The organism is Neobacillus rhizosphaerae, assembly GCF_937468385.1.
Taxonomy (GTDB): domain Bacteria; phylum Bacillota; class Bacilli; order Bacillales; family Cytobacillaceae; genus Neobacillus; species Neobacillus rhizosphaerae.
This window is the reverse complement of sequence record NZ_CALBWS010000004.1, coordinates 1-57671: the sequence shown is the minus strand read 5'-3', so window position 1 is coordinate 57671 and position 57671 is coordinate 1. Positions and strand designations below refer to the sequence as shown.

Sequence of the window (57671 nt, the reverse complement as noted above, 5' to 3'; positions counted from 1 at the left end):
TGCCATCCAGGCATTTATTTTTACCATGTTAACAATGGTTTACTTGTCTCACAAAGTGAGCAGTGACCATTAATATAACCGTTCATTCTATGGACAAAAAAATAAAATATTTTATACATTTTAAGGAGGAAAATTACAAATGGGTCTTTTAGCAGCAGCAATTGCAATCGGTTTAGCAGCACTAGGTGCCGGTATCGGTAACGGTCTTATCGTATCTAAAACAGTTGAAGGTATCGCTCGTCAACCAGAAGCTCGCGGTATGCTTCAAACAACAATGTTTATCGGGGTTGCGTTAGTAGAGGCGATTCCTATCATCGCGGTTGTTATCGCGTTCATGGTTCAAGGTAAATAATATTAACTAATAAACGTTCCAAAATGGCGAAGATCATTTCCGTGAGAACCTTCGCCATTCGTTTATGTCCATATTCATCAGGGCAATGTTGAAAAACACAAAAACGGATGGAACCTTCACTTAAATAAGTGAAATGACGAATGAAAATGATGGTTTTGTGGATAAGGGGCGGAGCGCCGCAAAAATGAATCAATATATCCAATCGTGGTGAAAAAATACATTTTCGCCTCGAATGACCTGAAGCTCTGCTCTGCTCACACCGCCTTTATTAAGTTAGATTGGTTCTTTGAATGAATTGTAGTTCCATTGTCGATGGTGGCGTGGAACCCTATATAGGTTTTCTATATAAAGGAATGACTCTTGAAGGGAGTGAACCCGAGGTGTTTACAAGCAGTCTAGTATTAGGTGCAGCAGCGCACACTGGTATCAATTACGGTGATATTGTTTTCCAACTACTAATGTTTATCGTTTTAATGGTATTACTGAAAAAATTCGCGTGGGGCCCGTTAATGGGTATAATGAAGCAGCGTGAAGAGCATGTCGCAAATGAAATCACAGCAGCGGAAAATAGCCGTAAAGAAGCAGCGAAATTAGTAGAAGAACAAAGAAATATGTTAAAAGAAGCTCGCACAGATGCACAAAACTTGATTGAATCTGCTAAAAAGCAAGGCGATCTTCAGCGTGAAGAAATCATTGCTACAGCTCGCGGCGAAGCTGAACGTCTAAAGGAATCAGCGAAACTTGAAATTGAGCAGCAAAAAGAAAAAGCAGTTGCCGCGATTCGCGAACAGGTTGCATCATTATCAGTCTTAATTGCTTCTAAAGTAATTGAGAAAGAATTGAGCGCACAAGATCAAGATAAACTCATTAATGAATATATTCAAGAGGCAGGAGAAGAGCGATGAGTAGCTCCATGGTAGCAAAGCGCTACGCGTTGGCTCTTTTCCGAATTGCCAAAGAACAACAGCTTCTTGGAGTAATAGAAGAAGAACTTCGTGTAGTGAAAGAAGTTGTCGGATACAATCCAGAATTTAAGGCCCTGTTAAAATCTTCCAAACTGTCATTGGACAAGAAAAAGGCGATTTTAACACAGGCTTTTGCAACAATTAATGTCTATGTACTCAATACATTGTTAATCTTGATTGACCGTCACCGCGAAGACCAAATCATCGACGTGGCCAATGAATTTATTCAGCTAGCCAATGATGAAATGGGCATTGCTGAGGCAGAGGTACACAGCACACGTGCATTGACAGATGCTGAGCGTGACGGATTATCGGCTGTATTTGCAGCAAAAGTCGGCAAGAAATCACTAAGAATTGAAAATATCGTAGATTCCAACCTTCTCGGCGGTCTGCGCCTTCGGATTGGAAATCGTATATATGATGGTAGCTTGCGTGGCAAGCTCGATCGTTTAGAACGTAAATTGTTAACCTAAGATTCGTAGATAGGGGTGAAACTCATGAGCATCAAAGCTGAAGAAATCAGTGCCCTGATAAAAAAGCAAATCGAAAACTATCAGGCAGAAATTCAAGTGACTGATGTCGGTACAGTTATCTCCGTAGGTGACGGTATCGCTCGTGTTCATGGCCTCGACAATGTCATGGCTGGAGAACTTGTTGAATTTTCGAACGGCGTTATGGGTATGGCACAAAACCTGGAAGAAAATAACGTCGGTATCATCATCCTTGGACCTTTCACCGAAATTCGTGAAGGTGACGAGGTTCGCCGTACAGGACGCATCATGGAGGTTCCAGTTGGTGAGGCGTTAATCGGCCGTGTTGTTAACTCATTAGGACAACCAATCGATGGAATGGGTCCAATCCATTCAACAAAAACTCGTCCTGTTGAAGCTGTTGCTTCTGGGGTTATGGCTCGTAAATCCGTTCATGAGCCATTGCAAACAGGGATTAAAGCGATTGACTCGCTCGTTCCAATCGGACGTGGTCAACGTGAGTTAATCATCGGTGACCGTCAAACAGGTAAAACATCTGTTGCCATCGATACAATTTTGAACCAAAAAGGTCAAAATATGATCTGTATCTATGTTGCCATTGGTCAAAAAGAATCAACGGTTCGTAATGCAGTTGAAACTCTTCGTAAGAATGGTGCATTGGAATATTCAATCGTTGTGTCAGCATCTGCTTCACAACCAGCACCGCTTCTTTTCTTAGCTCCATATGCGGGCGTTGCAATGGCTGAAGAGTTTATGTATGCAGGTAAACACGTATTAATCGTATACGATGATTTGTCTAAACAAGCGGCTGCTTACCGTGAGCTTTCCTTGTTGCTTCGTCGTCCTCCAGGTCGTGAAGCATATCCAGGGGATGTATTCTACTTACACTCCCGCTTACTTGAGCGTGCAGCTAAATTAAACGATACACTTGGTGCTGGTTCGATCACAGCCTTACCATTTATTGAAACACAAGCAGGTGACGTTTCTGCTTATATTCCAACAAACGTTATCTCCATCACAGATGGACAAATTTTCTTGCAATCAGACCTTTTCTTCTCCGGTGTTCGCCCAGCGATCAACGCAGGTCTTTCCGTTTCTCGTGTAGGAGGATCCGCGCAAATCAAAGCGATGAGGAAGGTAGCCGGTACACTCCGTCTTGATCTTGCTTCTTACCGTGAATTAGAAGCATTTGCTCAGTTCGGTTCTGACCTTGATAAAGCAACACAAGCCAAGCTTGCTCGTGGTGCCCGTACAGTTGAGGTTTTAAAGCAGGACCTAAACAAGCCGCTTGCGGTTGAAAAGCAAGTAGCAATTCTTTATGCCTTAACACGCGGTTTCCTTGATGATATTCCATTAGAGGATGTCCGTCGTTTTGAATCTGAATTCCATAACTGGTTAGACCACAACCGCAAAGAGTTGTTAGACCATATTACACAAACGAAGGACCTTCCTTCTGATGACGATATGGCTTCTGCAATCAACGACTTCAAAAAGACGTTTGCAGTTTCCGAATAATAGGGTCTGACATTTAGAACGGTGAAGGTGTTAGGCGCACGAGTTGGTGCCTGACACCGGAGCCAGACATTCTTTGAATGAGGGTGGTGAGAACCTATGGCTTCCTTACGCGATATAAAAAATAGTATTAATTCTACAAAAAAGATGAGTCAAATTACGAAAGCGATGGAAATGACTTCCGCTGCTAAATGGAACCGTGGCGTAATGAATGCAAAAGCATTCGTTCCTTACATGGAAAAAATCCAGGAAGTAACGGCGTCGATTGCAATTGGCGCAGGCGGTGTGAATCATCCGATGTTGCAGCATCGTCCCGTTAAGAAAACCGGTTATATTGTCATGACAAGCGACCGCGGACTTGCAGGTGCCTTTAACAGTAACGTGATTCGTAAAGTTCATCAAACAATCCAAAGCCGTCATCAATCGAATGATGAGTTCGCGATTATTGCCATTGGTAGAGTCGCACGTGACTTTTTTGTGAAGCGCGGCATGAATGTAATCCTCGAAATCGTCGGGGTGTCAGACCAGCCAAGCTTTGAAAGCATTAAAGATATTACCAGCTCAACAGTTGGTATGTTTGCGGATGGAACGTTCGATGAACTATATGTTTACTACAGTCATTATCAAAGTGCGATTTCACAGGAGGTTACGGAGAAGAAGCTGCTTCCACTTGCGGATTTATCGACTTCTCATAAGCTGATTTCCTATGAATTTGAGCCGTCAGCAGAAGAAATTTTAGAAGTTCTCCTGCCGCAATATGCGGAAAGCTTAATTTATGGTGCGCTTTTAGACAGTAAAGCCAGTGAGCATGCTGCCCGGATGACAGCCATGAGAAATGCGACTGATAATGCACAGGAAATGATTAAATCCTATTCGCTTAAATACAACCGTGCCCGTCAAGCAGCGATTACACAAGAAATCGCGGAAATTGTCGGCGGTGCGGCTGCATTAGAATAGAAAAACGAAAGCGCCTAGGCCGCTTGCACTAGACAATAATAATTCTAATTTGGTGCCTGACACCATTTACTTTGGTTTAAACGGAGTCGAAGGCTGTGCTGCCTTTGAGTCTGCTATATTTTTTGAAAAAAAGAAGAGCCCCGAGGCTTAGATAGGTTTGAAAGAGTATGTTAGGAGGGAAAACGATGAACAATGGACGCGTTCTTCAGATTATGGGTCCGGTAGTTGACGTGAAGTTTGACGGCGGCAATCTTCCTGAGATCTATAATGCGTTGAAGGTTGTAAGTAAAGCGCATAATGCATCAGAAGTTGATATCAACTTAACCCTTGAAGTAGCCCTTCATTTAGGTGATGATACAGTTCGTGCGATTGCGATGGCTTCTACTGATGGTTTAACACGCGGTTTAGAAGTGGTTGATACAGGTGCGCCAATTTCGGTACCGGTTGGTGATGTGACCCTTGGCCGTGTATTTAACGTTTTAGGTGAAGCGATTGACCTTGTGGAAGATGTTCCAGCGAGCGCTCGCCGTGATTCGATTCACCGTGAAGCACCAACGTTTGAAAATCTTTCTACAGAGGTAGAAATTCTTGAAACGGGTATTAAAGTAGTAGACTTGCTTGCTCCATACATTAAAGGTGGAAAAATCGGTCTATTCGGTGGTGCCGGTGTAGGTAAAACGGTTTTAATCCAGGAGTTAATTAATAACATCGCTCAAGAGCACGGTGGTATTTCGGTATTTGCCGGTGTAGGTGAGCGTACACGTGAAGGTAATGACCTTTTTCATGAAATGACGGATTCCGGCGTTATCAAGAAAACGGCGATGGTATTTGGACAGATGAATGAGCCGCCAGGTGCACGTATGCGTGTAGCCTTGACTGGTTTGACGATGGCTGAGTATTTCCGTGATGAGCAAGGACAGGACGTGTTGTTCTTCATGGATAACATTTTCCGCTTCACGCAAGCAGGTTCTGAGGTTTCCGCGTTACTTGGCCGTATGCCATCTGCCGTTGGTTACCAACCAACACTTGCTACAGAAATGGGCCGCTTGCAAGAGCGTATCACTTCTACTAATGTAGGTTCTGTTACTTCAATCCAAGCGATTTATGTACCAGCCGATGACTATACGGATCCGGCTCCGGCGACAACTTTCGCGCACTTGGATGCAACAACGAACCTTGAGCGTAAGCTTTCTGAGATGGGTATTTACCCAGCGGTGGATCCGCTTGCGTCGACTTCTCGTGCACTATCACCTTCCATTGTTGGTGAAGAGCATTATGAGGTAGCACGTAAAGTACAGCAAACCTTACAGCGTTATCGTGAATTACAGGATATTATCGCGATTCTTGGTATGGACGAACTTTCTGATGATGATAAGTTGGTCGTACACCGTGCGCGTCGTATTCAGTTCTTCTTATCGCAAAACTTCCACGTGGCTGAGCAGTTTACTGGCCAGCCAGGTTCATATGTACCTGTAAAAGAAACGGTTAAAGGGTTCAAAGATATCCTTGCTGGTAACTATGATCACCTTCCAGAAGATGCATTCCGTCTTGTTGGACGCATTGAAGATGTGATTGAGGCCGGAAAACGCATGGGTGTAGAAGCCTAAGTACGCCAGGAGGGTAAAAAATGAAGACGATTAAAGTCAGTGTTGTTACTCCCGATGGCCCGGTGTATGACTCAGATGTGGAGATGGTGAGTACGAAGGCTCAAAGTGGTGAGCTCGGAGTTTTACCTGGACACATTCCGATGGTTGCGCCGCTTCAAATTGGTGCCGTTCGTCTGAAGAAAGAGGGTAAGATGGAGTTTATCGCAGTCAGCGGAGGATTTTTAGAGGTCCGTCCTGATCAGGTGACGATTCTTGCGCAATCTGCAGAAACAGCATCTCACATAGATGTAGAACGTGCTCTAAGAGCGAAGGAACGTGCCGAGCAACGGATGCGCGAACAGAAGGCCGAGCATATCGACTTCAGACGTGCTGAGCTTGCGTTACAGCGTGCCATCAATCGCCTCGCCGTATCGGAAAAAAGATTTTAATTTTTTGAAATAATAGGGAAACCCCTTTGTACAGCATGTTGCTGTGCGGAGGGGTTTTTTTGGTTGTAACGGGGGCAAGTGGGGTTTTTACTGAGATGTTTTTGCTACCTAGGCCATTCAGGCGACTGGCTTTTTCGAAGGTGAACAAATAATAAGGAAGGGAAAGAGGAACTAGATTATGTGAAACTCGAATGAAATTGAAAGAATAGAATAAGAATGGTAGGGGAAGAGGAAAAAAGAATGGTAGGTGAATTTTTTAAAAAGGAAAGTTGTCAAATAAAAAAATGTAATTAAATATAAAAAATTTATAACAAAACTCACTGACATTGTGTGTGGATTGTTGTTAAATAGGGGTTGTTGTCGAATGGTTATGGGGTTGACAACGGTTCTTGTAAGCCTTTAAATAAGGAATTTTGGAGAAATTTGAATTCCATTTTTAAGTAGATGGCTTGTCGACACGAGTTTGTAACAATGCTATAATGAATTCGGTTACAATATTGATTAGTTTAAAAATTTTCAACATTGGAGGGGATGGACATGGAACTTTTAAATGTATATCAGAATAATTATCTGATAGTTTTTGTGTTCCTATGTCTTGGGGTACTGCTGCCGGTGGTGGCGTTATATTTGGGTAAGCTTTTGCGTCCGCATGTTCCGAGTGATGCGAAGTATACCACATATGAGAGCGGTATTGAGCCATTTCACGATTCCCGTGTACAGTTCAATGTCCGCTATTATATTTTTGCCCTAATGTTTGTTATTTTTGATGTGGAAACGGTGTTTTTATATCCATGGGCTGTGGCTTATGACAAGCTGGGGATTTTTGCATTGGTGGAGATGCTGATTTTTGTCATCATGCTATTAATCGGACTAGTGTATGCTTGGAAAAAGAAGGTGCTACGATGGATTTAAAACTAGACGCTATTTCACCTAAGGAAATGGAAGAGTTACAGAGAAATGTATTTATGACTACGCTGGAGCAAATTAAGGCTTGGGCTCGAAGCAGTTCGATCTACCCAATGACATTTGGTCTGGCTTGTTGTGCGATTGAAATGATGGGTGTGGGTGGTGCGAATTATGACTTGGACCGTTTTGGGTCATTTTTCCGGACGTCACCACGGCAATCGGATTGTATGATTGTTTCTGGAACGGTGACGAAGAAGATGGCACCGATTTTACGACGTTTATATGATCAAATGCCTGAGCCAAAATGGGTAATCGCAATGGGTTCTTGTGCGACAGCAGGTGGGCCGTATGTTAAGTCATATGCAGTAGTTAAAGGAGTCGATCAAATCGTTCCTGTTGATGTATACATACCAGGATGCCCTCCAAACCCGGCCGCTTTAATTTATGGAATCAATAAGTTAAAGGAAAAGATTCGCTATGAAGCGAAGACTGGGAAGAAGGTGATCTAACCGATGAGTGGGGAAAAAGACCTTGAGCAGTTAAAGAAAGAGGCTGTTGCAAAAGCAAAAGCGGCAGCAGCAGCGAAACGGCAGGCTAAGGCAGCGGGCACGTCGGCTCCCAAGCAAGCTGAAAACCCGGTTGAGCCAGTAAAGGCAGCGACACCGCCAGCCGTAGAAGCAGATTCGGCAAGTGACGCCGATGATTTGGCAAAGAAAAAAGCAGCGGCAGTAGCAAAGGCGAAAGCAGCGGCAGCAGCAAAACGAAAAGCAATGGGTGAGGCGCCAGCGGAAGAAACCGTAGCCGAACCAGCCCCAGCAGCCGATGCCGGTGATGATCTTGCGAAGAAAAAAGCAGCGGCGGTAGCAAAGGCGAAAGCAGCGGCAGCGGCGAAACGAAAAGCAATGGGTGAGGCGCCAGCGGAAGAAACCGCAGCCGAACCGGCCTCAGCAACGGATGCCGATGATGATCTTGCAAAGAAAAAAGCAGCGGCGGTAGCAAAGGCGAAAGCAGCAGCAGCGGCGAAACGAAAAGCAATGGGTGAGGCACCAGCGGAAGAAACCGCAGCCGAACCGGCCTCAGCAACGGATGCCGATGATGATCTTGCAAAGAAAAAAGCGGCGGCAGTAGCGAAAGCAAAAGCAGCGGCAGCAGCGAAAGCGAAGGCGAAAGCAGCCGGAGTAGGAACAGACGCAGCCTCAGACGGCGACGATGAAAAGGCGAAAGCCATTGCGGCAGCAAAAGCCAAGGCAAAGGCCGCGGCAGCAGCAAAAGCAAAAGCAGCAGCTGGAGGAAAAGCTGGCGACACGTCGATACCGGAGACCGAAACAAAACCATCTGCAAACCAGCCTTTCTTAGATAAGTACAGAAAGGTTATTGAGGAAAACTTAGGTGCTGATGTTCTAGAAGATTCTTATATTAATAAGCTTTCTAAAGATGTTCCAACACTTGTGGCGAAACGTGGTACATATTTTAAAGTAGCCCAATTTTTAAAATATAATGAGCTCTTAGGGTTTGATTATTTATCTGAACTTCATGGATCAGACTTTGAAACACATATGGAAGTTTATGTTCACTTGTACTCATACAAAAATCATCAGTCTGTCGCCTTAAAAGTGAAGATTGATCGTGATGATCCAACAATCGAGTCGTTGCACCCGCTTTGGGCCGGCGCGGAATGGCCTGAATGCGAAGCTTATGATTTATTAGGTATTAAGTTTACAGGACATCCGGACTTACGTCGAATTATGCTCGGCGAAGATTGGGTTGGCCATCCACTGCGAAAAGATTATGAGCCGTACGATGTGGAGGTGTAGAGAGTGATCAGAACAGAAGAAATGATACTAAACGTCGGTCCTCAGCATCCAAGTACACACGGAGTTTTCCGGCTTGTGGTAAAAATTGATGGGGAAGTCATAACCGAAGCAAAGCCTGTCATTGGATATTTACACCGCGGCACGGAAAAATTGGCTGAGGACCTCCAATATACGCAGATTATCCCGTACACAGACCGGATGGATTATCTGTCATCGATGACGAATAATTATGTGATCTGTCATGCTGTTGAAACGATGATGGGGATTGAAGTTCCTGAACGTGCAGATTTCCTGCGCGTCATTGCTATGGAATTGAACCGGGTTGCCAGTCACCTTGTAGCGTGGGGCACCTACATCCTTGACCTTGGGGCGACAAGTCCATTCATCTATGCGTTCCGTGACCGTGAAATGATTATTAACATGCTTAACGAATTGTCGGGTGCGCGCTTGACCTTTAACTATATGCGCGTTGGCGGTGTGAAGTGGGATGCTCCTGAAGGTTGGATTGAAAAAGTAAGAGATTTTGTCCCATATATGCGTGAGCAACTACAAGGCTATCACAACCTTGTTTCTGGAAATGAAATCTTCCTAGACCGGGTAAAGGGCATTGGCACGTATACGAGAGAGGATGCCATTAATTACTCACTCAGCGGACCCAATCTTCGCTGCACTGGCGTGAAATGGGATCTTCGTAAAAACGAGCCGTATTCCATTTACAACCGTTTTGACTTTGATGTTCCGGTCGCGGAGAGTGGCGATGCTTTTGCGCGTTATCATCTGCGTCTTTCTGAGATTGAAGAATCATTGAAAATCCTTGAACAAGCAGTTGAGCAATTCCCTGCCGAAGGCCAAATTCTTGCCAAAGTGCCGAAGATTATCAAGGCACCTAAAGGTGAAGCCTATGTCAGAATTGAATCACCACGTGGAGAAATTGGCTGCTATATTGCTAGCGATGGTAAAAAAGAGCCGTATCGCTTAAAGTTTAGAAGACCATCCTTCTATAATCTGCAAATTCTCCCAAAACTATTAAAAGGCGAAAATATCGCAAACATGATTGCTATTTTAGGGGCAATTGATATTGTCCTTGGGGAGGTTGACGGCTAATGATAGAAGAATTGCTCCAGTCAAGTCCGGGTTGGGCTAACTTTGGAATTTTCTTTTTACTCGGTGCTGTCTTGCTTTTAATCGTATTAGGCTTCGTTACTTACGGAATTTTAGCAGAACGGAAAGTCATGGGTTACATGCAGCTGCGTCATGGTCCAAACCAGGTAGGTGGCAAATGGGGACTCTTGCAAACGGTCGCTGACGTCCTCAAGCTTTTACTAAAAGAGGACATTATTCCGAAAGCAGCCGATCGGCCATTATTTATCATCGCACCAGTAATTGCCTTCGCGCCATCCTTTATGGTATTAGCAACGATGCCCTTCACTGACAAATTTCAGTTTGCTGATATCGGTGTCGGATTACTTTATTATATTGCCGTTTCCGGATTAACAACCTTTGGCATGCTGCTTGGCGGCTGGGCATCGAATAACAAGTACGCCCTCTTAGGAGGTATGCGTGCAGCAGCCCAAATGATTTCATATGAAATCCCGCTTGTCATGTCCGTCCTAGGCGTTATTCTTTTAACAGGAAGCTTAAATTTAAATGAAATCGTTGCAAAACAGGAGCACGGCTGGTTTATTCTTTTACAGCCAATCGGTTTTATCGTCTTTTTCATTGCATCGATTGCCGAATTAAACCGGACACCATTTGATTTGCCAGAGTCGGAAAACGAACTAGTAGCTGGATACCACGTTGAATATTCAGGCTTCCGCTGGGCCTTCTTTATGCTCGCAGAATATGTGTATTTATTCGCAATGTCCGCACTCATTACCGTCGTCTTCCTTGGTGGATGGCTGCCGCCACTCGCCATCCTTGGATTTATCCCGGGGGCCGTCTGGTTTGCGCTTAAATTCAGTGTCGTCGTCTTCGTCTACATTTGGCTGCGCAGTACGTTCCCACGTTTCCGCGCCGACCGACTAATGGAGTTTGGATGGAAAGTACTCCTGCCAGTAGCACTAGCAAACATATTCTTAACCGCCTTAATCAAATCATTATTTTTCTAAGGTGCGGCGCCTGACACTAAATTACATTATTTGGAAAATGGTACCTGACACCAAAAACCATCTTTAAAACGTAAAAGGGGTGAAAAACGTGCTTGGATTAGCAAAAGGCTTGAAATATACCCTAAAAAACTTAACGCGCGAAAAGGTTACTTATGATTATCCGAACAAGCCGCTGCCGTTGCCAGACAGATTCCGCGGTATTCAAAAATTTTATCCGGAGAAGTGTATTGTTTGTAACCAGTGTGCGCAGATTTGCCCGACAGATTGTATCAATCTGACTGGTAAGAAGCATCCGGATCCAGCGAAAAAAGGGAAAATCATCGACACATATGACATTAACTTCGAGATTTGCATCCTTTGTGACCTATGTACGGAGGTTTGCCCAACGGAAGCCATCATCATGACCAATAACTTCGAGCTCGCTGAATACAGCCGTGACATGTTATTTAAAAACTTAGAGTGGTTGGATGAAAACGACGAAAACATACGGCAGGTGAATAAAGCATGACATTTTCAGGCGAATTCCTCGCTTTTATGGGACTCGCACTTGTTGCGATCATCGGCGGCGTGCTTCTGTTGAACCTTACAAAGGTTGTTCATATGGTCGTTGCCCTCATCTTCACATTTGTAGCGATAGCCGGCATTTACGTTCTGCTTTCCGCAGAATTTATCGCCGCCGTGCAAATTTTAATTTATTCAGGCGCGATTACGATTATCATGCTGTTCGGAATTATGTTAACGAAGCATGATGACGAAAGTGAACCAAAAACAGGAAAATGGCGAAAGATTCTCGTATTTTTAGGGATTGTTGGCTTTGCCTTTGCCGTTTATATTGGTATCTACAATTTCAATATCGAACAAGTTCCAACCACCTTGCACGAAAACAACACGATGCAAATTGGTAAAGAACTTTACTCAAAATATATCATTCCGTTTGAGTTGACTTCTGTTTTACTATTAGTAGCCCTAGTCGGATCGATTATTTTGGCAAAAAACGAGAAGAAGGAGGCAGATAGCGAATGAGCTCAGTTCCCGCTTCAGCCTTCCTGGCACTTGCACTTATTCTATTTTGCATCGGTTTATACGGTGCGCTGACTAAGAGAAACACCGTCATCGTCTTGATTTCAATCGAATTAATGCTGAACGCCGTGAATATTAATCTCGTAACCTTCAGCAAATACGGGATGACACCGTCAATTACAGGACAAATCTTTGCCCTGTTCGCCATCTGTGTGGCAGCAGCAGAAGCATCAGTCGGTCTAGCGATCCTTATCGCCCTGTACCGCACAAAGAAAACCGTCAACATCGACGAAATGAACACAATGAAAAACTAAAACGTTTAAGGTGTCAGGCACCACAAAAAGACACTTACGGCAATTTGTCCACCGTGGACGGACACTATCGATGTGAAAGCGTCCACTACACACGGACAAATGTCCACGAAGGGTGTCAGGCACCATAAATTAGACATTCGACAAAATTCGGGTGGTGACAGGTACCGCCCGAAAAGGGGATAGTGATAATGATGGAAAATGCATGGCTCATACCGCTTTTCCCGCTATTATCGTTTTTGATCCTTCTTCTATTCGGTAAGCGACTGAAGAAGGCGAGTGCCTATGTGGGGATTATCTTCACGCTGGCATCGCTTATCTTCTCGATTCTAGTGTTATTCGAGCGCTTTTCAGAGCCAACCTACATGACGAAATTTGAATGGCTCACAATAGGAGATCTGCATCTAACAGCGGGCTTTGAAGTGAATCAATTAAATGCATTAATGCTGTTTATCGTATCGCTCGTAAGTTTCTTAGTCCATACCTACTCCAAGGGGTACATGAACGGGGACGAACGGTTTCCAGTATTTTATGCCTATTTAGGATTATTTACGTTTGCAATGCTCGGGCTCGTCCTATCACCGAACCTGCTGCAAACTTATATTTTCTGGGAGCTTGTTGGTGTCGGTTCCTTCTTATTAATCGGTTTCTATTTTAACAAAGAAGAAGCGAAGGCTGCTGCCAAAAAGGCGTTCATCATGACCCGTATTGGGGACGTTGGACTCTTCATCGGCATGATCCTGCTCTTCTGGGAAACCAAAAGCTTTGAATATAGCGAAATTTTCAAGGCAGTCGACTCAGGTGCGGTGTCAGGCACCATGATTACCTTGACAGCGATCCTGATTTTTATCGGGGCAGTTGGAAAATCAGGTCAGTTCCCGCTCCATACGTGGCTTCCGGATGCGATGGAAGGTCCGACGCCTGTTTCGGCCTTAATCCACGCCGCAACAATGGTTGCCGCTGGGGTTTATTTAGTCGCTGCATTATTCCCGCTGTTCTTAGCTAGCAAAACCGCACTGTTAACGATTGCCGTCATCGGCGCGTTTACCGCGATATTTGCCGCCAGCATTGGTCTTGTGCAAACCGATATCAAAAGAGTTCTCGCTTACTCAACGGTCAGCCAGCTCGGCTACATGATGTTGGCGCTTGGCTCTGGTGGTTACGTCGCAGGTGTATTCCACCTTATGACACACGCGTTCTTCAAAGCGCTTCTATTCTTGGCAGCAGGCTCAGTCATTCACGCGGTCCATACGCAGAACATTGAGGAAATGGGCGGACTTTGGAAAAAATTAAAACTGACCGGACCATTATTCTTAATCGGAACACTCGCCATTAGCGGGGTGCCGTTATTATCCGGTTTCTTCAGTAAAGATGAAATTTTAATTGCGGCATGGGAAGGCGGACATCCAATCCTCTTCTTATTAGCACTTATTGCGGCATTCATGACCGCATTCTACATGTTCCGTCTGTTCTTCATGGTGTTCACCGGTGAAGCACGCAGCGAAATGAAACATGTTCATGAATCACCAAACAACATGACCTTCCCGATGATTCTCCTCGGCGTGCTTGCGATTGTAGCTGGTTACGTGAACACACCATGGTTCGGCTCGTTCTTTGGGGACTGGCTCGTTGACGGTAACCCCGCCCTCGGGCATGGCCATATTGAAGGTCCAATTTGGATTATGATTGCTGCAACCGTTGTTTCCTTACTCGGAATCTATGTTGCTTACTTGATGTACTTCAAACGCTCGCTTTCCCGCAATTGGCTAAGTGGCACAGGGGATACATTGCATACGATTTTACTGAACAAATATTACGTCGACGAATTTTATCAACTGACAGTCATCGCCTTCACGAAAGGCTTCAGCTACTTCTTACGGTTCATTGATGTCTTCGTTGTCGAAGGACTTGTCAAGGGCGTTGTCGGGATTGTCCAAGGGCTTGGAAAAACAGGCTCGAAAATGCAAACCGGACAGGTGCAAACGTACGGGGCAGTCGCCTTTATCGGACTGGCGCTACTCGCTGTCATCTTTGCCTTAACAGGGGGGTACTTACGATGAATTTACATTCGATTCTTTCAATCCTAGTATTCTCCCCTTTACTAGGAATCGTCGTTTTGGCCTTTTTGCCGAAACAATCGGAAAAACTAATTAAATGGGTCGGCTTTTTAGCGACCATTCCAGCACTCTTAATTGCGCTTGCTGCTTACTTGCACTTTCAGTGGGGCAAAGATTTAGCCGATTTTGCTGTATCGAAGTCGTGGATTCAATTTCGCGGCATGGGCGGCGCCCCTGAGCCATTTTTCTCGGTGAATTATGAGCTCGGGCTAAGCGGTTTTCAGCTTTTGCTTGTCGTCCTTACAGCCGTCGTTGCCACACTCTCTGCCATTGCAGCGGTAAAGTTTGTGAAAAAGGAATGGAAAGGCTACTTCATGCTGTTCCTTCTATTAGAAATCGGCATGCTCGGAGTTTTTACCGCGGAAAACTTAATCTTGTTCTTCATCTTCTTCGAAGTGACACTGATTCCAACCTTCTTCTTAATCGGAAAATGGGGTTATTTTGAAAAAGAAAAAGCAGCATACAGTTTCTTAATTTATAACGGTTTAGGGTCAGCTGTCCTTTTAATCGTCATTATGATTCTGTTTGCGAAAACAGGAACAACCAATATTGAAATGTTGACCAAAATTATCGCAGACCCAAGTGCACCGCTTTCCGGTGACTTGAAGCTTGGCTTATTAATCGCCCTTTTGGTGGCCTTTGGAGTAAAATTACCAATTTTCCCATTGCACAGCTGGATGCTGAAGGTGCACGTTCAGGCACCGCCAGCGGTTGTCATGATTCACTCTGGGATTCTACTAAAAATAGGTGCGTACGGATTAATTCGTTTTGGATTGGGCATTTTTCCCGAGCAGTTTAAGACTCTTGCGACATTGCTTGCGGTACTTGGAGTCATCAATCTACTCTACGGGGCGTTTCTAGCGTTCATTCAAACAGACTTTAAAATGGTTTTAGCGTATTCGTCGATTTCACATATGGGAATCGTGTTAATCGGACTTGCGGCTATGAACGAGGCTGGGGTTCAAGGAGCGATTTTCCAAGTGATTTCACATGGATTGATTTCCGCATTATTATTCTTCCTAGTGGGAGTATTGTACGAGCGGACCGATACATCGCTCATCGAAAATCTGGGCGGAATGGCGAAGGGCATGCCGATTGCCGCAGGCTTCTTACTGGCCGGCGCAATGGCCTCGCTCGGATTACCGGGTATGTCCGGATTCGTCAGCGAATTTATGGCGTTCCTCGGATTGTTCAAAGAATTACCGTGGATTGCCGCTGTTGGTACCATCGGCATTATCATGACGGCCGCTTACTTGTTGCGCGCTGTCCTTGGGATGACCTACGGCAAGGCACACCGTGAATTTACTGGCGTCCTTGACCTGAAGGGCGTCGAATTCGTACCAGTTGTTGTTCTTTTTGTATTAATCGTATTAATCGGCGTTTACCCAAGTGTTTTAAGCGCACCGCTTCAAACGACACTGGAAACAATCATGCTTGGGTTAGGAGGGTGATGAAGGATGAGTCTGAAGACATTAAGTGAGTTTAACTGGAGTGTCATGACACCGGAGTTCATCATCCTTGGTGTAATCGCACTGCTTACATTATTAGATTTATTTATGCCAAAGCGTCTGGACCGTCGAATTCTTGGCTGGCTGAGCATTGCGGGGATTTTTGCTGCGATTGTCTCGGTTGTGAGCTTACTAAGCGTAGAGCCAACCTCGATTTTGCATGATACGTTTACACTTGATACCTTTGGCAAGGCATTTAAACTACTTCTTCTTGCCGGTGCCGGGTTGGTCATGTTTTTGGCGGTTAGCTACGAGGCAAAGGATGGCATGGAAGACTACCGCGGCGAGTTTTATTATTTGTTCTTAACGGCTTTGCTCGGTGCAATGTTCATGACATCAAGCAGCGATTTGATTACGCTGTTTATCGGTTTAGAATTGTTATCGATTTCTTCTTATATATTAGCCGGTATCCGTAAGCACAACCTAAAGTCAAACGAATCAGCGATGAAATATGTCATCAACGGCGGAATTTCCACAGCGATTACGTTATTCGGGATGAGCTATGTTTACGGCTTATCTGGGACAACCAATTTGGGGGAAATCGCCAATACGCTGTCGATGGTAGCGGATGGTCAGCAGGCCTACTTGCTTGGCCTCGCCTTCTTAATGATTTTAGTTGGTTTATCGTTTAAATTGGCTTCGGCACCGTTTCATATGTGGGCGCCGGACGTTTATCAAGGGGCACCAACACCAGTTACAGCGTTCCTTAGTGTTGTCTCCAAAACGGCTGGATTTGTGATTGTGATTCGAATTCTGATTGCTGTGTTTTACAATGCTGCTCCATCAGGAGAAGGCGGAAGTATCCTATTCAGAATGCACGATTACCTCGCTTTCCTTGCTGCGGCAACGATGATCATCGGTAACGTAGTCGCCTTGAAACAAACGAATATCAAACGAATGTTTGCTTATTCGAGTATTGCCCACGCAGGTTATCTGCTTGTGGCCTTAACGACGATGAGCTCGAATATGATTTTTTCGGTTTGGTTTTATCTGCTTGCCTACATGTTAATGAACCTTGGCGCGTTTGCGGTCATCCAAGTCATTACGGAAAAATCTGGTTCGACGAAGATTGCGGACTTCGCTGGGCTATATCGACGCTCACCGGTTCTTGCCGTCACGATGGGAATTTTACTGGTTTCCTTGGCAGGTTTCCCGGGCACGGCCGGCTTTATTGGAAAATTAAACATCTTTGTCGGCGCCTTTTACGGCGAACCGCATTATGTGCTGGCTTCGATCATGATTGCGACCACTGTCGTATCCTATTTTTACTATTTCGGCGTTATGACGCAAATGTTCTTCCGTCCGGCTCGCGACGAAAGCAAATTCAACGTTCCATTTGGAATCATCGTTGTCTTAATCGTTGCCGTGGTCGGCTCAATATTGTTCGGTATTGCGCCAAACATCGCCTTAGATTTCTTGAACAATCTCCAGTAATGTTTTGAAAAAAGTAATAGAAGTGATTTCATGCGCTGGCTAGCCAGGTTGCTGCAGCGAAGCTGAAGTCAAAGTACCAGGGGCGAATAAGGTGGCCGTCTGCCTTAGGGGAGGAAGCTAGCCTGAAATTTGTATCTGATGGCTAGTATTGCAGAAATTTTGATCAGCCAGGAAGTTGTGCAAGAGCACTGGTGCCACGAAAATCGTGGTCTGCTTTTGCTGAAGTGTCAAATTAAAGGGGTATTATATAGAAAGAAGAGGTTGGGGAGCCTCTTCTTTCTTTGCGTTTTGAAGGTGGAATCAGGCTGGATTCTGCGGAATTAGAGAGGAATTCCGCCGGATATCCAGATCCAAGCGAAGTGTACACGAAGCGCGGAAGAAAAAAATACGCCACTACTTGGAAGAAAAAAGTCTATTTTATTGACAGAAGTCCATATTCCGCCATATACTCTATTAATTCCGCCAACTTCAAAAATAATATCGCTGTCATCACTCAAATCCATCTAAAATACCAATAAAATGACATAATTTTTCAAAATAGGAAATCAAAAATAGAAAAATATGGAGTATAATGGAATATGCTAGATAATCTGCACTAATAGTAAATAGTAGATTATTAGATTAATTTTTCTGCAAAGGGAGGGCACAATGAAAAAACTACGGATAATTTTGATGTTTCTAGTGGTGATTACATCATTTCAATTATTTCAGCTGACTGGCTCGGCCCAGGTTCAAAAGCCAGTGGCCATCTTTTATTCTCCTCATCAAGATGATGAACTGCTCAGCATGGGGAAGGGCATTATCAACAGCATTGCCCAAGGCTATGAGGTCCATTTGGTACTGATGACGGATGGCGGCGGCGCAACCGACGCCTTAAATGCTGTGAACAAAAAACTAGAGAAAGAGAAATTCCCACCGCTCACAAGGGAAGATTTCGTGAAAGCACGAACCGAAGAATTCCAGCAGTCCGCGGCATCACTTGGGGTTAAGATGGAAAACATCCACCTGATGAATTTCCCTGATGGCAAGCTAACATACAATCAAGCAAAACAAACAATCGAAACCTTCGAAAAGACTTACCCACATGCGATACATAAATCGATGTCCTATGCGGATTGGCATTCGGACCATGCCGTTATGGGAAAGGCACTAAATGATTTATATAATGAACATAAAATCCGTGACGTGCGTTTTTATGTTAAAAATGTTCAATATAATACGATACCAGGCAGCAACGAAGCTCCAAAGCAAATGACAGAAGCAAATCTACAAAAGATAAAAAATGCATCCTCTGTTTATAAACAGTGGGCGCCAGCTTCACAAAAATATTCGATCGGCTATATTTCGGTGCCAAGCAATTTTGCTGGGCTCGAAAAAGATCCGCAAAGCCGAACACACTTGGCAAATACTCCTAATATGCCATCTGCTCTCAAGCTCGCAAAATCGATGGCGACTGGACAAGCTGACGGTCCTATATCTGACACTAACCTGGCCGCTGCGATTAAAGCGGAGCTAGGTGTCACCGATCGGGAACTAACCGAGGATGATTTATCAGCATTAACAGCACTTCATGCGGCCGGAAAAGGGATATCTAGTCTAGAAGGCTTGCAATTTGCAAAAAATCTCAAACTTCTAGTCCTTGACAACAATAAAATTTCTGATTTAATGCCGCTAAAAGGGCTGACACAGTTAAATGAGCTCTACCTGAAGGATAACCAAATTGGAAATTTGGCGCCGCTCAACGAACTGACTAACTTAGCAGCGCTGAATTTTGACTTTAATCAGGTCACCGACCTTGGTCCAATTTCTTCCTTAACCAATTTACAGGTGCTGACGTTTAATAATAATAAGGTTTCGAATCTTGCGCCGCTTGCTCCGTTGACAAATTTGATAACACTTTCAATGGATAGCAATTTTTTCAAAGACATTACCCCTTTAAAAAACATGACGAGCTTAAATGCGTTATCCTTTTTTAATGTCGATCTGGATTTAAGCAAAGGCAGTGGCAATAGTGGAATCCTAGACAGGTTGGCCCCACAAGCAAGCGTTTATTATTCTAGTGTAAAAGTAACGCGGAGCTATCACACGAATCGGATGGTCGGGATTTCCTGGAGGTACCTTGATAGAAGTATCGATAAAGTGCAAATCCGTATTAACGACAACAAACCGGTAGAAGTGAATGGCGGCACGACGAATTATTTGTTTATGAATTTGAATCCGGGCCAAACGTATAAGCTGACCATTTCCGCTTTTAGTAAAGGAAATATGAGTTTTACCGGCGATATGACGGTGGCAACAGATACCAAAGTAAACATGAGCAAGTGGCTGGCGGTCGACCGTGATTGGTATTTTATTAACCCGGCTACCGGCAATCTAAGCACCGGCTGGCTGAAGGATAATGGCAAGTGGTATTACCTTGGTGCTAATGGGAAAATGAACTCAGGCTGGGTAAAGGTGAATGGCAAGTGGTATTACCTGGCGGCTAGCGGTGCAATGAAGACGGGGTGGCACCTGGATAAAGGTAAGTGGTATTATCTTGATAGTTCTGGCGCTATGCGCACCGGCTGGCTATATGTTAATCGAAATTGGTATTACCTCGAAAGCTCGGGGGTGATGAAGACGGGCCGGGCTTTGATTGGTCGCAAGTGGTATTACTTCAATGCGAGTGGCAGCATGCGCCGCTAACATTTGGGTTTGAAAGCCGTGTCTGAACTAGACGCGGCTTATTTTGTGAGAAGCCGTGGTTAATGAACGAGCGGCTTGTTTGGCGAGATGGCTGTCTAAATGAACGAGTAGGTTTGTTAGCCAAGATGAGTGGGTAAATGAACGAGCCAGTTATTTAGCGAAAAGGAAGTCAGAATTTGTGAGACGGCTTATTTGGCGAGATGGCTGGCTTATTTTACGAGAAGGAAGGATGAATTAATTTTTAATTTTTAACGCTGGTTTTTGCGGATAGGAAGTATGAACGATCGACGTAGCCTCTTTTAAGCGCTTTTTTTAAAAATGTCATTAATTTGTCACAATTACCACGAAAGTTGAAAAATAAAGAAACAGTTAAGTATTTCTCTCGTCTATATGTTAGAATAGTCACAGTGTGTAAAAAGGGGGTAGCAGAATGATGAATGACCTTGGTCAAATAGCGTTGGTAAGCATACTATCACATTTGCTGTTTATTGCCATTTCGTGGTGGGCGCTTCAGGCAATTCGTTTAGAAAAATTGCTCAAAGCCAATCATGTGTTTCAGGCACGATTACTGTACATATTATTAGCCATTTTCATCGGATCATCTGTTAGTAACTTTTTCCTTGATTATCTTCAGTGGTCAAGACAACTGCCATTAATTCTGCAGTTAGCACAATTGGTAAAATTTTAGGTCTTCGTACATGTTCCCTTTTACGAGAATTTTGAGTACAATTTTCTTTATGTGGAAAGCTATGTATGTCTTACAATTGAAGTAATAGATCTCGGTTGGATTATTATAGGTAAAGGTCGGACGTTTTACGACCGATTATTCTTTTTCAATAGTCGAATTTGGTATTTGTCTAAATGTGACGACATTTCCCAAGTATGCTCTCCTGCTGCCTGGTAACAATGGTAGTAAGGGGGAGTAGAGAGATGAACAGAAATAGTAAGATTTTTTTAAGCGTGATTGCGATAATTAGTTTTATCCTGGTTGTTATTGGGAACCGCACAACTGAAGCTTATGGCGGCCTGGATTTATTTCATATCGACGGCGTCGATGCCTTACTTTTTCAAAAAGATGAAAGCAATCCTGACTTGGCGAAAATCGGCTCTGTTTTGCAAGCCGAAAATATTTTGCTCAATGAATGGTCGTTTTATGCACGAGAGCATCTTTCTGGCATGAAAAGTGAGCAGGAAGTGAAGGAATACGTAGAAAAGCTTCAGCAAAAGTTTCCCGACTGGGATTGGTCTGTAAAAAGCACCAGCCAAAAATGGGAAGCAATAGCAGTATCTCCAACAGCTAAAAACCACAGCGAAATGCTTCAAATTATGGCAACCCACACAAATCAACCTGTCAATGCGTATATAGTTTATAGTGTTAGCGGTAAGGAGTGGAACAAGGCTCAAGAAGCCTATTTCACAAGCGATCATTTTAAAAATAGGCTATCTGACATATTTCGAGGAAAACCAACAGTTTTTTCTTGTATGAAGGGCGTAGTCAGTGATAAGATTGATACGGCTTTACCTACAACAGTAAGCAAGTTACTGTCTAGTTTTAATGCAAAAGAAATCGAAGCGTTAAATGAGGAGACATTCATGTCTGTTTCGGCGACATCGCCTATGTTTACAGGCTCCATAGATAATCAAAAAAATAACATGAATTTGCAAATTGGCATACGCTCCGAAGGATTGGGCGCAAAGACTACCATCGTAGTTGGCACACCAATCATTACGATTGAATATTAATATAGAGAAAATGGACGCGGAGGGGAATACTCTTGGAAAAGATCATCGTCCGCGGCGGACAAAGGCTGTTTGGAACGGTAAAAGTTGAAGGTGCAAAAAATGCCGTCCTGCCTGTTATCGCTGCAACATTATTAGCAAGTGACGGAAAAAGTGTAATTCGTGATGTACCTACACTCTCCGATGTATACACAATTAATGAAGTCTTACGCAATTTAAATGCTGAAGTGAGATTTGATAATAATACAGTTGTTGTTGATGCATCCAGAGAGTTGAAAGTTGAAGCACCATTCGAATATGTTCGGAAAATGCGAGCGTCTGTCCTTGTCATGGGATCATTGCTAGCACGTAATGGCCGAGCACGTGTCGCTCTTCCAGGAGGATGTGCGATTGGATCTCGACCTATCGACCAGCACTTAAAGGGCTTTGAAGCCATGGGTGCCTCGGTGAAGGTAGGAAATGGCTTTATCGAAGCAGAGGTAGACGGTCGCTTAAAAGGAGCAAAAATTTATTTGGACTTCCCAAGTGTTGGTGCCACTGAAAACATTATGATGGCAGCAACCCTTGCACAGGGCACAACCATCATTGAGAACGTCGCAAAAGAACCAGAAATCGTTGACTTGGCAAACTTTTTGAACAAAATGGGCGCTAGGGTGAAAGGTGCCGGTACGGGTACACTTCGGATTGAAGGCGTTGATGTATTATTTGGCGCCGATCACAACATTATTCCTGACCGGATTGAAGCGGGTACCTTCATGGTTGCGGCTGCAATTACGGGCGGAAATGTAGTAGTAAAGGGCGCAGTTCCTGAGCATTTATCTTCCTTGATTGCCAAAATGGAGGAAATGGGTGTTGAAATTTTTGAGGAAGAGGATGGCGTAAGGGTCATCGGTCCTGATCAATTGAAGGCTGTTGACATCAAAACGATGCCGCATCCCGGCTTCCCAACCGACATGCAATCACAAATGATGGCATTATTGCTTCGTGCACAAGGCACATCGATGATTACGGAAACGGTATTCGAGAACCGTTTCATGCATGTCGAGGAGTTCCGTCGCATGAATGCTGAGATTAAAATTGAAGGTCGTTCGGTTATTTTAAATGGCCCTTCTAATTTGCAAGGTGCAGAAGTGTCGGCAACTGACCTTCGTGCAGCGGCAGCTCTCATTTTAACCGGACTTGTTTCTGAAGGAAACACACGGGTCACAGAGTTAAAACACTTAGACCGCGGCTATGTGAACTTCCACGGCAAGCTCGCTTCATTAGGCGCTGACATCGAACGGGTAAAAGAAGTGGATGAAACCTTCATCGAGACAGAAAATTACGTATCGGATATGAACGCGTAGTTTCGTTGTATCGGACGTACGGATTGCTAGAGATGAACCTCAGGCTGAAGCTGAGTAGATAATTAAACACGAAAACAAAGCAACGGGGCCTAGAGATGAATTGGGTCCTGTTTTTATTTTGTTTGTTTTTAAAGATAAGAAAGTATAAAATTTTCGACTTTGAGAATTATCCAGCTCCAGCACCCTAGCGACTAGAGTGCTTCCCTCACCTCCCTACGATAAGTCAACATCGGTTTGCTAACGCTCACCGTGTTTCCTTTAGCTAATCAGAATTTATTTCCTAAATTCTGAACGCATAAATTCAACTACGCCTCTGTCTTCGCCTGACGGCTTGCCAATCGGCGAGTTTACATTTATCTCAGTCGGTTCAGTCCAGCCCTTACGTCGCTGACCAGGGCGCTTGCGCTTTTCTTATTAGGTAAAGTACACCATGCTCATACTTTAATAAAAAATCTGTAATAAATGCTTGTCCGCCCCCATATGTATGAATGGAGACACAACCTGGCAGATGTTGCCGGCTGTGAATTTTACAAACTGGAGGCACAATCATGAAAAAAATCAAACCACTCATCGTACTAGCATCACTCTTCATTGCCCTAACCTTGATTATTCCCGCAGTGCTTGTATTACCATTTTCAGGGGAACATCACGCAAGCGGAAAGCTGGGGGAGGATTTAACCAAGGTCCCGGCTAAAGAAACGAAGACACCAGGCCCCTCCGCGGACGCAGCGGTTGAAGTTGCCGTATTTCGCTCTGCAAAATCGAAAATTGAGAAAGTACCATTAGAAGATTATCTTGTTGGGGTGGTTGCGGCTGAGATGCCCGCGGAATTTAAGCAGGAAGCACTCAAAGCACAGGCGCTAACAGCGAGAACCTATATCGTAAAAAGATTGTTAACAAAGGATAAGATGGGGACTCCGAAGGGTGCCCAGGTCACAGATACCCCCATCCATCAGGCGTACAAGAGTGATGATCAATTACGGAAGGAATGGGGGATGAAGTACGACGAGAAGAAGAAGAAGATTTTAGAGGCTGTCCGGGCGACGAGCGGTCAAATTTTAACCTACAAGGGCGAAGTGATTACGGCGACCTTTTTCTCGACAAGTAATGGTTACACGGAAAATTCAGAAGACTACTGGCCAAGCACCTACCCATATTTAAGAAGTGTTTCAAGTCCATGGGATAAAACTTCTCCTAAATTTAACTTTCAAAAGGTGCTGACGGTTAAGGAATTTGAAGCAAAGATGGGCGTGAAAATTGGTTCAAGTGGAACGATTGGAAAAATTGTTGAAAAAACAGCTGGAAAACGCGTTGGAAAAGTGGATTTCAATGGGAAGGTTCTGTCCGGAAAGGATATCCGAGATAAACTTGACCTGAAGTCATCTGACTTTGCTTGGGAACGCAAGGGTAACAATATTGTCATCACAACGAAGGGCTTCGGCCACGGCGTGGGCATGAGCCAGTATGGCGCGAACGGCATGGCGGAAGAAGGTGCGGATTATAAAAAGATTGTGAAGCACTATTATCAGGGTGTCGAGATTACTTCGGCGGCGACCATGCTTGCCACGATAACGGCACAGAAATAGTGGATTGAATAGTTTAAGTTACCTGAGCCAGGCGCGACGCCTGGCTTTTTAGCTTTAAGTGGGTAGAATGTTGGCGGTTTGAGGGGAAAAAGGAGAAGTGTACGATAAAAGGGATAGCGACCTGTAAATTGCAAGAAGTGGATGATAACACTAGCAAAACATATTATATCGCGAACTCTATTAAATGGAGGGACTCTTTGATATTGCGATCGAGAACTGAATCGGGCAGCTCGACAAAGTGGTTTGAGGGCAAACTCGACTGAATCCAGACGGCTATCATATAGACAAGCTGAATCGCCGCAATACCCATTTGAAAAACTTCATAAAAAACTATTCCTCTTTCAGGCAATTAACAATGGCACTATTGAAATGCGGGTAAACCAATTGCGACCAAGGCAGAGATAAACCATCATCTCATACAGAAGCAAATCGTTTCCAAGAATCAAAATACCGGATCCCTATTGCTGAAACTAATTTTAACCAAATATTATTTTTTCACTTTCATGCATAAAAAGCTTAGCATTGTTGAAAAATAAGTTTTAAAAAATTTTTTTAGATTCGTGTATATAATTCTAGTTATCTGTTCAGAATGATTGCTGAGGTGATGAAAATGAGAGAGGAAGAAAACAAACGATCTTCTCAAAGTTCCAGCGTAAAACGCTTTTTCAAAAAGCGTTGGGTATTTCCAGCCATCTATATCGCAAGTGCAGCAATCATTTTAACAGGAGTTCTTTGGTATCAAGCGAGCAGCAGCAATACAGACAAATACGATTATAAGTCTACTGATCTCACTGGTAAAAAGAACCAACCCCCAGCTGTCGAAGTTAACAAAACAATGGAAAACTTCAAAATGCCTGTGGCAAAAGCGGATGAGGCTGTCGTAAAAATGAAATTCTATGATTTCCAAGGCAAAGCAGAAGACCAGGAATCAGCATTAGTATTTTACAACAATACTTATGTTCAAAACATGGGTGTCGATCTCGCCATGAAAAACGGCGAAGCGTTTGATGTTACCGCATCACTTAGCGGCACAGTCACTCGTGTCGAGGATGATGCAGTTCTCGGAAACGTCATTGAAATCGAGCACGACCAAGGTATTGTAACACAATATCAATCCGTTAAAGACATAAAAGTTAAGGTTGGCGAACAAGTAAAACAGGGCAAAGTCATTGCCAAGGCTGGACAAAGCTTGTTCAATGAAAAAGCTGGAATACATGTACATTTTGAAATCCGTAAAGACGGCGTTGCTGTAAACCCAACGAGCTATTTTGAAAAATCGTTGAGCACATTACAGGAAAACAAGCTTTCGGACGATAAAAAATCAATCGAATCTCCAAGCTTAAAAAAGCAACAAAAGCTTGAAGACCTAGAAAAGTCAACAGACGACAATCAGTCCTCTGACACACAAGACGAATCTACAAATTCCAGTCAAAACAAAAACTCATAAAAGCGTAACAAAGGGGAAGGGGATGCTTTCCTCTTTTTTTGCATTTAGGGCAAAAAAATGGTGCCTGACACCATATTATATCTTTTCACCATGTAAATAAGATTATTGCTACGCAATTATTTTTTCTTTACTAGTGCTATTAATGGTGCAGACACCCACCTCAAGAAAATGTCCTCCGCATACGGACAAATGTATTTCTGTGGTGCCTGACACCATGTTTTTGCGTTAATACGGTTTGTGGGTGCATATATGTTAGAATGTAAATAAAGGGGGGGATTTGGTTGAGGAAATTAGCAGGGTTCTTGGTGCTGATTGTCGTTTTAGCGCTCACAGGCTGCAGTAAGGAGCCTACACCACAGGAAAGATTCTCTGATTACATAGCTCTTTGGAATCAGCAAAAGTTTGCTCAGATGTATGATTATCTTTCAAAGGATGCGAAACAGAAAATCACCAAAGAAGAATTTACGAGTCGCTATCAAAAAATCTACGAAGACCTTCAGATTACTAATCTCAAGATTAACTTCAAAGAGCCAAAAAAGGATAAACAGGCAGATCAAGAAAAAGCCGACTATTCCTTTAGCGCTAAAATGAACAGCATCGCAGGAACGATTCAATTTACCCAAAAAGCTAGATTGCAGCAAGAAGAAAGAGACGATAAGAAGAACTGGTATGTAGACTGGAATACTGAGTATATTTTTCCGGATTTAAAGGAAGAAGACACGATTGGCTTAAGCACAACCTCACCTAAACGCGGGGAGATTGTCGACCGTAATGGTACCGGGCTGGCGGTGAACGGGCAGGTGTATGAAGTGGGTGTGGTAGCCGGAAAGGTAGAGGCGCCTGTTATCGAGCAACTAGCTTCCCTGTTAAAAATGACGCCTGAGCAAATTAACAAGGCACTCGGTGCAAGCTGGGTGAAGCCTGGGCTGTTTGTACCACTGAAAAAGGTATCGATGGAGGACAAGGAGCGGGTTGCCCAGTTGATCGCACTCGAGCCAGTACAGACGCGGAAGGTGGAGGCACGGATTTACCCTTACAAGGAGGCAGCAGCACAGCTGGTGGGCTATGTCGGCGCGATAACGGCGGACGAGCTGGCAAAGCGAAAGGACAAAGGCTACACTAGTCACGATGTCATTGGCAAACGGGGCCTTGAGCAGGTGTTGGACGAGAAGTTGAAGGGCGAGAGCGGTGTCAAAATCATCATTAAAAAGAAGGGTGACGGAGCAGATGTTGTGCTCGCAGAAAAGGCAGTAGTGGATGGGAAGGATATTAAGCTGACCATCGACGCCGATTTGCAGGCGGTGATTTTTGACGAACTGGCCGGAGAAGCTGGTACCGCTGCAGCCATGAACCCGGTTAACGGTGAAACGCTGGCACTTGTCAGTAGCCCGGCGTTTGACCCGAATCAGGCGGCGCTCGGCTTTTCAGCTGATGAATGGAAGGCGTTACAGGAGGATAAACGGCAGCCATTGACGACACGCTTTACCCAGGTGTATGCCCCGGGATCTGTCATGAAGGCAATTACGGCCTCTATCGGGCTTGCAAGTGGGTCGGTCAACCCGGCTGAGCAGGTGGCTATCCTCGGGCCGAAATGGCAAAAGGACAACTCATGGGGCGGCTATTTTGTGACACGGGTCCATGTGGGAAGTCCGGTTAACCTTGAAAAAGCGCTCGTCTTTTCCGATAATATTTATTTCGCCCAGGCAGCGTTGAAAACAGGAAAAGAAGCGTTCGTGGACGGGCTGAAGAAGTTTGGCTTTGAGGAGAAGCTTAAATACCCGTATCCGTTGGAGACATCGACTATCGGCGGGATGGACAGTGATATTGCGCTTGCCGACTCGGGTTACGGTCAGGGACAAATCCAAATGAGCATTGTTCATCTGCTGGCCTCCTATACACCGTTTATGAATAAGGGCAATATGATGAAACCGATTCTATTGGATGAGGAAGAACGAGGGCAGGTACTGAAGGAGGCCGTGGTCACAGGGGAGCAGGCAGGTCTGATTGCAGCGGATTTACGGAAGGTCGTTGGTGATGCCGGTGGGACAGCTCATGCCGCTGAAATGGCGGACTATCCACTCGCAGGAAAAACAGGTACAGCGGAAATCAAGCAGAAGCAAGGAGAAACCGGAGCAGAGAACGGCTGGTTTATCGCCTACAACGCAGATTCTCCAAGCCTAATGGTCGCGATGATGGTTGAGGATGTAGAGGGGCGTGGCGGCTCACAGATACCGGTGAAAAAGGTAAAAAATATTTATATGAGATTGAAATGAAGCATGTTCGGATTCAGGCACAAAGGATTGAAAATCAATAATAGTTAGGGAGACACTTGGCAATTAAGTGTCTCCCTAGCTATTTTTTTATACGTGCGGATTCCACTGATATTCTCCCAAATCGATGGCACCGTTAAGACCAATTACAACCCCCTCCGCCTCAAGTGACATCCATTGCTCATTGTAGGAATCGTCATCCCGAAGGGCAATCTGCCCCTTAGCGTTAATGACGCGGTGCCAGGGAAGGCGATGCGCCCTGCTCATTGAATGGAGGATACGGACGACCTGGCGGGCAGCGCGCGGGCTTCCAGCGAGGCCAGCAATCTGGCCGTAGGTCATGACCCTGCCTGCTGGTATATTTCGAATGATTTCAACCACAGCTTCTGTAAAGGGTGTCATGGTTATTATCCTTTCTGATCAACGTATGACCATTATATAATACTTGAAAAAAGAAGGTCGAGGAAACGGGATATATTTGAACTCGTAGCCGTAATCGTTAAGATTATCAATAGCCCCTTGAAATTAAATTACTAGTTTAGGTCAGTTGATGAAAAAATAAGGAGTTTTCGAGGTTGTGGAAAAAATTTTCTCTCGACAAATTTCTAAGTAAATTACACAGCTGTAGGCATATTTCTAAGATAAAACCTAGTGGCACGGGCAAATCAGCGGTTGTCGAAAAACGTTCTATTGTCCTATTTTCAAAAAACTTCGGATTTGAATGGTCCTGAATGTGGATTTTGTGCATAAACCCGTATCCAAGCTAATAAACTGTTACAAACCTTAACAAAGAGAGTGTTTGAGGTGAGGAGTCGTTTGAAGTTAGCGGGTATCCAGTCAGGGACATGATTATTCATTGTATTTCAGAAGGTACATTACCTTCATCCGCGTGGCGCCAGATGAAACCAAATTAGGATAGTGTCCACTGGACACGTACAAATGTCCTTTTGTGGTGCCTGACACCAGCGGAAGCAGAAATCGTTGGAGTGAAAGCGGGCCCTTATTTCACACTACTCACATCCATATTAGGGAGGGCGAGAGTGTGCACGATTACATCAAAGAGAGAACTATCAAGATTGGAAAGTATATCGTGGAGACGAGGAAAACGGTTCGCGTGATTGCGAAGGAGTTTGGCGTATCCAAAAGTACAGTCCATAAGGATTTGACAGAGAGACTTCCTGAAATTAATCCAGAACTGGCAAACGAGGTAAAAGAAATTCTAGATTATCATAAATCGATCCGGCACCTCCGGGGTGGAGAGGCGACCAAAATGAAATATCAAAAAGAAGAACAAGAAGGCGAGGCTGTTAAATAATCCGCAACTTTCTATAGTTTTTTTGAAGAAATTGTGTCTTTCAGGCAATTTTACAACTGACTTTTTTGATTGTGATCCGTCATTTTTTCAGGAAATCCATGTACTTCAAGGAAGGAAACCCATTGTTCTCTTGGAATTCTCCAATTCTGACAGTACTCAACAAAATTCTACTTATTTTATCAAATCATTATGGAAATTTTAATGAATATGATAAAATATACAATTAGGTAAAGTATGAGGATTTTTGTTTTCAAGGAGGAAAGAAAAGAGAATGTTTGCAAGGGATATTGGAATCGATTTAGGAACGGCTAACGTCTTGATTCACGTTAAGGGTCGTGGAATTGTGTTAAATGAGCCATCTGTTGTGGCAATTGATAAGAATTCAAACCGTGTTTTGGCTGTTGGCGAAGAAGCTCGCCGCATGGTCGGACGTACACCTGGGAATATTGTCGCGATTCGCCCGTTGAAAGATGGCGTCATCGCTGACTTTGATGTTACAGAAGCAATGTTAAAGCATTTTATTAATAAGCTAAATGTGAAAGGCTTTTTATCGAAGCCGCGAATTTTGATTTGCTGCCCAACAAACATCACCAGTGTTGAGCAAAAGGCAATCAAAGAAGCTGCCGAAAAAAGCGGCGGCAAAAAGATTTATCTAGAAGAAGAGCCAAAGGTGGCTGCAATTGGCGCAGGCATGGACATTTTCCAGCCAAGCGGGAATATGGTAGTGGACATCGGGGGAGGAACGACAGATGTTGCAGTGCTTTCAATGGGCGATATCGTGACTTCTTCCTCCATTAAAATGGCCGGCGACAAGTTCGACATGGAAATCCTCAGCTACATCAAGCGCGAGTACAAGCTGTTAATTGGGGAGCGTACGTCTGAAAATATTAAAATCAATATCGGTACAGTATTCCCTGGATCCCGTTCAGAAGAAATGGAAATTCGCGGCCGTGACATGGTGAGCGGTTTACCGCGCACGATTACCGTTCGTTCTGAAGAAATCGAAGGCGCATTGCGTGAATCCGTGTCTGTTATCGTTCAGGCTGCAAAAAGTGTTCTTGAGCGCACACCGCCAGAGCTTTCTGCCGACATCATCGACCGCGGCGTGATCTTAACTGGCGGCGGGGCATTACTACACGGAATTGACATGCTACTTGCGGACGAGCTGAAGGTTCCAGTTCTCGTTGCGGAAAATCCAATGGATTGCGTAGCGATTGGTACAGGCATCATGCTTGATAATATCGATCGGATTCCGAGCCGGAAGTTAGGGTAAGAGCAAGTTCATTTTTGAAAAAAGAAGATTGGGATTCGTTTGTGCCATTCATTGGTTGAACACTAATCAGAAAATTAGTAATCGTTATAGTTAAAAACTAGTTTAAGCTGCTGAGACCATCAAAGGTCATGGCCAGCAGCACAAAAAAAGTCTAATGAAGCAGGCAGGATAAGCCTCGCTCATTAGACTTTTTTTATTTTACCTGGGGATTTAGCGGCTGAGTCTGATTGGAATGATTAGCCTTAGGTATTTTATATTAAAAAAACATCATCTAATTGCAAATTTTGCGCAATTTTTGCAAGGATTTACTTTTTCCTGCAAAAAGTTAATGTGTAATTATGAATAATTTCTTATAATAGAATAAATACAACTGCAAATTTATAAATAGTCGAAAACCAAAGTTGGTTATAATATGTATTAACTCACTGAAGCCGTGGACATAAGCTGGTATTAACGGATGCAGTAAAAGGGGAAATAATATGTCTGTGAATAATTTAAGCCAGGAACAATCGAAAACGAGAGAAGAATATAAAAAGGCCAAATATGAGGCTGAGCAGAAGATAAAGGCGAAAGATGCGAAGGCTGATAGGGCCGAAGTCGAAACGAAGTCGGATCCTCAGAAATTTAAGCGGATCCGCATTCGACTGATTCCGGTGTGGCTTCGCCTTGTCCTATTAGTGGTATTTACCTTCATCAGTTTAACGGCTGGGGCAGCTGTTGGGTACGGAATACTTGGAGATGGGAAAGTGGCAGATGTTTTCAAAGAGTCAACCTGGACGCATATTCTTGATTTAGTGAATAAGGAATAAAGATGAAGGGTGGAGAATCCCCTTCTTATTTGCAGATTTTTTTCATGGAAAAAAGAAGGGAACAAAATTCCATCTTTGGGTAGCCTATAACTCAAGAAATAAGTAAGGGCACAAAGTCGTTTTTAGGCAATACTGACACATGGAAAAAGTAAATTTACTCGGGAAGGGACTGAAATCCCTTCCCTTTTGTGTAGCATTAATAGTAGAATAGGGAATATATACTTGATATTAGTAGGAGGTACTAAATCATATGTTAGATATTGATCAAATCAAAGAAATCATTCCGCATCGCTACCCGTTTCTGTTAGTGGATCGTATTTTGGAAGTAGAAGAAGGCAAAAGAGCTGTCGGGATAAAAAATGTTTCAGCCAATGAAGAGTTTTTCAATGGACATTTTCCAGATTATCCGGTTATGCCTGGCGTCTTAATCGTCGAAGCACTCGCACAGGTCGGGGCTGTCGCTGTATTGAAAAAAGAAGAAAACCGTGGCCGCTTAGCTTTTTTTGCAGGCATTGACAATTGCCGTTTCAAAAAGCAAGTGAAGCCTGGCGATCAGCTCCGGCTTGAGGTGGAAATCGTGCGGCTGCGTGGGCCAATCGGAAAGGGTAAAGCCGTAGCGACTGTGGATGGCGAGATTGCCTGCGAAGCGGAAATCACCTTCGCTCTAGGTGGCAAAAAAGAATAATCTTTACAAGAATGATGATAATAGCAGAATGAAACGACGGGGAGCAATCTCTGTCGTTTTTTCATTTGGAATCGGATAAATTGGCTGCAACCAGGAGCCTGAGAACAAAAACACAGACACGGATAAAGACGATGCGAAGGACAATAATAATACCACAATGGAAATAGTCAAAAAATCAACATAATTTACAAAAAATAACTCTAGTGAAAGAGAAAAACCAGCCCGGAGACTGGTTAGTTAAAATTATGGATTTTTTACTTTTATCTTAGGCTTACTTTTCATTTTTTCCTTAAATTCCTCGAGAAGTTCCGGACCATTTAGGCCCTTTTGAAGGAGGATATCAAGTAACAGCTCCGAGTAGTCACTTTTATTGCGGCGGAGATGGCCTTCAAATAAAACGCTAATATGCTTTTCAAATTTATTCAATGAGCAAATTTTTGTTTGAAAATAGGCAGGGTCATTTTCTTTTTTTGTGATCACCGCTTCGACGATGATGTCGCGGTTTTGCTCGGAAATTTTTTTAAAATAATCATAGAGGGACAGATCTGTATAAGCCTCAAGCAGCCAGGTGTAGCGGTCGTCTTCCTTATTAAGAATCAAGCCATCTGTTAACGGAACTTCCACCGACCTATCATCATCCACAACTTCCAATGAGTATAACTTAAAAGATTTCATCGCAACCTCCTGTTTATTTTTTCTAAATTATAACATACGTTTGGCAGAAACAAATGTCGAAAAATATTTGTCGAAATTTAGAATATCATTTTATGGAGGGAAATAATCAGAACTATTTTACAAAAACTAGCTTAATAATGTCATTATCGAGCAAAATCAGCCGCGAAAATAACCTTATCGTTGTTTTACAACAATGGAGGCCTGGCGCTATGATAAAACCATCAAACGAAAAGGAGATGAAAACATGATCAATCAGGTCACGCTTGTCGGTCGATTGACCAAAGACCCAGAATTAAAAGTGACACCTGAAGGGACGCCAGTCGCCCACGTAACGTTAGCGGTGAATCGCCACTTCCGCAACCACAATGGTGAGATTGACGCCGATTTCGTTCAGTGTACACTTTGGCGCAAGGCCGCTGAAAATACGTGCCAGTATTGTCGCAAGGGTTCAGTCGTCGGGATAACGGGCAGGCTGCAAACGCGGAATTACGATAATAAAGAGGGCAAAAGGGTCTACGTGACAGAGGTGGTCGCGGAAACGGTCCGTTTCTTAGGCGCCAAGCCACAGGGCGTCGTTCCTGAGCAAAAGCAGGAGGAAGTGCCAATTGGATAATCATGATGACGATGCTAGAAACTTGGAGCAGCTTTTAGAGAGCTTAATTAAAATGGTTGGAAAAGCTAACCATAATGTCGACGCCCTACAAAAACGCGTCAGTCAGCTGGAATGGCTCATAAAGGAGCAGCAGTTTGAACTTAGGGAAAGAGGCCTCATCAGAATTTACTCGAAACACCCACACAGATCCTCACATTTAATCTAGAAAAACACCATAATGAAAAAATGTTCATTTGACAAAATATACATTATCGTGAAAAAGCGGTTCTATTCGACTAAATACACTCTATCGTGAAAAAGCAATTCATCCAACAAAATACGCCACAGTTCTGCCTCATGATTAGCTTGCCGGCGAGTTTTTTGAAAAATTTTCCCCGCAACCGGTACCAGTTGTTAAAGAAAATCAAACATTTCTCCGCCAGCATCCCCATTTTTCCGGCAGAAACTTGCCGGATTTTTTGTTTGGTCTGCCTAATAGCAGAAACTTATTTGGATTTTCGAAAGTAGGTATAAAATCCATACAATAGGATAAACTGATTGAAAAACCCCCCTGTTTTTTTTATAAAGAGGCCGCTGACCATTGTGTCAGCGGCTTCTTCTATTTAGGGCTAAGTATTCTTAAAGCGTTTAGGGTTTTTAATATAAGTTGTTTTCGCAAATACTTCTTTTACTAAATCTTCCTAATTCCATTGATTAGATAAGGTATTCATTTTTCCATTTGATTGATCAAATTAAGGTAATCCAACAAGGATATTTCTATTAAGAAATTGAGGTACTTTCCGTTATGGTTACCAATACCCTCTAATACTCCTGACTGTAGGTCGTTTCCTTCTTTCTATCCAATTTCAATCACTAATCGATGAGTTTTTTGTGCTTTTCTAATACAAAATACTATTTCAAAATAATTCCTATTTTGACAAAAATGGATTAAAATAATTACCTCAAAATGGAACCATTTAGAAACACATATGGAATTTTTTTCGTTTTATCCAGTGTTAAACCCAGAAAGAACTTACAATAATAGGAAACAGAGGTAATAATTTCTTCTGTAATAAGACAAATTGTGATACGCTTTTAATATTTTTGTAACATAACTGGCATATTGTTCTGATATAAATATAGTAATAAGGAAAGGAGAAAGAGTATGCAAACGTCATTAAAGCGTATAATTCTCGTGTTACTTACAATCCTGTTATGTGTATCAGGTACTGCGGTTACATATGCACAAACAAGTAACGAAGCCCTACATAACGCCAAGCAGGCGCTTGACGAAAAACAAAGAATCGTAGAGCAAAAGAAACAAGAAAAGCAGGCTGTAAATAAAGAAATAGAAAATATACAAAAAGAACTTGAATCATTATATTCTTTTATTACAAAGAACAAAGAAGCAATGGCAGCAACTCAGGAGAAAATAGACGCAACGAACCAACTCATCGAGAAGAAAAAAGAAGAGATTGTTGTGCTTGAGGACAAAATCCTTGGACGTAAAGGGATTATGAAGCAGCGTGCCGTAGCTATGCAGCAAAATGATAATATTAATCTCATTCTTAACCTATTCTTTGAGTCTGATAGTATCTCAGAGTTCATCCAACGCGCCAGTGCTGCATCGGAATTGATGGATGCAGACAAAGATATTTTAACCTCACAGAAGGAAGACCTGCAAAAGATTGAAAAGGATAAAAAAGAGATTGATAAGCAAGAGCAATTTTTAGAGGAACAACAAAAGGAGCTTGCTAAACAGCAGGCGGATCTCGATCAAAACCTGCAAAAAAGGCAGCAAACGTTAACCATTATGCAGGATAAATACAATCAAATCGCGCAGCAGGCGGCACTTGCAGAACAGGAAAAAGCAGGCCTTGAGTCGCAAATGAAAGATATCCAAGCAAAAATGGCTAGTGAACAAGCGGAGGCACAGGCACGATCAGCCTCAGGTTCGTCTTCCAGCTCATCACAAAACAATGTGGGCGTAGCAATAAAAGGCAAGGAAATGTATGTTACTGCCACCGCTTACACGCCTCAAGATTCCTATCATATTACAGCGGCCGGCTATGATATTAAAGCCAACCCGAATATGAAATTGATTGCCGTCGACCCAAGAGTTATTCCACTTGGAAGTAAAGTTTGGGTAGAAGGATATGGTGTGGCCGTTGCTGGTGATACTGGCGGAGCCATCAAGGGCCATATCATCGACGTGTTATTGCCAACAAAATCGCAAGCATTAACCTGGGGCCGAAAAACAGTTAAAATTGTTATTTTGGATTAGCAGTCACTAAGATGGATTAATTAAATAGAAACGTATTCCAAAAAAATGGTTCCGCAGTTTTAAGCGGAACCATTTTTTTATTCATGGGTGGTGCCTGACACCAATAACACTGTTAACACCATTTGCACCATTTATTTCAGATTATCGTTTAATATGCTTTCCTCAAGGACGGAGAATTTGTCACCGTAAACCTTGGTGATGTGTTTGTCGCCCCAGACACAAAGAGAATTAAGAATTCCTTCCAGACTCCGGCCGTATTCGCTTAGCTCATATTCCACTTTTGGCGGGATTTGATTATAGATGATGCGGTTAATGACTCCATCTGCTTCAAGCTCACGCAATTGCTGCGTCAGCATTTTTTGCGTAATATTTGGCATCAGTCGCTTCAAATCACTTGTCCGTTTTTTCCCGTGCGTCAGATGGCAAAGGATGACGCATTTCCACTTTCCTCCAATTACCTCGAGTGTTGCCTCGACCGATATATTATATTTCTTTTTCTCCATCAACAATACATCTCCTTATTTATAGGCACAAAAAAGTACCCATAGCACAAAAAAGTACCCATAGCACCAAAAGGTAACTATAGCACTTTAAAGTGCGTACTTCTCATTATTTTGTGTATATACGATAATAACATTTGTCAGTTGCAAATAATCATACACAAATGAAGGAGGAACTGCCATGTCTTTAAATAAAAAACAAAATACAAGCGCCTTGCTGGCCTTAGCCATCAGTGCCTTTGCAATAGGAACAACGGAATTTATCAGCGTCGGCTTACTGCCGCTAATTGCACAAGACTTAAACATCCCCCTGACAACCGCCGGATTGACGGTTTCATTATATGCCCTTGGGGTCACAGTCGGCGCCCCTGTTGTGACATCCCTGACATCAACCATGTCACGAAAGACATTACTGCTATGGATTATGATTATTTTTATCATCGGGAATAGCCTGGCCGCCAGCGCGACAACCATCAGCGTCCTTCTGGCTGCACGGGTGATTTCCGCTCTGTCACACGGAGTATTCATGTCCATCGGCTCAACCATCGCCGCCGAACTCGTCCCGGTGAATCGTCGGGCTAGCGCCATTTCAATCATGTTCTCCGGACTCACCGTCGCCACCGTTACGGGTGTGCCTCTTGGAACCTTTATCGGCCAACAATTTGGCTGGCGTCTCGCCTTCATCCTCATTGTAGGAGTCGGCATCATCGGCTTGATCGCCAACGGAATTCTTGTTCCTTCTTTTTTGAAAAAAGGAACTCAGTCCAGCTTTCGTGACCAGTTCAAGCTCCTGACCAATGGACGTCTCTTACTTATTTTTATCATCACAGCGTTAGGATATGGCGGGACATTCGTTGTTTTCACCTATTTATCACCGTTATTACAGGATATAACTGGTTTTAAAGAAGGAACCGTAGCGATTATTTTGCTCGCTTATGGTCTGGCGATTGCGATTGGCAACATGATAGGTGGTAAGCTTTCGAATCGAAATCCGATAGGCTCACTATTTTACATGTTTATTGTCCAAGCTGTCGTTCTCTTTGCCTTGATGTTCACGGCACCCTTTAAAATCGCTGGACTCATAACGATTATCTTGATGGGATTACTCGCTTTTATGAATGTGCCAGGCTTGCAAGTATATGTCGTGATGCTGGCTGAGAGGTTTGTGCCCAGTGCAGTAGATGTTGCATCTGCCATCAACATTGCGGCATTTAACGCGGGAATTGCGATTGGCTCCTATTTAGGCGGCATTATCACCGATTCTATTGGACTCATCCACACCACGTGGATTGGAGCACTGATGGTCTTTGGAGCTGTCATCTTAACAGGTTGGAGCCGAGCTCTAGAGAATAATGATCAAAAAGTAAGTGATTTTGCCAAGGAAGTATGCTAGGAGAAAAAATAGAATACATTATTTTTTATTAGGAGGAAATTCAATGATTATCGACTTAAAGGATACAATTACTTTAAATAATGGTGTAAAAATGCCTTGGTTCGGTTTGGGCGTGTTCAAAGTTGCAGAAGGACCAGAGCTGGTAAATGCGGTGAAAACAGCAATCAAACATGGATATCGCAGCATTGACACAGCGGCTGTTTATGAGAATGAAGAGGGAGTCGGTCAGGCGATAAAAGAAGCTGGAATCGCTAGGGAAGATTTATTTGTAACATCGAAGGTTTGGAATTCCGAGCTCGGATATGAATCTACCCTTGCCGCCTATGAAACAAGCTTAAAGAAACTTGGCTTAGAATATTTAGACTTATTTCTAATCCACTGGCCTGTTGCTGGAAAGTACAAGGAGGCCTGGAGAGCATTAGAGAAGCTATATAGGGATGGCCGAGTAAAAGCGATTGGCGTGAGTAACTTCCAAATCCATCATCTCGAAGACTTAATCAAGGATGCGGAAGTCAAACCAATGGTGAACCAAGTGGAATACCATCCACGGTTAACGCAAAAAGAAGTCCAAGCATTTTGCCGGGAACAGGGAATCCAGCTCGAAGCCTGGTCTCCATTAATGCAAGGGCAGTTGCTAGATAATGAGGACCTAGTGGGAATAGCCGAAAAATACAAAAAATCTGTGGCACAAGTGATTTTGCGTTGGGACTTGCAAAATGGCGTCGTTACCATCCCAAAATCGACAAAGGAACACCGTATCATCGAAAACTCACAAGTATTCGACTTTGAACTAACGGCAGATGACATGGACAAAATCAATGAAATGAACCAAAACCACCGCGTCGGCCCAGACCCGGATAATTTCAATTTTTAATACAGTTTAATTATCTCTTGCGGTAGCGGTCAACCAAAGTACTTTTCACCAATGAAAAAAGGGTTCCGGGGCTTTCCCTAACGGGTTTAGTTCAGAGGTGCAAAAAGGAAATTAGCAGCTATAAATCGCACTCTAACTCACACTCTAACTAGCAAGTGAAATAGAAAGTAATAACACAAAAAAGCATCACTCTCATATGATGCTTTTTGTTATTTATATTTTCTTTGAAACGCCTCGAACTGTTCTTCATACTTTTCTATCCTTTTTATATCGGCAGATGAATTTAAAAATGGCTTTCTCTTTCCAATAACCATAACATCCTTACCATCAATCGGGTCATCCAGTTTAACGTATGGTTGAAAGTAATCGCATTTTGTATGTGGCAACTCAACTGATAGCATTGCAAAATCTTCTGTAGGGAACTGGTTCGATATTTCAAGCTCTAATAAACCCTTTAAATGAGATATCGGCTCTAAAGATTCATCTTTTAGTTTAATGTTAGATAAACCCAAAATTCTCAGCTTTTGAAGATGTTCAATCGGAGCAAGTGTATCAATATTCAAGGTAGTCCATATCCCACCAGCCAAATTTAATTCCTCTAGAGAGCGACACGATTCAATAGGGTCAATTTGGTTCAATCGTTTAAAATCCTCAATAGAAAGATATTTAAGACTAGTGTTTTTAGACATATCCCATAATTTTATTGCTTTAGGATTCCAACGGAGATATATTTTTTCAACATTTTCAAGCTGCTCTAAAGCAGATAAATCTTCCACCCTCATCTCGTAAATATATAAGGTTTTAGGGTTAATGGAATTAATAATTAAATCAAATTCTCTTTGGTTAACAGTATATACCCACACTGTTTCAATATCCGGAAAATCCTTCAAAAGCTCTAGGTTTTCAGTCTTACCCTGAATGGCAATTTCTTTTAGAGTCTCTTCAAGTTGTTTTAAATCTTTAGTAAACTTCGGTTGTTTTCCAGTAGGAAACAATAACATTACAATCCCCCATTTGCTGATACTATCTTAAATAAATTATATCGTTAATTTCATATTTTTTCTTAACAATCCCTAATCTTTGAGCCGGTGTCAATATCGAACCGTCTGCTGATTTATAAGCATAGCAAAAATTATAAAAAGTTCTAAGGATAGTAATAGCATATTGAGCATACTTCGGATTGAACGTTGATATATAGGTAAAAGTAAAAGACCAATTCTTTTCGAATTGGTCTTACATTTATACTGCTTATTATTAAGTTTGCACCTCACAAGTGAACCCGTTAGGCTTTCCCCTGGAACCCTTAATTTTATAACGGTGCCTGACACCATAAATGAACCCACAAACCACTGTCCACGGATGGTGCCTGACACCATCAAAGTGACGCCATCACCCCAAGTACACCAAATCCTTCAGCTCATCTGTCGATAGTTCGGTGATCCAGTTTTCGCTTTGGATGATTTGGTCGTTTAGGTGTTGTTTTTTCTCGAGCATAGCGTCGATTTTCTCCTCGAGCGTTCCAGTGCAAATCAGCTTGTGCACGTGGACGAAACGCGATTGGCCAATGCGATAGGCCCGGTCGGTCGCCTGGTTTTCAACAGCAGGATTCCACCAGCGGTCGTAGTGGATGACGTGATTCGCCGCCGTCAGGTTCAGCCCAGTTCCACCTGCCTTCAAGGACAGCAGGAACACCGGGAACTCGCCGTTCTGGAAGCGCTCAATCATATTATCCCGTTGCGTCTTTGGAACGCTTCCATTCAAAAACGGCACTTCCACGCCATATTTCTTCTTCAACGTGGCACGAATCATCTCGCCCATTTCAATATATTGTGTGAAAATGAGACAGCTCTCACCTTGCTCCAAAACAGCGCCAATCAGCTCGACAAGCTTCTCCATTTTATTCGAACGCTCAAGAAGCTGCCGTGTTGCCGACTTTTCTTTTAAATAAAGTGCCGGATGGTTGCACAGCTGTTTTAACCGGCTTAGCATTTGAAGGATTAGCCCCTTGCGCTCAAAGCCGGATAATTTTTCAATTTCAGCAAATGTATCATGGATGAGCTGCTCGTACAATGACGCCTGTTCAGCCGTGAGCGGGCAATATTCCTTTTGCTCCAGCTTGTCTGGAAGATTGAGGGCGACCTCTTCATCCTTTTTCGTGCGCCTTAGCAAGAATGGCCGAATCAAAGATTGTAGCTGCTGAACTTTTTCCTTCTTCTCATCCTTTTCAATTGGGATGACGAACTTTTTCTGAAATTGTCCTAAGCTGCCAAGATAGCCGTGATTGGTAAAATCAAAAATCGACCACAGCTCGGATAAGCGGTTTTCCATCGGTGTGCCCGTCATCGCAATGTGGTGGCGGCCACGGAGCCTGCGTACTGCCTTCGATTGCTTCGTCTGCGCGTTCTTAATGTTTTGCGCCTCATCAATGGCAATAGAGCTCCAAATCATTGACTCGAATTCGGCTGAGTCAAGGTGGCTCAACCCATAGGAAGTTAGGACGACATCGACATCTCTAACCTTTTCGGAAAAAGCATCTTCCTTCAGACGGCTCGAGCCGTAATGCAAATACACCTGCATCTCTGGAGCGAAGCGCTCCAGCTCCTTCTGCCAGTTTCCAAGCACCGAGGTCGGGCAGATGATCAGTGCCGCCTTCGTTGGAATCTTAGTGGAAGCAGAATCAACTTCCTTTTTGCTTCGGGGTTTGGCCGTGGTGACAGGCACCACGATGCCACCGCCTTCGTCAGTCACCAATGTATCGCCGCTGTTATTATGGATATCAGGCATCACCGCAACGTTTCGACCGTCTGCGGTGTCAGGCACCATGGAGTCACCGCTACCAACACGACTTCCAAGAGTGCTAGGCTCCACCGCCAAATCATCCCCGCTCACTTCCTTCACCTTCAACAAATAGGAGATGAGTTGGACAGTTTTGCCGAGGCCCATGTCATCGGCAAGGCAGGCACCAAACCCGTACTGGCGTAAGAACCAAAGCCAGCTCATGCCAAGCTGCTGGTACGGGCGGAGCTCGCCGTTCAATCCTGATGGTACATCCACTGGCGGAATTTCGTGCACCTCTGAAAGCTGCTTGACCATCTGCTTCCATTGACGGTTCATTTCAATTTGAATTTTCGCAAATGTTTTAGGATTTTCCAGCTCATCTTCAGCCGCTGTTGGCTCTACCAGCTCCTGCTCAAGCAAATCGCGGACATGCAGGCCTTCTTTCTCAGCACGCTTCATCAAATCCTGAATTTGGCGGATGAACTGCGGATCCAACTTGACCCAGCGGCCGCGGATATATACAAGCCGTCTTTTTTCCTCGACCAGCTTGCCGAACTCCTCTTCGGAAAGGTCGACACCGTTCATCGAAAAACGCCAGTTAAAATCGAGCATAGCTTGCAGGCCAACGAACGACGGGCGGTGGCTTGACGTTCCTTTTAACGACGCCTTCACCTTCAAATTAGCATTTTTCATTGCCTGCCACCAGGAAGGAAGGAGAATTTCAACATCGAGCGCGACCAGCGTTTCGCTGGCTTCGGTTAAAAACCTCCACGCTTCTTCCTCGGTAAGGTGCGTTTTGAGGCGGTCCTGCATGGTGGCTAAACTAGCCTTATCCTCGATATCCCTGTAATCCTCGCCCAGCCATGGAATCAAACGGACCCAGCGAGCCTGTTCACGATCGACTTTTTCCAAAAATGTCCGCCACTTAGCAGGAATCCTAGCGGTACCCTTAACATCATATATCTCCTCGACATTTTTCCTCCCACGTAAAAAAACATCCAGAGTCCACGCGCCTTCATCATCGATAGGTTCATCTAACCGCAGTCCGATGGTAAAAGGAGTGTCGCTTTGCTTAATCCCGACCCACTCGAGCCAGCTTTCTTCATCAAAATAACGGGCCAGCTCGCCGCCAGAAATATTTTGTTTTTTCAATAAATCAAGCTTCGGTCCGAACAGCTCTTTCATCGCTGAATTCCTCGTTAAATAAGCATCGAGGGCACTGTTGTATAAGTCAGAGATATAATCAAAAGTCGTTTCTGATTGATGTGATGCCGCTTCATGCTCGCTAGTCCTATCCAGGGAATGAGCGGAATCCATAATTTCCTGTTCCCAAAAGGACGGGTCGAATTCATCCTTAACCCGCTCCGGTAGCTTCCATCGGAAATCACCATGCTCCCACACTGAAAAGTCAGGCAGCCAGTCTTTTTCCAATATTCCTTCATAAAGCGCAAGGGAGGAGGCAAGACAAATCTCGGATTCCTCATTCCAGTCCCATTCGATAAAGCGGTTGAACGATTCTTTGGCAAAAAGTGAGACAAGCTGCCAGCCGCTAACCGCGACCCCTTCAACGCCATCCACGGTTTCCGTTTCAAGCAGAGTCCCGAAAAAGCTCTCATCATGGCTACTAAAAACGAGGTTTTTCCATCTAGATGGATCCTTATAGTTATCACGCTCATCCTGGGCAGTAAGAAGAAATCGACCATTTCCTAATTTAGTTGTCAGCAATTTCAAAAACCTTGTTTTCAGCATCGTGCATTGTGCTCCTTTTACTGGGGGAGAGAGTAATTATGGAAAATCAGTTGATTTTCCATAAAATATCTAGATATATAAACCCCTCCAAAAATAAACAAAACCTTTAAATATAAGGCTGTTTTCGCAAACATCGTTGCTTTTCAGTTATCAATAACCCTTATTTCATAAAAATTAGAGATCCCAAGCAGATTGAATGGTTCTACGTGACCATAACCGGGAAAATCGATGATTCCTCTCACATAGACGACTATCTATAGTCATTTTTCTCTTTCTCGGTCGTCAATGACCACCATTGGCGACCCTACCTGCTCTTTTTTTCCGTTTTCGGTCGTCAATACCCCTTATTGGCGACCCTACCTGCTCTTTTTTTCTGTCTTCGGTCGTCAATACCCCTTATTGGCGACCCTACCTGCTCTTTTTTTCTGTATTCGGTCGGTAATACCCCATTATTTGCGACCCTACCTGCTCTGTTTTCTCGTTTTCGGTCGTCAAAAGATCCTAACTCAATAAAAGCAACAATTTCTTAGAAAAGAGCCAAATATAAAAACACAAAATGCCACTCTCAACGCCACCATCAGGTCTCGATCAGCTTGCTCCGCTTACATTCTTCGTGAAAGGCTCGGAGCCTCCTGGTTCGCTCAAGTAAGGTTTCCATAAAGTATTGCCAGTCGTCGACGCGCTTCAGTTTCTTATAGATCGTCCGCAGCTTTTTCAAGTGCCGGACGGCCATGCGATAGCTCGCGCGGTTCTTCTGGTCAATCTCGCGCTGGGCGGTTTGGTGGAGCATCGCCAGTAGCACCTCGGGGCGCTCCTTCTCGATAACTTTCACGCGATCCTTCGGCAAATCGTAATAGTCGAAGCCCACCAGCGCTTGGAGTTCGCCCCAGCGATCATACTGCCCGCGCTCGAACAACAAATACTCATAATCAGCAAAACTATATGGAAGCATCACGAGCAGCGCTCGCTCAAACAAATCGACCCGGTCATTTTCCACACAATATGGTGTCACAGCCCGGAGCGCATTCCTTGTGAACGCGGCACAACTATGATAGCCACCCAAATGCTCCAAATACCCCTTCACCTTTTGCAAAAATAACTCAATCAACGGTCCAACCCGCTTCCACGCCTTCAGCTGACTCAAATAATCAATCCAAAAAACCATATAAGCCGTGAATAAGTCATCCGTAATTTGTGCCATTATTTTCAAAGCCAATTCATCATTCTGCTGCAGGATATTCAAATGAATCCTTGCCACCGCTAGCGGCACAGGATTCTCCCAATCCTGGAGCTCCTTACCACGGAGCCGGATCTTCTCCAATTCTTCCTCACGCCAAGGCTTCTTTTTGAAAAAATGAACCCACAACAAGCGATACAAATAAATCCGTTCATACTCGACCCCGTTCGCAGCCGTCAACAGCTCAAACGCATCGTCCTTTAATTTCTCGATAAACTCGTCAAAGGCAAAGGGCGTCGTCTGCACTCCAATTTTCCCCACAAGCTCCTCAGCATCATCCATCATATTTTGGAACAAATGAAGATAAGCCCGTTTGACAACATCCTCATTGTGGCCGAGCTGCTCACTCAGAACAGCCAGCTTTCGGAAAGACACAACAATCCCAACCAACTCATATAGCAGGCGCCATTCCTGCTTCACAGGGGCACTAGCATGAATCCGCCGCTCGTAAATCGCAAACAACTCAGGAATCACATAAGGACTTGTGTACTTTTTCGAGGCAAGCAGCGTATCAAAACTCACCTCAAACGAGTGCACCCAGCGGCTGTATTCCGGCATTAACACCCCGTTTGCCTTGATCAAATCCTTTGCCGCCTGCATGCCCCAGCCCGCAACCGCCTTCTGCTCACGAATCGGCTCACGCCATTCCGTCACCCAGTCGCCAACACTGCCCACCCCAGATCGGGCATAGGCACTGAAAAACACCGCCAGCTGATGACGGCACAGGTCATCTGTCGGGCACGAGCACTCACTTACCGACAAAAAGTTGAGGTCAAGCCGCACCTTAGCTGGCGTCACATCCTGCACTGTCGCCGTGACCGAATCATCCCCAATATGTAATTGCGTAACCATTCCTTGCCGATACAGCATCAAGCCTTTTTGCACAAGCTTGGCATCTTCGACCGTATTTGGATGCAAAAGCTCGCCAAGCTCAGCTGCCAGGCTTTCTATCAGTTGATTAGCAGGTGTCAATTCCAAGTCAACAACCCCCTTTTTGAAAAAAAGTAAACGTGGAGGCCGACCCATCAAAGTCGCAACTCCTTTTGAAAAAACAATATCATAAACCGTTTTTTATAAAGAAAAACAGTAAACACGTTAAAAAAATCCATATTCCTTTATTATACCCAAAAAATCGCTATTAGAGGAGGGGGAGGATTGGAAAGAAGGAAAAAGCTCAAACATTGAAGAAGTACTATGAAAAAATTCAATTAAAGTGGAGGTAACCACGCATAGATTTAAAAAGTTTACTACTGTATTTGATTCCTTGGATGTTGTTTATTTTGCTCTTTGAGTTCGTCTTACGTAAAAAACTAAAAATAATCAAACCAAAAGGCTACTATCACAGAGTGAACAACCTGCATAAAAGAGTGGAGCTAGGTCTTATCATCGTATTTTTCTTTTCCTCTATTGTTACTGCGGCTTTTTCTTTTGGTCATTTCCTTTCTAGAATGAGGTCGATAGGTGGGCTTGCTGCCTAAAAAGTTATCTATTTTAAGGTCGATTTCATATTTACCAGTCACTTTGACCGATAACGATTTGGTAATTTAATAGTATTAAAATAAGTGTGAAATTTGGGGTTAAAGCATAATCCACGGTTTGAAAAAATGAGTGAAATATCAATAAAATAAAAATAGGGGAAGCTTCTTGTCAATGGCTATATTAGTTACTGGTGGTGGTGGGAGCAAATCATTAGTGGGGAGTATCAAAATTACTTTAAGAAGCAATATTCAATAGATAATAATTGATTGTAAACAAACCGTTTTCACTGATGTGTAAACGGTTTGTTTGACATGAATAATTCAGGTTTTAATTATTTATTTTTTCAGCTCTAATTGATCTACTAAAATCTGATGAATCCTCGCTTTTTCCTCATCGGAAATTAACTGATAGGAAATCCCGTCAATCTTCGTACCTTGTGCCTTAACGGAAATTTGGTCAATGGATTTGCTTGCTTTTTTGTATTTACTTTGAATGGTGACCATCTCATTAAATGTCAAATTTGTTTTTACGTTATTTCCTAAAGCAGAAAAGATGTCACTAAAATTTGTTAACGAGCTTAAGCTTGCACCTTCATTGATAACACCTTGAATAATTTGGCGTTGACGCTGTTGTCTACCGAAGTCTCCACGAGGATCTTCATGACGCATTCTAGAGAATTTCAAAGCCTTTTCTCCGTTTAGTGTTAATTGCCCCTTAGGAAAGTGAGTACCATCAGAAGTAAAGTCTAAGTCATTATTTACCGTTACCCCACCGACTGAATTTACAATATCCTTAAATCCTTCCATGTTAACTTGTACATAATAATCAATCGGGATATCTAGGAATTTTTCGATTGTATCAAGAGACATTTTAACACCGCCAAATGCGTAAGAGTGGTTGATTTTGTCTACTGTCCCTTTCCCAACGATTTCAGTCCGTGTATCACGTGGAATACTTAGCATCTTAACAGAGCTAGTATCGGGGTTAACGGCCATCACAATAATGGAATCAGCTCGGCCCCGGTCGCCCGGACGTTGGTCAACACCCAATAAGGCAACTGAAAATGGCTGTGCTTGCTTCAATGACACCTGATCCGTACGTTTATCTGACTTTTCTCTATCGAGGGGACTGTGCATCGTTTCCACAGCGCTTGTTAGCGAGTGATAAACCGTATAAGCATAAGCACCTGTTGCAACTATCAATAAAACAATGATTGATAATAAAACTTTTAGCCATGTGGGCTTTTTTTTCTTTCTCTTTGCTCTAGAACTCATAACAGGTAATTCCTCCTCAGATGTTTGAACATGAATATGAAATAAAAAATGATTTTGAATCGAAATAATAGACGAGTATTCGACAAAAAATGTTTCGTTCATATAGAATTTTGATAGATTATCATTCCACATTTAGAACGCAATTTTAAGAACCATATAATTCCTTCAGTTGGAGAGTATATACAGCCAAAGATATAATAGCAGAAAATACCTTTTTAATATACAAATTTTTTAAATATAAGGGTGAATTACTATGGGTTTAGTCGAAAAATGGACAAATCATTCGATAGTGAAGAACCCTTGTTCATCGGTATTACTAGAAGCAATTAAACGATTATTTTCAAAAATCTTCACCGTCGGATTGACAAGTGTTTTACCAGTAAGTGAGTTTGAAGCATTTGAAAAATCATAAACAAAAATTTCCGCTACTTCCAAGAATAATAAATAGTAACAAAAAAACGAAGAAAAATCATTCAAATTTCACATTTTAACTATAAAAATTTACAAAAAGGGTGTAGAATAGTAAAAGCAATAAGGAATAAAATAGGGAAAAATGTGGAAAATTTGGTAATTGTTCAATTTTTATGCTATATTACCTTGAAAATAAACAACAAAACAATAAATATCTAAGGAAAGAATAAGTGTGAAGGCACTTGCAATTCCATTAGATATTTATTTTTGTGTTGAATAGAGGCGGAGCGCCGCAAAAACGATTCAGTATATCTTAAATGTAGTAATTAATATACATTTTTCACTATGAATAAGATGGAGTTAAGCTCTGCTCACACCGCTTTTATTATGTTAGGCCCTGGTCTATGAATGAATTGTATTTCTGTACTAGATGGCGTCTTGGAACGCCATTTACGTTTTTTTGAAATAGTTAGATAAACAAAAGAGAGAGATTAAAGGGGGAAAAAGGGAGTGGCATACAAAACCCGTCTTGTTACTTTAGGGTTATTAGATTCTATTCTTGTTTTACTGTCATTATATCTTAGTTATTATCCATTACATCCATCGATTATCATTGACAGTAAACAAGTTATGATGATGATCGGGTTAACACTTGTGGTCAGTCATCATATTTTTGCTAGCTATTACCGTCTTTATAATAAGGCGTGGGAATATGCAAGTGTAGGTGAGTTATTTGCCATTGTGAAGGGAGTAACATTCGCTGTTCTGACAACAGCAGTGATTCAATACATTGTCCACTTTGAGATATATGTGAGAGCGTTAGTAACTACGTGGATGCTTTACGTATTATCGATTGGCGGATCTCGATTTGTCTGGAGAATGATTAGGGATACGTATCTCAAACCTGATTCTTCGAAAAAGAGAACCCTTATTATTGGTGCGGGTGCTGCGGGGGTAATGGTTGCCCGCCAATTACAGAAAAGTGTGGACGCAGAGCTAAGTACAGTTGCTTTCATTGATGATGACCCTAAGAAATTCAAGCTGCAAATTTTAGATATCCCGATGTTTGGGAATACAAGTCAAATTCAAGAGGCGGTTACGACTTTAAATATTGATAATATCGTCATTGCCATCCCTTCTTTAAAGCAAAATGAATTAAAGAGGATTTTTGATGAATGTGCAAAAACAAAAGCAAAGACGCAAATTATGCCAATGCTGGAAGATTTAATGACAGGGAAGGTTTCGGTTAACAATTTCCGCGATGTTCAGGTGGAGGATTTATTAGGCAGGGATCCAGTAGAATTGGATATTAACAGTATCTCAGAATATGTGTCAGGGAAAACGGTCTTAGTTACGGGTGCGGGTGGTTCGATTGGTTCAGAGATATGTAGACAAATCTGTAAGTTTAATCCTGCTAAAATCATTTTAGTAGGTCATGGTGAGAATAGTATTTACTTGATTGATATGGAGCTTAGGAGAACATATCAAACTCAAATTGAAATTGTGCCTGTCATTGGTGATATTCAAGACCGGGCAAGAATGTTTCAAGTAATGGAAGAACATCACCCATTTGTTGTTTATCATGCGGCGGCACATAAGCATGTGCCGTTGATGGAATACAATCCGAGAGAAGCAGTGAAGAACAATATTTTTGGAACGAAGAATGTAGCGGAGGCGGCGGATACCTTCGGTGTTCATGCTTTTGTGATGATTTCTTCGGATAAAGCGGTGAATCCTCCGAATGTGATGGGGGCGACGAAGCGGCTTGCTGAGATGATTATTCAGAGTCTAGCACAAAATAGTAACACAAAGTTTGTTGCCGTTCGGTTTGGGAATGTGCTTGGTAGCCGTGGCAGTGTGATACCATTATTTAAAAAACAAATACAAGCTGGCGGCCCAGTAACGGTTACACATCCTGATATGACACGTTATTTTATGACGATACCGGAAGCATCAAGGCTTGTTATTCAGGCAGGATCTTTGGCGCGCGGCGGTGAGGTTTTTGTACTCGATATGGGGGAGCCGGTTAAGATTGTGGATTTGGCGAAAAACCTTATTAAACTCTCAGGATATACAATAGAGGAAATCGGGATTCGTTTTTCAGGACTTCGACCTGGAGAGAAGATGTTTGAAGAGCTGCTTAATGAGAATGAAGTGCATCCAGAGCAGGTTTTTCCAAAGATTCATATTGGGAAGGCGAAGGTAATCCGTTCGGAAGAATTAAGCGGATTAATTAGCAGTTTATTAGATATGTCTGAGGCGGAAATGCATGATTCATTGATTGCGATTGCGAATAATAAATTTGATGATTCTTCTGTTTTGGCTGCGGTGAATTAGTAGTTAGTGAGCTAGTAGTTAGTTGAATATAGGCGAAATAGGAATCAAATTAACTATTAAGTGACTAAAGAATGCGAGGAGTTTAATTGAAATGTATATGAAAATAAAAAGATTTATAGATGTCATTCTTTCTTTAATAGGTCTTATTGTATTATCGCCTATTTTCTTAATTCTTATTATAGCTATTAAACTAGATTCAAAAGGTCCAGTACTCTTCAAACAAAAAAGGGTCGGGATTCATAAAACTCATTTTAATATTTTGAAGTTCCGAACTATGCGAATAGATACACCCAAAGACACTCCAACTCATTTATTAGAAAATCCAGAGCAATACATTACAAGGATGGGTAAATTTCTGAGAAAAACTAGTTTAGATGAGTTTCCACAGATTTTGAATATCTTTGTTGGGCAGATGAGTATTATCGGTCCAAGACCTGCGTTGTGGAATCAGTATGATTTGATAGCAGAACGTGATAAGTATCGTGCTAATGATGTGCCACCTGGACTAACAGGCTGGGCTCAGATTAATGGTAGGGATGAGCTCCCTATTGAAGTTAAGGCAAACCTGGACGGAGAGTACGTTGAGAAGATAAGCTTTTGGATGGATGTTAAGTGCTTCTTTGGGACCATCGTGAGCGTTGTAAAGAGTGATGGCGTTATTGAAGGCGGGACCGGAGCTAAGAAGGAAGTTACGAGTAGTAAGGTGACAGGGAAGTCATTAGAGCAATAGAGGTGGAACAATGCTGTTAGGTACAGGATTTTGGTACAAGCCCATGTCATTATTTGAAGGATTAATAATTGAAATGGAAGAGTATTTGAAAAAGGTTCAATAGAATTTGGGGGCTTAAGTTCATATGAAAATACTAGTTGTCTGCCAATATTACTATCCGGAGCCTTTTCGTATATCAGATATATGTGAAGCACTTGTAAAAAAGGGTCATGATGTAACTGTTTTAACAGGTCTTCCAAATTACCCAGAAGGACGGGTACTTGATGATTATCGCAAGGGTAAGAAAAGGAATGAAGTGCTTAACGGTGTAAAGGTTATCCGAAGTTTTGAAATTGGCCGTGGGAGTAATAAAGTGAAGCTTTTCTTGAATTATCTTAGTTTTGCAGTGTCAGCTTCGTGGAAGACATTGTTTATGAAGGAAAAGTTTGATGTAGTATTTGTCAATCAACTTTCACCCGTTATGATGGGGATCCCGGCTATGGTTTATAAGTGGAAGCATAAGAAAAAGGTATTTCTTTACTGCCTAGATCTATGGCCTGATAGTTTAGTTGCTGGTGGAATCAAAGAAAATTCAATGATTTATAAATTTTTTATGAAGATATCTAAATGGATTTATCATTCAGCAGATTCCATAGCGGTTTCTTCTAGTTTGTTCAAAGAATATTTTAGAAGTACTCTTGGAGTTAACATGGAAGTAGTACATCATCTACCGCAATATGCTGAAGATTTGTTCACTGAAAGTATCGAAGTTTCTAAAAATGATAAATTCAATTTTGTCTTTGCTGGAAATATTGGTGATATGCAGAGTGTGGAAACGATCGTTAAAGCAGCTAATGAATTGCGTGAGCACTGTGATATTATTTTTCACATAGTTGGTGATGGATCTAAATTAGAAGAATGTAAGTTACTTAGCAACACATTGGGGCTAAGCAACATTATATATTATGGAAGAAGACCGGTGAGTGAAATGCCAAAGTATTACGGGATGGCAGATGCGATGTTAATTACATTAAAAGATAATAAGACTATTGCATATACATTACCTGGTAAAGTGCAATCTTACATGGCTGCCCGTAAGCCAATAATAGGAGCTATTAATGGTGAGGCGAGCCGTGTAATAGAAGAAGCAGGCTGTGGATTATGTTGTGCTGCTGAAAATTATAAAGAATTGGCGAATATAATTCTACAGTTTTGCAAAAGTGATAATAAAGAAAAAATGGCTAATAACTCATATGACTTTTATAGTAGAAACTATAGCAAAGAAAAATTTATTTCGGTGTTAGAAAACACTTTAACTAATTTGGGGGATTAAATATGTTTAATGGTAAAACTCTACTTATAACAGGTGGTACAGGCTCCTTCGGAAATGCTGTTATGAAAAGGTTTTTAGATACAGATATAAAAGAAATTCGCATTTTTTCAAGAGATGAGAAGAAACAGGATGACATGCGAAAGCTATATAAAAATGAAAAGCTTAAATTCTATTTAGGTGATGTAAGGGATATCGGAAGTGTAAAAAATGCCATGCATGGCGTGGATTACATCTTCCATGCAGCTGCATTAAAACAAGTACCATCTTGTGAATTTTTTCCATTAGAAGCAGTGAAAACGAATATATTGGGTACTGATAATGTATTAACAGCAGCTATAGAATACGGAGTACAAAAAGTTATCTGTCTTTCAACCGATAAAGCTGCATACCCAATCAATGCGATGGGAATATCAAAAGCAATGATGGAAAAGGTCTTTGTAGCAAAATCAAAAACAGTATCTCCAGACAGGACTCTTATTTGTGGTACAAGGTATGGTAATGTAATGGCCTCTCGTGGCTCCGTTATACCGTTATTTATTGAACAAATCAAAAGCGGACAACCTTTAACTGTGACAGATCCTAATATGACTAGATTCCTCATGAGTCTTGAAGAGGCAGTAGAGCTAGTCGTATTTGCTTTTCATAACGCTCAGGCTGGGGATATTATGGTCCAAAAATCGCCTGCATCTACGGTGGGTGACCTTGCTCAAGCCGTTAAGGAGCTTTTTAATGCAGCTAATGAGATTAAAGTGATAGGTACTCGTCACGGTGAAAAGCTATATGAAACACTTCTTACAAAAGAAGAAAATGTTTTAGCGGAGGACTTAGGCGGATTCTATCGAGTTCCAGCCGATCAAAGAGATCTTAATTATGAAAAGTATTTTGCAGATGGAGATCAGAAATTATCCTCTGAAGAAGAGTATAATTCCCATAATACAAAAAGACTTACTATCGAACAGGTAAAAGAAAAACTCCTTGCTCTAGAATACGTACGGAACGAACTTAAAGGCTGGAATGGACGATGAAAATACTTGTTACTGGAGCAAAGGGGTTTGTTGGTAAAAATCTGATCGCTCAATTAAAAAACAAGGGATATAACGATATACTAGAATTTGGAAGAGAGTCTGATTATTCACTACTCGATGAATATACAAAGGAATGTGAATTTGTCTTCCATTTAGCTGGAGTTAATAGACCTAAAGAGGAACAAGAATTTATGGATGGCAACTTCGGTTTTACATCTGAATTGCTAGAGCTATTAAAAAAATATGATAATAAATCACCAGTACTCATTACTTCTTCCACACAGGCTGAAAAGGATAACCCATATGGCAGGAGTAAGAAGGCTGGAGAAGATCTTTTATTTACTTACAGTAAAGAAACGGGAGCAAAGGCTTTAGTATACAGATTACCTAACCTTTTTGGTAAGTGGTGCAGACCTAATTACAATAGTGCAGTTGCAACCTTCTGTCATAATATTGCGAGAGACCTTGAGATCCAGGTTAATGACCCTAATACAGAATTAACCTTATGCTATATAGATAATGTAGTAGAAGAGTTTTTAAGAGCATTAGAAGGAATTGAAACAAAAGATGGCGATTTCTGCTCCGTTCCAATATTTTATAAGATTAAACTTGGAGAATTAGCAGATAAAATTTTTGCTTTTAGAAAAAACAGAGATACTTTAGTTATGCCCTCACTTGAATCCGAATTTGATAAGGCTTTATATGGAACATTCCTATCCTATTTAGAGGAAGACAATTTCTCATATAGATTGAAGAAAAATGTTGATAATAGAGGCTGGCTAGCAGAATTTATTAAATCTAAAAGCATGGGCCAGATATTCATTTCCAAGACAAAGCCAGGTATAACAAGAGGTAATCACTGGCATCATACAAAGGTTGAAAAGTTTCTAGTTATTCAAGGTGAAGCGGTGATTAAGTTTAGAAAAATAGGCACGGAAGAGGTGCTTGAGTATGAAGTTAATGGCGAAATCCCAGAGGTTGTGGATATCCCAGTAGGATATACTCACTCCATCGTGAATACTGGTGAAGAAGATGTAATAACTTTATTTTGGGCTTGTGAAATCTTTGATACAGAAAAGCCTGATACTTATTTCTTGGAGGTTTAGGACAAATGGGAAAAATGAAGGTAATGACCATAGTTGGTACAAGGCCTGAAATTATAAGGTTATCAGAAGTAATAAAAGCTTGTGATCGATATTTTAATCATCAATTAGTTCATACTGGACAAAACTGGGATTACACGCTTAATGATATCTTTTTTGAAGAACTTGGACTAAGACAACCAGATCATTTTCTTGGTGTTGTCGGTGAAGACCTTGGTGAAACAATGGGGAATATCATTGCAGGTTCCTATAAAATATTAAAAAAAGAACAACCAGATGCATTATTAATTCTAGGTGATACAAATAGTTGTCTTAGTGCAGTTGCAGCAAAGCGTTTGAAGATACCTATTTTCCATATGGAAGCAGGAAATCGCTGCTTTGATCAAAATGTTCCAGAAGAGATAAATAGAAAAATTGTTGATCATGTTTCAGATATCAACCTTGCGTATACCGAGCATAGCAGAAGATATTTATTATCAGAGGGTATCAGAAAAGAACATGTTTTTGTAACAGGCTCACCAATGACAGAAGTGTTGCACAAAAATATGGAAAAGATAGAGATCAGTCATGTATTAGCTGAACTAGGACTGGAAGCCGGAAAATATATCTTAGTTTCAGCGCATAGGGAAGAGAATATAGATGATGAGAAAAACTTCTTCTCATTAATGAATGCTATTAACAATATTGCCGAAACTTATCAATTGCCGATTATCTACTCAACCCATCCAAGGAGTTGGAAGAAAATTGAGGAGAGAGGATTTAAATTCCATAAGTTGATTCAGCAGTTAAAGCCGTTTGGCTTCTTTGATTATAACAAATTACAATTGAATTCTTTCTGTACGTTATCAGACAGCGGCACTTTATCTGAGGAATCAGCCATACTTGGTTTTCCCGGTGTATTAATTAGAACATCTACAGAAAGACCTGAAGTATTAGATAAAGGAACCGTTGTTGTCGGTGGGATTACAGAAGAAGATATCGTACAGGCGGTAGAGTTAAGTAGAGCTATGTGGGAGAATCAGGAAAAAACAGTTCTTGCTACTGATTATCAAGATTCTAATGTTTCTATTAAGGTAGTTAAAATAGTGCAGAGTTATACAAAGACTATTAATAAGTTTGTTTGGAATAAGTAAGATCGGAGTTAATTATGAAAATATTATTGATAGGCCCATTTCCAGAACCTATTACAGGATCATCTTTGGCAAATGAGATCTTACTGGATGGACTTGTTGAAAAAGGCCATATGGTAGATTTCTTAGATACAAATACTGAAAAAAGCTTCACTAACTTATCTTCCCAAGGGAAGTTTAATATTAAAAAGGTATTTAGTAGTGTATCACCTATTTTAAAAGGAGTATGTAATATTTTATTTAAGAAATACGATGCAGTTTATATTACTCCTGCTCAGAGTTATATTGGATTTTTAAAGTACACTCCTTTTATTGACGCTGCATGTTTAAAAAGGATCCCTGTATATATACATTTTCACGGTGGATTTGTTAGAAAAATGTTTGATTCAATTAATGAAGTTAAACAGCTAAAGTTAAAAAGGTATTTTAATAAATGTGAAAGTGTAATTGTCCTAGGGCAATCTTTAAAGAAAATGTTTGAGGGAATAATCCCCCCTGAAAAAGTTCGTGTTTGTGAAAATGGAATAGAAGATAAGTTTATTTTGTCTAGCAAAGAGTTAAAGGAAAAGGTTTTAACAATAGATAGCTCGGAAAAGCTTGAAATAATATATTTAAGCAATTTAATGAAAACTAAAGGAATATTAGATTTGTTAGAAGCATGTAAACAATTGAAAGAAGAGAACATTGATTTTCACTTGAATATTGCTGGTAATATTGAACCTGATGTTAAGGAAGAGTTTGAAAGGTATTTACTTATGCTAGAAAGAAATATAACTTATCATGGAGTGGTAAAAGGAGACGCGAAAAGAGAATTGTTATTAAAGGCTCATGTTTTTTGTTTACCAACTTATTACCCTAATGAGGGCCAGCCTATCTCAATATTAGAAGCAATGGGTATGGGATGTGCTATCGTTACCACAAGCCAGGGTGGAATAAATGATATATTTAAAGATAAAATGAATGGGTTACAGTGTACCTCAAAAGATATTAATGATATAGCTAGTTGCATGAAAAAAGTGAGAGTAGATATTGCTAATATCATAAAAAACAATACTAAAAAAGTAGAAGATAATTATATGAGTAATAATTTTGTAAACAGAGTAGTGAAAATTATGGAAAATAAAATGGAAAATTAAGACATGAATTAACTTGCTCTAAGGAAGTTATGCCTATTAATTTTTCGTGAATTATTTCTATTTTGAAAGGATAATAATTCAATGCTTTATAAATTAATCATTTTATCTTTGTCATGCGTACAATTCATATTTCCAAAAATAAAAGAACATATAAACAACAAATATAGAAGGCTAATACTAATAATATTTGGGATCCTATTGGTATTTATGGCTGGAACCCGTAACAAAATTGGATATGATTATGATGGTTATCGAAACATATTTGATAATATAGCGTTTCATAATTTATCCTTCTCAAATGCAAATGTTGAGCCAGGGTTTTATTTAATTAATGTTTTAAGTATAAATTTCTATATGGTTATTTTTTTGTGTGCTCTAATAGCTATTCCCTTAAAGTTATTTGTTTTTTTTAAAAAGAGCGAAGCGATAATTATTTCCTTAATCTTATATCTATCGACAATTTTTTTAACATATGATATGGGAGTTATTAGACAAGGAATTGCCATATCATTCATTTTTTTGAGTGTTATTTATTTAGAAGAAAGAAAGCTAATCAAATTTATATCATGTATTCTTTTTGCTATGTTATTTCATATTACGTCTATAACTTTTCTTCCAGCGTACTTTCTGGTAAATAGAAATTTTTCGAGAAAATTGATATATACATTAACCCTAGCATGTTTGATTATAGGCTTAATTGGTTTTGGGGATTTGCTATTTGAAATATCTAAAATAATTCCCAATACTATGGTAGGAGAAAAGCTGGCTTATTATCAAACATCCGAATATAATACTAGTATGATTTCAATAACAATGGTAAAACGATTTTTTTTCCTTATATTTTTTGTGGAAATTTCACGGAGATTTATGAAAAATAGCATTTCATTAAATATATATATAAATTGTTACTTTATTGGAAGTTGTATTTACTACCTGTTTAAGAGCGTATCCTTAATAAGTGATAGA

At 41.9% G+C, this 57671-nt stretch carries 52 protein-coding genes (1 of these 52 running past the window's edge); 45 read left to right on the top strand and 7 right to left on the bottom strand.

The features are described from left to right. The 26 genes from atpB to M5A78_RS05305 form a co-directional block, all read left to right on the top strand. Window positions 1–73 carry the 3' end of a F0F1 ATP synthase subunit A gene (atpB, locus tag M5A78_RS05430; RefSeq protein WP_248734269.1) on the top strand. Its footprint begins 641 nt before the window's first position, so only the last 73 of its 714 coding nucleotides appear in the window; its start codon lies beyond the left edge, outside the window; it ends in the stop codon at window positions 71–73. A 66-nt stretch (window positions 74–139) separates the two neighbouring features. Further along, window positions 140–352 carry a F0F1 ATP synthase subunit C gene (gene atpE / locus M5A78_RS05425; RefSeq protein WP_024027595.1) on the top strand — a complete coding sequence of 71 codons (213 nt, stop codon included), beginning with the start codon at window positions 140–142 and terminating at the stop codon, window positions 350–352. A gap of 380 nt (window positions 353–732) precedes the next feature. Then, window positions 733–1257 carry a F0F1 ATP synthase subunit B gene (locus M5A78_RS05420; RefSeq protein WP_248734268.1) on the top strand — a complete coding sequence of 175 codons (525 nt, stop codon included), beginning with the start codon at window positions 733–735 and terminating at the stop codon, window positions 1255–1257. After that, a complete protein-coding gene (locus M5A78_RS05415) occupies window positions 1254–1790 on the top strand; it encodes a F0F1 ATP synthase subunit delta (RefSeq protein WP_248734267.1) in 537 nt (178 codons plus the stop codon). Before M5A78_RS05420 ends, M5A78_RS05415 begins: the two co-directional genes overlap by 4 nt. Before the next feature lie 24 nt (window positions 1791–1814). Further along, window positions 1815–3323 (top strand): F0F1 ATP synthase subunit alpha, encoded by a 1509-nt coding sequence (atpA, locus tag M5A78_RS05410; RefSeq protein ID WP_248734266.1) that lies wholly within the window; start codon window positions 1815–1817, stop codon window positions 3321–3323. 96 nt (window positions 3324–3419) lie between these two features. Beyond that, window positions 3420–4277, top strand: a complete 858-nt coding sequence (atpG, locus tag M5A78_RS05405; RefSeq protein WP_248734265.1) for an ATP synthase F1 subunit gamma — start codon at window positions 3420–3422, stop codon at window positions 4275–4277. 185 nt (window positions 4278–4462) lie between these two features. Further along, window positions 4463–5884 carry a F0F1 ATP synthase subunit beta gene (gene atpD / locus M5A78_RS05400; RefSeq protein WP_248734264.1) on the top strand — a complete coding sequence of 474 codons (1422 nt, stop codon included), beginning with the start codon at window positions 4463–4465 and terminating at the stop codon, window positions 5882–5884. Between the two features lie 20 nt (window positions 5885–5904). Continuing rightward, window positions 5905–6312, top strand: a complete 408-nt coding sequence (locus tag M5A78_RS05395) for a F0F1 ATP synthase subunit epsilon (RefSeq protein WP_248734263.1) — start codon at window positions 5905–5907, stop codon at window positions 6310–6312. Window positions 6313–6849: 537 nt separating this feature from the next. Beyond that, window positions 6850–7224, top strand: a complete 375-nt coding sequence (locus M5A78_RS05390; RefSeq protein ID WP_248734262.1) for an NADH-quinone oxidoreductase subunit A — start codon at window positions 6850–6852, stop codon at window positions 7222–7224. Continuing rightward, window positions 7215–7727: a NuoB/complex I 20 kDa subunit family protein gene (locus tag M5A78_RS05385; protein WP_248734261.1), complete on the top strand. Its 513-nt coding sequence runs from the start codon at window positions 7215–7217 to the stop codon at window positions 7725–7727. Before M5A78_RS05390 ends, M5A78_RS05385 begins: the two co-directional genes overlap by 10 nt. A gap of 3 nt (window positions 7728–7730) precedes the next feature. Then, window positions 7731–9032 (top strand): NADH-quinone oxidoreductase subunit C, encoded by a 1302-nt coding sequence (locus M5A78_RS05380; RefSeq protein WP_248734260.1) that lies wholly within the window; start codon window positions 7731–7733, stop codon window positions 9030–9032. A 3-nt stretch (window positions 9033–9035) separates the two neighbouring features. Continuing rightward, entirely contained in the window at window positions 9036–10136 is a 1101-nt protein-coding gene (locus M5A78_RS05375; RefSeq protein WP_248734259.1) for an NADH-quinone oxidoreductase subunit D, read from the top strand. Further along, window positions 10136–11140, top strand: coding sequence for an NADH-quinone oxidoreductase subunit NuoH (nuoH, locus tag M5A78_RS05370; RefSeq protein ID WP_248734258.1), 1005 nt, complete (start codon window positions 10136–10138; stop codon window positions 11138–11140). The genes M5A78_RS05375 and nuoH overlap by 1 nt, the downstream gene beginning before the upstream one ends. A gap of 88 nt (window positions 11141–11228) precedes the next feature. Continuing rightward, window positions 11229–11648, top strand: a complete 420-nt coding sequence (nuoI, locus tag M5A78_RS05365) for an NADH-quinone oxidoreductase subunit NuoI (RefSeq protein ID WP_248734257.1) — start codon at window positions 11229–11231, stop codon at window positions 11646–11648. After that, window positions 11645–12163: an NADH-quinone oxidoreductase subunit J gene (locus tag M5A78_RS05360; RefSeq protein ID WP_248734256.1), complete on the top strand. Its 519-nt coding sequence runs from the start codon at window positions 11645–11647 to the stop codon at window positions 12161–12163. Before nuoI ends, M5A78_RS05360 begins: the two co-directional genes overlap by 4 nt. Then, window positions 12160–12474: an NADH-quinone oxidoreductase subunit NuoK gene (nuoK, locus tag M5A78_RS05355; RefSeq protein WP_248734255.1), complete on the top strand. Its 315-nt coding sequence runs from the start codon at window positions 12160–12162 to the stop codon at window positions 12472–12474. The genes M5A78_RS05360 and nuoK overlap by 4 nt, the downstream gene beginning before the upstream one ends. Window positions 12475–12662: 188 nt before the next feature. Then, complete coding sequence (nuoL, locus tag M5A78_RS05350; protein ID WP_248734254.1) at window positions 12663–14531, top strand: NADH-quinone oxidoreductase subunit L; 1869 nt, start codon at window positions 12663–12665, stop codon at window positions 14529–14531. Further along, window positions 14528–16039 (top strand): NADH-quinone oxidoreductase subunit M, encoded by a 1512-nt coding sequence (locus tag M5A78_RS05345; protein ID WP_248734253.1) that lies wholly within the window; start codon window positions 14528–14530, stop codon window positions 16037–16039. The genes nuoL and M5A78_RS05345 overlap by 4 nt, the downstream gene beginning before the upstream one ends. Before the next feature lie 6 nt (window positions 16040–16045). Next, on the top strand, window positions 16046–17530 hold the full coding sequence (gene nuoN, locus M5A78_RS05340) for an NADH-quinone oxidoreductase subunit NuoN (RefSeq protein WP_248734252.1): 1485 nt from the start codon (window positions 16046–16048) through the stop codon (window positions 17528–17530). Window positions 17531–18178: 648 nt separating this feature from the next. Beyond that, on the top strand, window positions 18179–20215 hold the full coding sequence (locus M5A78_RS05335) for a PIG-L family deacetylase (protein ID WP_248734251.1): 2037 nt from the start codon (window positions 18179–18181) through the stop codon (window positions 20213–20215). Window positions 20216–20645: 430 nt separating this feature from the next. Next, entirely contained in the window at window positions 20646–20903 is a 258-nt protein-coding gene (locus M5A78_RS05330; protein ID WP_248734250.1) for a DUF1146 family protein, read from the top strand. Between the two features lie 242 nt (window positions 20904–21145). After that, a complete protein-coding gene (locus tag M5A78_RS05325; protein ID WP_248734249.1) occupies window positions 21146–21958 on the top strand; it encodes a YwmB family TATA-box binding protein in 813 nt (270 codons plus the stop codon). Window positions 21959–21990: 32 nt separating this feature from the next. Next, window positions 21991–23301: a UDP-N-acetylglucosamine 1-carboxyvinyltransferase gene (gene murA, locus M5A78_RS05320; RefSeq protein WP_248734248.1), complete on the top strand. Its 1311-nt coding sequence runs from the start codon at window positions 21991–21993 to the stop codon at window positions 23299–23301. A gap of 548 nt (window positions 23302–23849) precedes the next feature. Next, the gene (gene spoIID / locus M5A78_RS05315) at window positions 23850–24887 is read left to right on the top strand and encodes a stage II sporulation protein D (protein ID WP_248734247.1); all 1038 of its coding nucleotides are present in this window, start codon (window positions 23850–23852) and stop codon (window positions 24885–24887) included. A 610-nt stretch (window positions 24888–25497) separates the two neighbouring features. Next, complete coding sequence (locus M5A78_RS05310) at window positions 25498–26334, top strand: M23 family metallopeptidase (protein WP_248734246.1); 837 nt, start codon at window positions 25498–25500, stop codon at window positions 26332–26334. A 281-nt stretch (window positions 26335–26615) separates the two neighbouring features. Further along, entirely contained in the window at window positions 26616–28607 is a 1992-nt protein-coding gene (locus M5A78_RS05305) for a penicillin-binding transpeptidase domain-containing protein (protein ID WP_248734245.1), read from the top strand. 87 nt (window positions 28608–28694) lie between these two features. Here the strand turns inward: M5A78_RS05305 and M5A78_RS05300 are convergent, their stop codons facing one another. Continuing rightward, window positions 28695–29006 carry an MGMT family protein gene (locus M5A78_RS05300; RefSeq protein ID WP_248734244.1) on the bottom strand — a complete coding sequence of 104 codons (312 nt, stop codon included), beginning with the start codon at window positions 29004–29006 and terminating at the stop codon, window positions 28695–28697. 640 nt (window positions 29007–29646) lie between these two features. Here M5A78_RS05300 and spoIIID point away from each other — a divergent pair. From spoIIID to fabZ, 4 genes are all read left to right on the top strand, one after another. Continuing rightward, window positions 29647–29919 (top strand): sporulation transcriptional regulator SpoIIID, encoded by a 273-nt coding sequence (gene spoIIID / locus M5A78_RS05295; protein ID WP_090762775.1) that lies wholly within the window; start codon window positions 29647–29649, stop codon window positions 29917–29919. 271 nt (window positions 29920–30190) lie between these two features. Then, window positions 30191–31192, top strand: a complete 1002-nt coding sequence (gene mreB / locus M5A78_RS05290; protein WP_248734243.1) for a rod shape-determining protein — start codon at window positions 30191–30193, stop codon at window positions 31190–31192. Window positions 31193–31671: 479 nt separating this feature from the next. After that, window positions 31672–32001, top strand: coding sequence for a DNA-directed RNA polymerase subunit beta (locus tag M5A78_RS05285; RefSeq protein WP_248734242.1), 330 nt, complete (start codon window positions 31672–31674; stop codon window positions 31999–32001). A gap of 250 nt (window positions 32002–32251) precedes the next feature. Further along, window positions 32252–32686, top strand: coding sequence for a 3-hydroxyacyl-ACP dehydratase FabZ (gene fabZ / locus M5A78_RS05280; protein ID WP_248734241.1), 435 nt, complete (start codon window positions 32252–32254; stop codon window positions 32684–32686). A gap of 243 nt (window positions 32687–32929) precedes the next feature. Here fabZ and M5A78_RS05275 read toward each other — a convergent pair whose 3' ends face one another. Continuing rightward, window positions 32930–33361 carry a YwpF-like family protein gene (locus M5A78_RS05275; RefSeq protein ID WP_248734240.1) on the bottom strand — a complete coding sequence of 144 codons (432 nt, stop codon included), beginning with the start codon at window positions 33359–33361 and terminating at the stop codon, window positions 32930–32932. 244 nt (window positions 33362–33605) lie between these two features. Between M5A78_RS05275 and ssb the strand changes: the two genes are divergently transcribed. The 3 genes from ssb to M5A78_RS05260 all read left to right on the top strand — a co-directional run bounded on the left by ssb (window position 33606) and on the right by M5A78_RS05260 (window position 36237). Then, window positions 33606–33974 (top strand): single-stranded DNA-binding protein, encoded by a 369-nt coding sequence (ssb, locus tag M5A78_RS05270; RefSeq protein WP_248734239.1) that lies wholly within the window; start codon window positions 33606–33608, stop codon window positions 33972–33974. Beyond that, on the top strand, window positions 33967–34179 hold the full coding sequence (locus M5A78_RS05265; RefSeq protein ID WP_248734238.1) for a hypothetical protein: 213 nt from the start codon (window positions 33967–33969) through the stop codon (window positions 34177–34179). The genes ssb and M5A78_RS05265 overlap by 8 nt, the downstream gene beginning before the upstream one ends. A 939-nt stretch (window positions 34180–35118) precedes the next feature. Further along, entirely contained in the window at window positions 35119–36237 is a 1119-nt protein-coding gene (locus M5A78_RS05260) for a 3D domain-containing protein (protein WP_248734237.1), read from the top strand. A gap of 131 nt (window positions 36238–36368) precedes the next feature. Here M5A78_RS05260 and M5A78_RS05255 read toward each other — a convergent pair whose 3' ends face one another. Then, on the bottom strand, window positions 36369–36740 hold the full coding sequence (locus tag M5A78_RS05255) for a winged helix-turn-helix transcriptional regulator (RefSeq protein ID WP_248734236.1): 372 nt from the start codon (window positions 36738–36740) through the stop codon (window positions 36369–36371). Window positions 36741–36918: 178 nt separating this feature from the next. On the opposite strand from M5A78_RS05255, the gene M5A78_RS05250 reads away from it, so the two are divergent. Next, window positions 36919–38130, top strand: coding sequence for an MFS transporter (locus tag M5A78_RS05250; RefSeq protein WP_248734235.1), 1212 nt, complete (start codon window positions 36919–36921; stop codon window positions 38128–38130). Window positions 38131–38173: 43 nt separating this feature from the next. Then, complete coding sequence (locus tag M5A78_RS05245) at window positions 38174–39004, top strand: aldo/keto reductase (RefSeq protein WP_248734234.1); 831 nt, start codon at window positions 38174–38176, stop codon at window positions 39002–39004. A gap of 209 nt (window positions 39005–39213) precedes the next feature. Here the strand turns inward: M5A78_RS05245 and M5A78_RS05240 are convergent, their stop codons facing one another. The 3 genes from M5A78_RS05240 to M5A78_RS05230 form a co-directional block, all read right to left on the bottom strand. After that, window positions 39214–40005 (bottom strand): leucine-rich repeat domain-containing protein, encoded by a 792-nt coding sequence (locus M5A78_RS05240; RefSeq protein ID WP_248734233.1) that lies wholly within the window; start codon window positions 40003–40005, stop codon window positions 39214–39216. A gap of 388 nt (window positions 40006–40393) precedes the next feature. Then, a complete protein-coding gene (locus tag M5A78_RS05235; RefSeq protein WP_248734232.1) occupies window positions 40394–43531 on the bottom strand; it encodes a DEAD/DEAH box helicase in 3138 nt (1045 codons plus the stop codon). A gap of 577 nt (window positions 43532–44108) precedes the next feature. Further along, a complete protein-coding gene (locus M5A78_RS05230) occupies window positions 44109–45746 on the bottom strand; it encodes an SWIM zinc finger family protein (protein WP_248734231.1) in 1638 nt (545 codons plus the stop codon). Window positions 45747–46036: 290 nt separating this feature from the next. Between M5A78_RS05230 and M5A78_RS24870 the strand changes: the two genes are divergently transcribed. Beyond that, window positions 46037–46246, top strand: a complete 210-nt coding sequence (locus M5A78_RS24870) for a DUF4181 domain-containing protein (RefSeq protein ID WP_406603667.1) — start codon at window positions 46037–46039, stop codon at window positions 46244–46246. A 336-nt stretch (window positions 46247–46582) separates the two neighbouring features. Here the strand turns inward: M5A78_RS24870 and tagU are convergent, their stop codons facing one another. After that, a complete protein-coding gene (tagU, locus tag M5A78_RS05225) occupies window positions 46583–47521 on the bottom strand; it encodes a polyisoprenyl-teichoic acid--peptidoglycan teichoic acid transferase TagU (RefSeq protein WP_248734230.1) in 939 nt (312 codons plus the stop codon). 253 nt (window positions 47522–47774) lie between these two features. On the opposite strand from tagU, the gene M5A78_RS05220 reads away from it, so the two are divergent. The 9 genes from M5A78_RS05220 to M5A78_RS05180 all read left to right on the top strand — a co-directional run. Next, window positions 47775–47933 carry a hypothetical protein gene (locus M5A78_RS05220; RefSeq protein WP_248734229.1) on the top strand — a complete coding sequence of 53 codons (159 nt, stop codon included), beginning with the start codon at window positions 47775–47777 and terminating at the stop codon, window positions 47931–47933. Between the two features lie 509 nt (window positions 47934–48442). Next, the gene (locus tag M5A78_RS05215; RefSeq protein ID WP_248734228.1) at window positions 48443–50269 is read left to right on the top strand and encodes a polysaccharide biosynthesis protein; all 1827 of its coding nucleotides are present in this window, start codon (window positions 48443–48445) and stop codon (window positions 50267–50269) included. A 91-nt stretch (window positions 50270–50360) separates the two neighbouring features. Then, window positions 50361–50999, top strand: a complete 639-nt coding sequence (locus M5A78_RS05210) for a sugar transferase (protein ID WP_248734227.1) — start codon at window positions 50361–50363, stop codon at window positions 50997–50999. Between the two features lie 124 nt (window positions 51000–51123). Beyond that, window positions 51124–52311, top strand: coding sequence for a glycosyltransferase family 4 protein (locus M5A78_RS05205; protein WP_248734226.1), 1188 nt, complete (start codon window positions 51124–51126; stop codon window positions 52309–52311). A 2-nt stretch (window positions 52312–52313) separates the two neighbouring features. Continuing rightward, entirely contained in the window at window positions 52314–53336 is a 1023-nt protein-coding gene (locus tag M5A78_RS05200) for a nucleoside-diphosphate sugar epimerase/dehydratase (RefSeq protein ID WP_248734225.1), read from the top strand. Continuing rightward, window positions 53333–54442, top strand: a complete 1110-nt coding sequence (locus tag M5A78_RS05195) for a capsular polysaccharide biosynthesis protein CapF (protein WP_248734224.1) — start codon at window positions 53333–53335, stop codon at window positions 54440–54442. Before M5A78_RS05200 ends, M5A78_RS05195 begins: the two co-directional genes overlap by 4 nt. A gap of 5 nt (window positions 54443–54447) precedes the next feature. Beyond that, window positions 54448–55572, top strand: a complete 1125-nt coding sequence (gene wecB, locus M5A78_RS05190; RefSeq protein WP_248734223.1) for a non-hydrolyzing UDP-N-acetylglucosamine 2-epimerase — start codon at window positions 54448–54450, stop codon at window positions 55570–55572. 14 nt (window positions 55573–55586) lie between these two features. Then, the gene (locus M5A78_RS05185; RefSeq protein WP_248734222.1) at window positions 55587–56705 is read left to right on the top strand and encodes a glycosyltransferase family 4 protein; all 1119 of its coding nucleotides are present in this window, start codon (window positions 55587–55589) and stop codon (window positions 56703–56705) included. Between the two features lie 81 nt (window positions 56706–56786). Then, on the top strand, window positions 56787–57671 hold an 885-nt coding region (locus tag M5A78_RS05180), incomplete at its 3' end, for an EpsG family protein (protein WP_264760435.1).

Coding starts and splice junctions, on each gene's coding strand:
- wecB (WP_248734223.1), top strand. CDS start 54,448: ATGGGAAAAATGAAGGTAATGACCATAGTTGGTACAAGGCCTGAAATT.
- M5A78_RS05245 (WP_248734234.1), top strand. CDS start 38,174: ATGATTATCGACTTAAAGGATACAATTACTTTAAATAATGGTGTAAAA.
- M5A78_RS05200 (WP_248734225.1), top strand. CDS start 52,314: ATGTTTAATGGTAAAACTCTACTTATAACAGGTGGTACAGGCTCCTTC.
- M5A78_RS05330 (WP_248734250.1), top strand. CDS start 20,646: ATGATGAATGACCTTGGTCAAATAGCGTTGGTAAGCATACTATCACAT.
- M5A78_RS05185 (WP_248734222.1), top strand. CDS start 55,587: ATGAAAATATTATTGATAGGCCCATTTCCAGAACCTATTACAGGATCA.
- atpD (WP_248734264.1), top strand. CDS start 4,463: ATGAACAATGGACGCGTTCTTCAGATTATGGGTCCGGTAGTTGACGTG.
- M5A78_RS05220 (WP_248734229.1), top strand. CDS start 47,775: ATGGGTTTAGTCGAAAAATGGACAAATCATTCGATAGTGAAGAACCCT.
- ssb (WP_248734239.1), top strand. CDS start 33,606: ATGATCAATCAGGTCACGCTTGTCGGTCGATTGACCAAAGACCCAGAA.
- M5A78_RS05205 (WP_248734226.1), top strand. CDS start 51,124: ATGAAAATACTAGTTGTCTGCCAATATTACTATCCGGAGCCTTTTCGT.
- atpA (WP_248734266.1), top strand. CDS start 1,815: ATGAGCATCAAAGCTGAAGAAATCAGTGCCCTGATAAAAAAGCAAATC.
- M5A78_RS05380 (WP_248734260.1), top strand. CDS start 7,731: ATGAGTGGGGAAAAAGACCTTGAGCAGTTAAAGAAAGAGGCTGTTGCA.
- nuoH (WP_248734258.1), top strand. CDS start 10,136: ATGATAGAAGAATTGCTCCAGTCAAGTCCGGGTTGGGCTAACTTTGGA.
- M5A78_RS05415 (WP_248734267.1), top strand. CDS start 1,254: ATGAGTAGCTCCATGGTAGCAAAGCGCTACGCGTTGGCTCTTTTCCGA.
- M5A78_RS05285 (WP_248734242.1), top strand. CDS start 31,672: ATGTCTGTGAATAATTTAAGCCAGGAACAATCGAAAACGAGAGAAGAA.
- M5A78_RS05335 (WP_248734251.1), top strand. CDS start 18,179: ATGAAAAAACTACGGATAATTTTGATGTTTCTAGTGGTGATTACATCA.
- M5A78_RS24870 (WP_406603667.1), top strand. CDS start 46,037: ATGTTGTTTATTTTGCTCTTTGAGTTCGTCTTACGTAAAAAACTAAAA.
- M5A78_RS05310 (WP_248734246.1), top strand. CDS start 25,498: ATGAGAGAGGAAGAAAACAAACGATCTTCTCAAAGTTCCAGCGTAAAA.
- M5A78_RS05385 (WP_248734261.1), top strand. CDS start 7,215: ATGGATTTAAAACTAGACGCTATTTCACCTAAGGAAATGGAAGAGTTA.
- tagU (WP_248734230.1), bottom strand. CDS start 47,521: ATGAGTTCTAGAGCAAAGAGAAAGAAAAAAAAGCCCACATGGCTAAAA.
- M5A78_RS05235 (WP_248734232.1), bottom strand. CDS start 43,531: ATGCTGAAAACAAGGTTTTTGAAATTGCTGACAACTAAATTAGGAAAT.
- M5A78_RS05255 (WP_248734236.1), bottom strand. CDS start 36,740: ATGGAGAAAAAGAAATATAATATATCGGTCGAGGCAACACTCGAGGTA.
- M5A78_RS05345 (WP_248734253.1), top strand. CDS start 14,528: ATGAATTTACATTCGATTCTTTCAATCCTAGTATTCTCCCCTTTACTA.
- M5A78_RS05300 (WP_248734244.1), bottom strand. CDS start 29,006: ATGACACCCTTTACAGAAGCTGTGGTTGAAATCATTCGAAATATACCA.
- nuoL (WP_248734254.1), top strand. CDS start 12,663: ATGATGGAAAATGCATGGCTCATACCGCTTTTCCCGCTATTATCGTTT.
- mreB (WP_248734243.1), top strand. CDS start 30,191: ATGTTTGCAAGGGATATTGGAATCGATTTAGGAACGGCTAACGTCTTG.
- fabZ (WP_248734241.1), top strand. CDS start 32,252: ATGTTAGATATTGATCAAATCAAAGAAATCATTCCGCATCGCTACCCG.
- M5A78_RS05360 (WP_248734256.1), top strand. CDS start 11,645: ATGACATTTTCAGGCGAATTCCTCGCTTTTATGGGACTCGCACTTGTT.
- nuoN (WP_248734252.1), top strand. CDS start 16,046: ATGAGTCTGAAGACATTAAGTGAGTTTAACTGGAGTGTCATGACACCG.
- M5A78_RS05240 (WP_248734233.1), bottom strand. CDS start 40,005: ATGTTATTGTTTCCTACTGGAAAACAACCGAAGTTTACTAAAGATTTA.
- M5A78_RS05395 (WP_248734263.1), top strand. CDS start 5,905: ATGAAGACGATTAAAGTCAGTGTTGTTACTCCCGATGGCCCGGTGTAT.
- M5A78_RS05210 (WP_248734227.1), top strand. CDS start 50,361: ATGTATATGAAAATAAAAAGATTTATAGATGTCATTCTTTCTTTAATA.
- M5A78_RS05195 (WP_248734224.1), top strand. CDS start 53,333: ATGAAAATACTTGTTACTGGAGCAAAGGGGTTTGTTGGTAAAAATCTG.
- M5A78_RS05260 (WP_248734237.1), top strand. CDS start 35,119: ATGCAAACGTCATTAAAGCGTATAATTCTCGTGTTACTTACAATCCTG.
- nuoK (WP_248734255.1), top strand. CDS start 12,160: ATGAGCTCAGTTCCCGCTTCAGCCTTCCTGGCACTTGCACTTATTCTA.
- M5A78_RS05390 (WP_248734262.1), top strand. CDS start 6,850: ATGGAACTTTTAAATGTATATCAGAATAATTATCTGATAGTTTTTGTG.
- atpG (WP_248734265.1), top strand. CDS start 3,420: ATGGCTTCCTTACGCGATATAAAAAATAGTATTAATTCTACAAAAAAG.
- M5A78_RS05325 (WP_248734249.1), top strand. CDS start 21,146: ATGAACAGAAATAGTAAGATTTTTTTAAGCGTGATTGCGATAATTAGT.
- spoIID (WP_248734247.1), top strand. CDS start 23,850: ATGAAAAAAATCAAACCACTCATCGTACTAGCATCACTCTTCATTGCC.
- atpE (WP_024027595.1), top strand. CDS start 140: ATGGGTCTTTTAGCAGCAGCAATTGCAATCGGTTTAGCAGCACTAGGT.
- M5A78_RS05275 (WP_248734240.1), bottom strand. CDS start 33,361: ATGAAATCTTTTAAGTTATACTCATTGGAAGTTGTGGATGATGATAGG.
- M5A78_RS05250 (WP_248734235.1), top strand. CDS start 36,919: ATGTCTTTAAATAAAAAACAAAATACAAGCGCCTTGCTGGCCTTAGCC.